The sequence below is a fragment of the Pseudomonas sp. 1D4 genome, from assembly GCF_001728925.1.
GTDB lineage: Bacteria > Pseudomonadota > Gammaproteobacteria > Pseudomonadales > Pseudomonadaceae > Metapseudomonas > Metapseudomonas otitidis.
Genome location: NZ_LXJQ01000053.1, coordinates 1 through 42,782 on the forward strand (window position 1 = coordinate 1; position 42,782 = coordinate 42,782).

The 42,782-nt window shown below is 65.2% G+C and carries 40 protein-coding genes; 21 read left to right on the top strand and 19 right to left on the bottom strand.

Annotation, left to right across the window (positions count from 1 at the left end; translation table 11 throughout):
* The 4 genes from msrQ to ilvC form a co-directional block, all read right to left on the bottom strand.
* A partial coding sequence (gene msrQ / locus A7D27_RS22090; protein WP_069566099.1) for a protein-methionine-sulfoxide reductase heme-binding subunit MsrQ occupies window positions 1-620 on the bottom strand: 620 nt, incomplete at its 3' end.
* Window positions 620-1,624 carry a protein-methionine-sulfoxide reductase catalytic subunit MsrP gene (gene msrP, locus A7D27_RS22095; protein ID WP_069566100.1) on the bottom strand — a complete coding sequence of 335 codons (1,005 nt, stop codon included), beginning with the start codon at window positions 1,622-1,624 and terminating at the stop codon, window positions 620-622. The genes msrP and msrQ, both read right to left, overlap by 1 nt.
* Window positions 1,625-1,687: 63 nt before the next feature.
* Complete coding sequence (gene pssA, locus A7D27_RS22100) at window positions 1,688-2,503, bottom strand: CDP-diacylglycerol--serine O-phosphatidyltransferase (protein ID WP_044403286.1); 816 nt, start codon at window positions 2,501-2,503, stop codon at window positions 1,688-1,690.
* Window positions 2,504-2,649: 146 nt separating this feature from the next.
* Window positions 2,650-3,666 (bottom strand): ketol-acid reductoisomerase, encoded by a 1,017-nt coding sequence (ilvC, locus tag A7D27_RS22105; RefSeq protein WP_044403288.1) that lies wholly within the window; start codon window positions 3,664-3,666, stop codon window positions 2,650-2,652.
* Window positions 3,667-3,790: 124 nt separating this feature from the next.
* Here ilvC and ilvY point away from each other — a divergent pair, with 124 nt between their 5' ends.
* A complete protein-coding gene (gene ilvY / locus A7D27_RS22110; RefSeq protein ID WP_069566101.1) occupies window positions 3,791-4,672 on the top strand; it encodes an HTH-type transcriptional activator IlvY in 882 nt (293 codons plus the stop codon).
* Window positions 4,673-4,725: 53 nt separating this feature from the next.
* Here ilvY and ilvN read toward each other — a convergent pair whose 3' ends face one another.
* Together ilvN and A7D27_RS22120 are read right to left on the bottom strand one after the other, a co-directional pair.
* Window positions 4,726-5,217, bottom strand: coding sequence for an acetolactate synthase small subunit (gene ilvN, locus A7D27_RS22115; protein WP_044403291.1), 492 nt, complete (start codon window positions 5,215-5,217; stop codon window positions 4,726-4,728).
* 2 nt (window positions 5,218-5,219) lie between these two features.
* A complete protein-coding gene (locus tag A7D27_RS22120; protein WP_069561593.1) occupies window positions 5,220-6,944 on the bottom strand; it encodes an acetolactate synthase 3 large subunit in 1,725 nt (574 codons plus the stop codon).
* A 408-nt stretch (window positions 6,945-7,352) separates the two neighbouring features.
* Between A7D27_RS22120 and A7D27_RS22125 the strand changes: the two genes are divergently transcribed.
* The gene (locus tag A7D27_RS22125) at window positions 7,353-7,832 is read left to right on the top strand and encodes a DUF4124 domain-containing protein (RefSeq protein WP_069566102.1); all 480 of its coding nucleotides are present in this window, start codon (window positions 7,353-7,355) and stop codon (window positions 7,830-7,832) included.
* A 16-nt stretch (window positions 7,833-7,848) separates the two neighbouring features.
* Here the strand turns inward: A7D27_RS22125 and A7D27_RS22130 are convergent, their stop codons facing one another.
* From A7D27_RS22130 to mrcB, 3 genes are read right to left on the bottom strand one after another with little or no spacing between them, the layout of a single operon-like run.
* On the bottom strand, window positions 7,849-8,178 hold the full coding sequence (locus A7D27_RS22130; protein WP_069566103.1) for a YqcC family protein: 330 nt from the start codon (window positions 8,176-8,178) through the stop codon (window positions 7,849-7,851).
* Complete coding sequence (locus A7D27_RS22135) at window positions 8,178-8,933, bottom strand: tetratricopeptide repeat protein (RefSeq protein ID WP_069566104.1); 756 nt, start codon at window positions 8,931-8,933, stop codon at window positions 8,178-8,180. The genes A7D27_RS22130 and A7D27_RS22135 overlap by 1 nt, the downstream gene beginning before the upstream one ends.
* 16 nt (window positions 8,934-8,949) lie before the next feature.
* Window positions 8,950-11,268 (bottom strand): penicillin-binding protein 1B, encoded by a 2,319-nt coding sequence (mrcB, locus tag A7D27_RS22140; RefSeq protein ID WP_139134160.1) that lies wholly within the window; start codon window positions 11,266-11,268, stop codon window positions 8,950-8,952.
* A 115-nt stretch (window positions 11,269-11,383) separates the two neighbouring features.
* Between mrcB and A7D27_RS22145 the strand changes: the two genes are divergently transcribed.
* From A7D27_RS22145 to A7D27_RS22160, 4 genes are all read left to right on the top strand, one after another.
* Window positions 11,384-12,943, top strand: a complete 1,560-nt coding sequence (locus tag A7D27_RS22145) for a bifunctional aminoglycoside phosphotransferase/ATP-binding protein (protein ID WP_069566106.1) — start codon at window positions 11,384-11,386, stop codon at window positions 12,941-12,943.
* Between the two features lie 78 nt (window positions 12,944-13,021).
* Entirely contained in the window at window positions 13,022-13,369 is a 348-nt protein-coding gene (locus A7D27_RS22150) for a pentapeptide repeat-containing protein (RefSeq protein WP_069561597.1), read from the top strand.
* Between the two features lie 113 nt (window positions 13,370-13,482).
* A complete protein-coding gene (locus A7D27_RS22155) occupies window positions 13,483-13,755 on the top strand; it encodes a TfoX/Sxy family protein (protein WP_044403307.1) in 273 nt (90 codons plus the stop codon).
* A 102-nt stretch (window positions 13,756-13,857) separates the two neighbouring features.
* Window positions 13,858-14,658, top strand: a complete 801-nt coding sequence (locus A7D27_RS22160) for a Crp/Fnr family transcriptional regulator (RefSeq protein ID WP_069561598.1) — start codon at window positions 13,858-13,860, stop codon at window positions 14,656-14,658.
* A 291-nt stretch (window positions 14,659-14,949) separates the two neighbouring features.
* On the opposite strand, the gene deoD is transcribed toward A7D27_RS22160, so the two are convergent.
* Genes deoD through A7D27_RS22200 form a run of 8 tightly spaced genes read right to left on the bottom strand, consistent with a single transcriptional unit; the run spans window position 14,950 to window position 22,114 of the window.
* Window positions 14,950-15,657: a purine-nucleoside phosphorylase gene (deoD, locus tag A7D27_RS22165; RefSeq protein WP_069566107.1), complete on the bottom strand. Its 708-nt coding sequence runs from the start codon at window positions 15,655-15,657 to the stop codon at window positions 14,950-14,952.
* A gap of 39 nt (window positions 15,658-15,696) precedes the next feature.
* Window positions 15,697-16,476 carry a deoxyribose-phosphate aldolase gene (gene deoC / locus A7D27_RS22170; RefSeq protein WP_069561600.1) on the bottom strand — a complete coding sequence of 260 codons (780 nt, stop codon included), beginning with the start codon at window positions 16,474-16,476 and terminating at the stop codon, window positions 15,697-15,699.
* 30 nt (window positions 16,477-16,506) lie between these two features.
* A complete protein-coding gene (locus A7D27_RS22175; protein ID WP_069566108.1) occupies window positions 16,507-17,403 on the bottom strand; it encodes a ChaN family lipoprotein in 897 nt (298 codons plus the stop codon).
* A gap of 21 nt (window positions 17,404-17,424) precedes the next feature.
* Window positions 17,425-18,192, bottom strand: coding sequence for a heme ABC transporter ATP-binding protein (locus A7D27_RS22180; protein WP_069566109.1), 768 nt, complete (start codon window positions 18,190-18,192; stop codon window positions 17,425-17,427).
* Window positions 18,192-19,175 (bottom strand): iron ABC transporter permease, encoded by a 984-nt coding sequence (locus A7D27_RS22185; protein ID WP_170832319.1) that lies wholly within the window; start codon window positions 19,173-19,175, stop codon window positions 18,192-18,194. Before A7D27_RS22185 ends, A7D27_RS22180 begins: the two co-directional genes overlap by 1 nt.
* A gap of 50 nt (window positions 19,176-19,225) precedes the next feature.
* A complete protein-coding gene (locus A7D27_RS22190) occupies window positions 19,226-20,122 on the bottom strand; it encodes a hemin ABC transporter substrate-binding protein (RefSeq protein WP_069566111.1) in 897 nt (298 codons plus the stop codon).
* A 60-nt stretch (window positions 20,123-20,182) separates the two neighbouring features.
* Complete coding sequence (locus A7D27_RS22195; protein ID WP_069566112.1) at window positions 20,183-21,247, bottom strand: hemin-degrading factor; 1,065 nt, start codon at window positions 21,245-21,247, stop codon at window positions 20,183-20,185.
* An 18-nt stretch (window positions 21,248-21,265) separates the two neighbouring features.
* Window positions 21,266-22,114: an energy transducer TonB gene (locus A7D27_RS22200; RefSeq protein WP_170832318.1), complete on the bottom strand. Its 849-nt coding sequence runs from the start codon at window positions 22,112-22,114 to the stop codon at window positions 21,266-21,268.
* Between the two features lie 96 nt (window positions 22,115-22,210).
* On the opposite strand from A7D27_RS22200, the gene A7D27_RS22205 reads away from it, so the two are divergent.
* Both A7D27_RS22205 and A7D27_RS22210 read left to right on the top strand, forming a co-directional pair.
* Window positions 22,211-24,403 (top strand): TonB-dependent hemoglobin/transferrin/lactoferrin family receptor, encoded by a 2,193-nt coding sequence (locus A7D27_RS22205; protein ID WP_069561607.1) that lies wholly within the window; start codon window positions 22,211-22,213, stop codon window positions 24,401-24,403.
* 80 nt (window positions 24,404-24,483) lie between these two features.
* Complete coding sequence (locus tag A7D27_RS22210; protein WP_069561608.1) at window positions 24,484-24,819, top strand: Rieske (2Fe-2S) protein; 336 nt, start codon at window positions 24,484-24,486, stop codon at window positions 24,817-24,819.
* Here A7D27_RS22210 and sfsA read toward each other — a convergent pair.
* Window positions 24,803-25,510: a DNA/RNA nuclease SfsA gene (sfsA, locus tag A7D27_RS22215; RefSeq protein WP_069561609.1), complete on the bottom strand. Its 708-nt coding sequence runs from the start codon at window positions 25,508-25,510 to the stop codon at window positions 24,803-24,805. The genes A7D27_RS22210 and sfsA overlap by 17 nt on opposite strands.
* Complete coding sequence (locus tag A7D27_RS22220; protein ID WP_069566113.1) at window positions 25,507-26,685, bottom strand: pyridoxal phosphate-dependent aminotransferase; 1,179 nt, start codon at window positions 26,683-26,685, stop codon at window positions 25,507-25,509. Before A7D27_RS22220 ends, sfsA begins: the two co-directional genes overlap by 4 nt.
* Window positions 26,686-26,879: 194 nt before the next feature.
* Here A7D27_RS22220 and dksA point away from each other — a divergent pair, with 194 nt between their 5' ends.
* From dksA to A7D27_RS22280, 13 genes are all read left to right on the top strand, one after another.
* Window positions 26,880-27,323 (top strand): RNA polymerase-binding protein DksA, encoded by a 444-nt coding sequence (dksA, locus tag A7D27_RS22225; RefSeq protein ID WP_069561611.1) that lies wholly within the window; start codon window positions 26,880-26,882, stop codon window positions 27,321-27,323.
* A 54-nt stretch (window positions 27,324-27,377) separates the two neighbouring features.
* Entirely contained in the window at window positions 27,378-28,265 is an 888-nt protein-coding gene (gene gluQRS / locus A7D27_RS22230) for a tRNA glutamyl-Q(34) synthetase GluQRS (protein ID WP_069561612.1), read from the top strand.
* Between the two features lie 62 nt (window positions 28,266-28,327).
* Complete coding sequence (locus A7D27_RS28110) at window positions 28,328-28,504, top strand: hypothetical protein (RefSeq protein WP_139131162.1); 177 nt, start codon at window positions 28,328-28,330, stop codon at window positions 28,502-28,504.
* The gene (locus A7D27_RS22235; protein WP_069561613.1) at window positions 28,488-31,442 is read left to right on the top strand and encodes a sensor histidine kinase; all 2,955 of its coding nucleotides are present in this window, start codon (window positions 28,488-28,490) and stop codon (window positions 31,440-31,442) included. Before A7D27_RS28110 ends, A7D27_RS22235 begins: the two co-directional genes overlap by 17 nt.
* Window positions 31,443-31,465: 23 nt before the next feature.
* Window positions 31,466-32,884 carry a sigma-54 dependent transcriptional regulator gene (locus A7D27_RS22240; RefSeq protein ID WP_069566114.1) on the top strand — a complete coding sequence of 473 codons (1,419 nt, stop codon included), beginning with the start codon at window positions 31,466-31,468 and terminating at the stop codon, window positions 32,882-32,884.
* 686 nt (window positions 32,885-33,570) lie between these two features.
* Window positions 33,571-34,971 carry a polynucleotide adenylyltransferase PcnB gene (locus tag A7D27_RS22245; RefSeq protein ID WP_069561615.1) on the top strand — a complete coding sequence of 467 codons (1,401 nt, stop codon included), beginning with the start codon at window positions 33,571-33,573 and terminating at the stop codon, window positions 34,969-34,971.
* 1 nt (window position 34,972) lies between these two features.
* The gene (folK, locus tag A7D27_RS22250; RefSeq protein WP_069566115.1) at window positions 34,973-35,482 is read left to right on the top strand and encodes a 2-amino-4-hydroxy-6-hydroxymethyldihydropteridine diphosphokinase; all 510 of its coding nucleotides are present in this window, start codon (window positions 34,973-34,975) and stop codon (window positions 35,480-35,482) included.
* 103 nt (window positions 35,483-35,585) lie between these two features.
* The gene (panB, locus tag A7D27_RS22255) at window positions 35,586-36,386 is read left to right on the top strand and encodes a 3-methyl-2-oxobutanoate hydroxymethyltransferase (protein ID WP_044403339.1); all 801 of its coding nucleotides are present in this window, start codon (window positions 35,586-35,588) and stop codon (window positions 36,384-36,386) included.
* A complete protein-coding gene (gene panC / locus A7D27_RS22260) occupies window positions 36,383-37,243 on the top strand; it encodes a pantoate--beta-alanine ligase (RefSeq protein ID WP_069566116.1) in 861 nt (286 codons plus the stop codon). Before panB ends, panC begins: the two co-directional genes overlap by 4 nt.
* Before the next feature lie 51 nt (window positions 37,244-37,294).
* The gene (panD, locus tag A7D27_RS22265) at window positions 37,295-37,675 is read left to right on the top strand and encodes an aspartate 1-decarboxylase (protein ID WP_003457244.1); all 381 of its coding nucleotides are present in this window, start codon (window positions 37,295-37,297) and stop codon (window positions 37,673-37,675) included.
* 82 nt (window positions 37,676-37,757) lie between these two features.
* Window positions 37,758-39,422, top strand: a complete 1,665-nt coding sequence (pgi, locus tag A7D27_RS22270; protein WP_069566117.1) for a glucose-6-phosphate isomerase — start codon at window positions 37,758-37,760, stop codon at window positions 39,420-39,422.
* 356 nt (window positions 39,423-39,778) lie between these two features.
* A complete protein-coding gene (acs, locus tag A7D27_RS22275) occupies window positions 39,779-41,716 on the top strand; it encodes an acetate--CoA ligase (protein WP_069566118.1) in 1,938 nt (645 codons plus the stop codon).
* 106 nt (window positions 41,717-41,822) lie between these two features.
* A complete protein-coding gene (locus A7D27_RS22280) occupies window positions 41,823-42,698 on the top strand; it encodes an oxygenase MpaB family protein (protein WP_069566119.1) in 876 nt (291 codons plus the stop codon).
* Window positions 42,699-42,782 lie beyond the last annotated feature (84 nt).

Genomic DNA, 42,782 nt, shown 5'->3' on the forward strand with positions numbered 1-42,782 from the left:
GAAATATTTCCGTCAACTCGCAGCACACCCCGGAACACTTTCGGCAGAAGCCTCGCAACGGCAGGTAACCGCAACCCCATAAGCAGAGCCCCCACCAACGCGTACGCTGCCCATTCGGTCATGTCAGCCCTAACGACCCAGAGCATATGAAGCAGGCCAAGCGCCAGGATTCCATAGACACTCCGGTGAATCAGCTTCCAGCGCCTCCCAAGCCGACGGATGCTGTAGCGGTTGGATGTGAGCGCCAGAATAAGAAGCCCTATAAAGGCTACTGCCCCCACGAATATATAGGGGCGTTTCCCGAGATCGCTCACCAACTGCTGCAGATCGAGCCCCAGTAGAAAGACGGCATAGGCTGCAATGTGAAGGCAGAGATAGCAGAAGGACCACAGACCAAGCTGGCGCCTGACCGCAATCCATCCCCCCCAACCTGTTATTTTCTGCAGAGGAGTCATGCTGAGCGTGATGAGCAGCAACCAGAGAACACCCAAGCCCAACCTGTCGACAAGAGCTTTTCCCGGGTCAGGACCGAGGGCAAAGATCCACGCCTGATACAGCCATAGAACGGGGGGCACCAGAGCCCCCAGGAAGACAACGAATCGCCACTGCCAATAACGCATCAGTAGTTCTTCCGCAGATCGAGCCCAGCATAGAGGCCAGCGACCTCCTCATAGCCGTTGAAAAGCCGTGTCGGAATCACATTGGGACTGAACAGGCCGCTCGGCAGGCGCCGCTCATGCGCCTGACTCCAACGGGGGTGATCGACTTCTGGATTCACATTCGAGTAGAAGCCGTACTCGTTCGGCGCAATCAGTTGCCATGTCGTCGAAGGTTGCTCTTCCTGCAGGCTGATGCGGACGATGGACTTGATGCTCTTGAAGCCATACTTCCACGGGACCACCAGACGCAATGGCGCCCCGTTCTGGTTAGGCAGCACTCGCCCATACATCCCGACGGCCATCAAGGCAAGCGGATGCATGGCCTCATCAAGGCGCAAACCTTCAACGTATGGCCAGTCAATAAGAGACAACCCCGAGCGAACGCCGGCCATCTGCTCAGGTTCGACACGTGTCTCGAAACGGACGAAGCGCGCCTTGGAAGTAGGCTCTACCCGCCTCAACAAATCCGCCAATGGAAATCCAAGCCAGGGGATTACCATCGACCACCCCTCCACACAGCGGAGCCGGTAGATACGCTCCTCCAGCTGATGGGGACTCACCAGGTCTTCCAGGCTGAAGCTGCCCGGCTTTCCAACTTCGCCATCCACCTTGACTGTCCATGGCTCAACAGCCAGTGCGCCCGCATAGCGGGCAGGATCCCCCTTGTTGGTACCGAACTCATAGAAGTTGTTGTAGTGAGTAGCGTCAACGAATGGAGTAATGGACTCATTCCCCGGCACACTTGCTCGCCAACGGACATCCGAGAGTTTTCCCTCGAACCAGGCAGGGGCATGCCCAAGCTCTACATCGGGATAGTCGCCTGGCCCATCTGCGCGTACAGGCAAGCCAGCAAGTGCAGCGGCAGCCCCCACACCTGCCATGAAAGTGCGGCGGGACAGATAGACGGATTCAGGGGTGACCTCGCTCTCGCGAGCGATGGAAAGAGATGAAACCTTGATAAGCATCGGGGGACTCCGCAGTACGGCTTCGGTTTGGCCAGTAGACTGCGGAGCCGCGGGAAAATTACATCACTCGACGTGCTGGCGGCGACGCATCTGGAGCAAGTATTGCACCGGACCGGAAGCGGCGTAGGCCAGGAAGATTAGCAGCAGGATACGCGGCGGATCACTGAAGACCACGGCAAAGGCCAATACCACCACGAGGATCGCCACGAAAGGTACGCGCCCTTTCAGATCCAGATCCTTGAAACTGTAGTACTTGATATTACTGACCATCAGCATGCCCGCAGCCGCCACCAGCATGGCGACGATAAACGACATGTTGGAACCCTTGATGCCGAAGTCACTGAACGCCCACACAGTACCGGCCACCACCCCCGCCGCCGCCGGACTGGCGAGACCGATGAAGTAGCGTTTGTCGGTCTTGCCGATCTGGGTATTGAAACGGGCCAAACGCAGTGCAGCCCCAGCGACATAAATGAAGGCAACGGTAAGTCCAACGCTGTTCAGGCCACTCAAGGCCCACTCGAACGCCAACAACGCAGGAGCAACACCGAACGCAACCATGTCCGACAGCGAGTCGTACTCGGCACCGAAAGCGCTTTGCGTGTTGGTCAGGCGGGCTACGCGCCCATCCAGGCTATCGAGAACCATCGCCACAAAAATAGTCGCCGCTGCAACAGAGAAGTTACCGCTCATGGCGTTGATGATGGCGTAGAAGCCAGCAAACAGGTTGGCCGTGGTGAACAGGTTGGGAAGCAGATAGATACCGCGATGGCGAACCTTGCGCCCCTGGTCGTCGTGCCCTTCCTCGACATGCTCGTCGATGGGCAGGAGGCTTTCAGGTTCTGGAGCCTTGCCGGGCTCCTCGGGACGGTCACTCATGAACAACATCCTTGCAGATATGCAGATGAATTTAGCCGGACCAAAGGGGGAGCCGCTGGGCCCGGCGATGTGGCTTTATACCAGATGCGGGCACCCCAATGAAAAAACGCGGCCTTAGCCGCGCTTCCTCATACGAAGACCTGAACTCAGTTCTTGGCCTTGTCGACGATCTTGTTGGAGGCAATCCACGGCATCATCGCGCGCAGACGCTCGCCAACCTGCTCAATGGGGTGAGCAGCGTTGTTACGACGGTAAGCAGTCATGGAGGCGTAGTTGGATGCGCCTTCCTGGATGAACATCTTCGCGTATTCGCCGTTCTGGATGCGCTTCAGAGCGTTGCGCATGGCAGCACGGGACTCGGCGTTGATGACCTCAGGACCAGTCACATACTCACCGTATTCGGCATTGTTGGAGATCGAGTAGTTCATGTTGGCGATACCGCCTTCGTACATGAGGTCAACGATCAGCTTCAGCTCGTGCAGGCACTCGAAGTAGGCCATCTCGGGGGCATAGCCTGCCTCGACGAGGGTTTCGAAGCCGGCCTTGACCAGCTCGACGCAGCCACCGCACAGAACGGCCTGCTCACCGAACAGATCGGTTTCGGTTTCGTCCTTGAAAGTGGTCTCAATGATGCCGGTGCGGCCGCCGCCCACGCCGCAGGCGTAGGACAGGGCAACGTTCTTGGCATTGCCGGAAGCGTCCTGGTAGATGGCAATCAAGTCAGGGATACCGCCGCCCTTCACGAATTCGGAGCGCACGGTATGACCGGGAGCCTTCGGCGCGATCATGATCACGTCGAGGTCGGCACGCGGCACAACTTGGTTGTAGTGGATAGCGAAGCCGTGGGAGAAGGCCAGGGTGGCACCCTTCTTGATGTTCGGCTCGATCTCGTTCTTGTACAGCTGGCCCTGGAATTCGTCCGGGGTCAGGATCATCACCAAGTCAGCCGCTGCAACAGCGCTGGCAACGTCGGTGACCTTCAGGCCATGGGCTTCAGCCTTGGCGACGGTGGCGGAACCCTTGCGCAGACCGATGGTGACGTCGACACCTGAGTCTTTCAGGTTGCAGGCCTGGGCGTGGCCCTGGGAGCCGTAACCAATGATGGCGACTTTCTTGCCCTGGATGATGGAGAGATCGCAATCTTTGTCGTAATAAACTTTCATGTTTCTGGCTCTTATAACGAAAGGGATGGGGGTGCGCACACCGTGACAAGGGCACATTAAGCGATCCGTCTCGTTGCGTAAAATGATATATTCGCAACGCAACGTGCCGATAAATGAAACACACATGGACAGCCACGCCCTCAGGCTCTTTCTCTCTCTGGCAGACAACCTGCACTTCGGCAAAACCAGCCGAGAGCAGCATGTCAGCCCCTCTGCACTCAGCCGCAGCATCAAGCAGCTCGAGGATGAACTGGGTGCCCCCCTGTTCGTGCGCGACAGCCGGTCGGTGCAACTGACTCGCGAGGGCCAGCAGTTCCGCGAATACGCCTGCGAGGTCATGAGCGGCTGGCATGCCATCCGCCAGCGCCTCATGCAGGACCAGCAGGACCTGAACGGCGAGCTGTCGCTGTACTGCTCGGTAACGGCGAGCTACAGCTTCCTCTACGACATCCTCAGCAGCTTCCGCCAGGACTACCCGCGCATCGAGATGAAGCTGCACACCGGCGACCCGGCAAAGGCAGTCGAACGGGTGCAACAGGGGCTGGAAGACCTCGCCATCGGCGCCCGGCCCGACAACCTGCCAGCCGGCATCGATTTCCAGTCGATCACCCGCTCCGAGTTGCGCTTCATCGGCCCACAGTCACCCCAGCTGCTGACCGAGGAACAACTGCATCAGCCTACGGCGCAAAGCTGGAAGGACGTGCCGATGATTCTCTCGGAAGAGGGCCTCGCCCGGACCCGTACCGACCGCTGGCTGAAAAGCCATGGCATCAAGCCCAACATCTATGCTCAGGTCAGCGGCAACGAAGCCATCGTCAGCATGGTGAGCCTTGGGTTCGGGATTGGCGTGGTCCCGCAGATCGTCCTCGACAACAGCCCTTTGGCCGGACGCATACGCCTCTACGATATCCAGCCGCCCTTGGCCGCCTACGACATCGGCCTGTTCGCCTTGGAAAAGCGCCTGAAGGATCCACTGATCTCCGCCTTCTGGAATCGCCGCCAGTAAATCCAGGTAATAAAAAACCCCGCATAAGGCGGGGTTTTTCCATTCAACAGCAATCAGATGCTCAGCACCTTGTCGCCGCGAGCAATGCCGGTCACGCCACTGCGCACGGTTTCGAGGATCGAACTGGTGCCGATCGCCTGGATGAAGCTGTCGAGCTTGTCGCTGGTACCGGCGAGCTGGATCGTGTAGACGCTGCTGGTCACGTCGACGATCTGCCCACGGAAGATATCGGTGGTGCGCTTGACCTCGGCGCGCTGGGCGCCAGTGGCCTTCACCTTCACCAACATCAGCTCGCGCTCGATGTGCGCGCTCTCCGACAGGTCGACCAGCTTCACCACCTCGATCAGCTTGTTGAGGTTCTTGGTGATCTGCTCGATCACGTCATCCTGGCCCACGGTCGTCAGGGTCAGACGAGACAGGGTCGGGTCCTCGGTCGGCGCTACGGTCAGGCTTTCGATGTTGTAGTTGCGCTGGGAGAACAGGCCGACGACGCGGGACAGGGCTCCGGGCTCGTTCTCAAGCAACAGGGAAATGATGTGTCGCATGGTCAGGTCCGCTCCGTCTTGCTCAGCCACATATCGCGCATGGCGCCATCCCGGATCTGCATCGGATAGACGTGCTCGCTCGGATCCACCTGGATATCGAGGAACACCAGGCGGTTCTTCAGGGCGAACGCCTCTTCCATCTTCGGCTTCAGGTCCTTGAGATCGGTGATGCGCATGCCCACGTGGCCGTAGGCTTCTACCAGCTTGACGAAGTCAGGCAGCGATTCCATGTAGGAATGGGAATAGCGGCTGTTGTACTGCATGTCCTGCCATTGGCGGACCATGCCCAGCGCACCGTTGTTGAGGTTGACGATCTTCACCGGCAGGTCGTACTGCAGGCAGGTCGACAGCTCCTGAATGTTCATCTGGATGCTGCCCTCACCGGTCACGCACGCCACGTCGGCATCCGGGAAGTTCAGCTTCACGCCCATCGCAGCGGGGAAGCCGAAGCCCATGGTGCCGAGGCCACCGGAGTTGATCCAGCGGTTGGGCTTGTTGAAGCGGTAGTACTGGGCCGCAAACATCTGGTGCTGACCCACGTCGGATGCGACGTAGGCATCGCCCTTGGTGACTTCGCACAGTGTCTCGATGACGGTCTGCGGCTTGATGATGCTGCCGTCGCCCTTGTCATAGGGGAACAGGCCACGATCACCACGCCACTCGTCGATCTGCTTCCACCAGCTGGCAACGGTCTCGCGGTTCGGCGTCTCGCCGATCTCCTTGAGGATCGCGACCATCTCGGTCAGCACGCTGTCGACCGGCCCCACGATCGGGATGTCGGCCTTGATGGTCTTGGAAATGGACGCCGGATCGATGTCGATGTGGATGATCTTGGCGTTCGGGCAGAACTTGCTCGCACCGTTGATCACGCGATCATCGAAGCGAGCGCCCACTGCCAGGATGACGTCAGCGTGGTGCATCGCCAGGTTCGCGGTGTAGCTACCGTGCATGCCGAGCATGCCGACGAACTGACGGTCCATGCCCGGGAACGCGCCCAACCCCATCAGGGTGTTGGTTACCGGCAGGTTGAGCATCTTGGCCAGCTCGGTCAGCGGCTCGGATGCGCCGCCCATGATGACGCCACCGCCCGAATAGAGGATCGGGCGCTTGGCAGCCAGCAGCAGCTCGGCAGCCTTGCGGATCTGCCCCGAGTGCCCACGAACAGCCGGGCTGTAGGAGCGCAGCTTCACCTTCTTCGGGTAGCTGTACTCGAACTTCTGGGTCGGGTCGCCCATATCCTTGGGAATGTCGACCACGACCGGCCCCGGACGACCCGACTGGGCGAGGTAGAACGCCTTCTTGATCACCTCGGGGATTTCGGACGGGTGCTTGATGATGAAGCTGTGCTTCACGATCGGGCGGGAGATACCGACCATGTCGGTCTCCTGGAATGCGTCGGTACCCACCATGTTGCTCGGCACCTGGCCGGACAGGATCACCATCGGAATGGAGTCCATATACGCGGTGGCAATGCCGGTAACGGCGTTGGTTGCGCCGGGGCCGGACGTGACCAACACCACACCGGCCTTGCCGGTGGCGCGGGCATAGCCGTCAGCCATGTGGGTAGCAGCCTGCTCGTGACGGACCAGGATGTGGGTCACGTCGCTTTCCTTGAACAGGGCATCGTAGATATGCAGGAGGGCACCACCCGGGTACCCGTAAATGTACTTAACGCCTTCGTCACGCAGGGAGCGGACGACCATTTCAGCGCCAGATAAGAGCTCCACGTTTATCACCTCTAGAACGCCAGAATACTGCCCGCGACCGGACAGCCTGAAAGGATTGCTCGTCCACAGGGCATGAGCGACTGGTGGTCGCCGACTACGTCAGCCACTGGCAGAACAAGCATTGGGGCGACCCCTGAGAGTTGTTGCGGGGCTTTCCCACCCAGCGCGAGGTAACGCGTTGCAGGGTGATGCGGGTCGGCGCGGGTGTGCACCTCATCGACTGCTACAGCTTCCGACTTGCGGCCGGCCCACTGGAACAGCGAACCCTGGATTCTTCGGATTAGAGCCCCGCAAGTCAAGTCATCCCTAACGGAAAATCGCGCGAAATGCTGTGACACACGCTGGATCACAGCCACGGGACTTTGGTTATAGTTACCGCCGGACTCCCCTTCTTATTAAGGAACCCCCATGCATCGCATGATTTTCGCAGGCCTGGTTCTCGCCCTCAGCACCTCGGCCATGGCCGGCCAGGTCTACAAGTGGGTCGATGCCCAGGGTGTCACGCATTTCGGCGCACAACCTCCGCAGGGCCAGGATTCGACCCAGGTATCCACCGGCAAGGCCGAACCCAAAGAGCCGAAAGCGAGCTTCGAGAATCCTTACCCGGTTCTCAACAAGACCGAAGAGCCGGCCAAGGCGCCCACTCAGGCCCAGCCCGCCAGCGAGGACGAGCAAAAAGCCATCGACGAGAAAGTGAAGAAGGACGTCGCCAAGCAGGAAGCCGAGCGCAAGGAATACTGCACCCAGCTGCGCACCAACCTGGCGCAGATGCAGAACAACCCGCGCCTGCGCGTGGAAGACAAGGGAGAAGTTCGCCGCCTGACCGAAGAAGAACGTCAGTCCCGACTCAAGGAGACCCAGAAGGCCATCGCCGAGAACTGCCAGTAACGCACGCCCGATCTGCTCAGCCGGCGCTGCCGATCAACCGATCAAAAGCGCCGAGCGCTTCGAGAAGCCCCTGCACATTCCCTGCACGTTCCTGATAGGCCATCTCGGCCATGGGCAGGATGCCGGAAACCCGAGGCAACTGGGCACCAGCCTCGAGGATCACCTTCATCCTCGGCAGGAAGATCCACTGCAACCACTCTTCGAACGCCATCGTGTCGACGCAGAACGGCGCCTGGCTCGCCAGCGCCTCGGCACTGGGCGGCTGCTCTGCCCACCAGCCGAGCATGCGGAGCTCGCGCTCGATCAGCAGCAGCTGATCAGCCACCTCGGCCAGGCGCACATCCATCAGGAGCTGACCCGAGCGCGCTGACGTGCCTGGGCAGCACCTGCCGGATCACCCTGACGCTCGCGGGACTTGGCCACCAGCTCCCAAAGGCCCGCCTGGAGGGAGGGACGCCCGTTGGAAAGACTCAGACCACGCCGGGCCAGTTGCTCGGCCTGGGCAGCGTCCCCCTGGGCGAGGCGAACCTCCGCCAGGCGGTAGAGCACCTGAGGCTCACGAGGAGCGATGCGCTGCGCACGTTCGAGACTGGACGCAGCACCGTTGAGATCACCACCACCCTGTTGCTGCTGGGCAGTGGTCAGCAAGGCCAGCACCGGGCCATCCAGTTGCTCGTCGGCAGCCAGGCCACCACTGAAGGGGATGCCGCTCGGCATGGACGGCGCGGTCGGGGCGGAATAGGTGCTGCCGTAATTGAGGCTGGCGGCAGGTGCCGAAACGCCTGCTGCCGGGCCGGTGACGAGCGGTCCCGGAGTGATCGGACCAGAGGTCACCGAACCACTGATGGGCGCACTCGGTGCCGGCATGGCCTGCGCGGACGAACCGGAAGTAGCCCCCGGAACCATCACCACGACGCCCGCATCCTGCGGCTCATAGCGAGGCTGGGCAGCCTGCACGGGTGCCCGATAGCCGCCCGCGCCCTCTTCCTGCTCGGACATCGGGCCACCGGAGTCGACGACAGGAATTGCATTGCGTTGAGGGGTGGCGCAACCACCAAGCATGAGCGCGACGGTAACCGCAGGAATCCAGCCTTTGTTCACATCAGGTCCTCTTCGTTCATTGCACCCAGCCGCGGACCCAGTCCATCACCGAGTCCACCGGCGCCCCCACGCCACAGGCCTGGCCAGGAGCGGGCTCACTGCCGCGAATATAAGGCATCTGTACAGCCCCTGGGCAGCTCGAATCGGAGCCCTGACCGGTACGCGGATCGATCCAGGCCTGGACAACGTTCTCCGGCATGGGCATGTCGAGTGGCAGCGGATCGGCCTTGCGCATGAAGCTGGCCCACACCTGCAGGGCACCCGTGGCACCGGTCAGCGGCGTCTTGCCGTTGTCGTCACGACCAAGCCAGACCACGGCCAGCAAATCCTGACTGAAACCGGCGAACCAGCTATCACGCGAATCGTTGGTGGTGCCAGTCTTGCCTGCCAGGGTCAGGGACGCTGGCAACTGGCTGTAGACGGAGCGCCCCGTACCCTCACGCATCACGCGCTGCATGGCGTTCTGCACCAGGTAAATAGCCCCCGGATCGAAGCGCTGCTGAATCTGGAAGGGGTAGCGCTTGAGCGGCTCGCCCTCCGCAGCCAGCACGCTGCGGATACCCCGCAGCGGGGTATTGAAACCACCGCTGGCCAGGGTCTGGTACATCGTCGCCACTTCCATCGGACTGAGCGCCCCGGCGCCCAACAGCATGGACGGATACGCCGGCCACTCGCGGGACACGCCCAGGCGCTCCAGGGTCTTCAGCACGTTGGGCACGCCAATTTCCAAGCCCAGCTTGGCCGTGGAGAGGTTGTAAGAGTTGGCCAGCCCTTGGTAGAGAAAGATCGTGCCATGGGCTCGGCGGTCGTAATTCTGCGGCGTCCAGACCTGGCCATCCTGCCCCTTCACCGAGAAGGGCTCATCCTGCACCCAACTGGTCAGGGTGTATTGGCTGGGCCGCTCCAACGCCGTCAGGTAGACAGCGGGCTTGATCAGGGAGCCGACCGGACGCACCGCATCAATGGCCCGATTGAAGCCTGCGAAGCGGGGCTGGCGACTGCCGATCAGGGCCTGGATCTCGCCGGTCTCCGGATTGCTCACCACCATCGCGGACTCCACCTCATCCACGCCCTTGCGGCCTGCCAGGCGCTTGAGCGTCTCTTCCAGCGCCGTCTCGGCCTTGAACTGGAGAATGGGGTCAAAGCTGGTGAAGATGCGCAGCCCTTCCTCGGTCAGGTCCTCGTCTCGGTAATCTTCCCGCAACTGGCGTTTGACCAGATCGAGGAAGGCCGGATAGGAGCTGTCGGCCATGCTGCCGCGAGGCGTCACACCCAGGGGCTTGGCCTTCGCCATTGCGGCCTCCTCGGCCGTGACCACGCCCTGCTCGGCGAGCAGGTCCAGCACCAGGTTCCGGCGCTCGAGCGCGCGCTCGGGATTGCGGCGCGGATTGAACTGGGACGGCCCCTTGACCATCCCCACCAGCAACGCCACCTGATGCAGCTTGAGTTCGGAAAGCGGCTGACTGAAGAAATACTGGCTGGCGAGGCCGAAGCCGTGCACAGCGCGCTGGCCGTCCTGGCCGAGGAACACCTCGTTCAGGTAGGCCTCAAGGATCTCGCGCTTGTCGTAATGCATTTCCAGCAGCATCGCCATCATCGCCTCGGTGGCCTTGCGGGTGATGCTGCGCTCGCTGGTCAGGTAGAAGTTCTTCACCAACTGCTGGGTCAGGGTGCTACCGCCTTGGCGTAATTGACCAGCGGTGGCGTTGACCCAGATGGCCCGCGCGATGGACTTCAGCGAGACGCCCCAGTGGTTGAAGAATTCTCGGTCCTCCACCGCAACCAGCGTATCCACCAGGTAAGGCGGCGCCTGGTCCAGCTTGATGAGAATCCGGTCTTCGTGGTGAGCAGGGTAGAGGCCACCGATCAGCAGCGGCTCCAGGCGCGCAACCGCCAGGTTGGCACCGCTGCCCTGGCTGAGCCCCGCCACGTAGTCACCGGAGAAGCGCACCTTGATCAGACGCGCCGGCTCAGCCCCTTCGTAGAACTGGAAGCCACGGGTGTTCAGCTCCACCGTCGAGCCGGCCACGGAGGCCGAACCCGGCCCGTTGGAGGCGCTCTCCCGACGGTAGCCGAGGGCGTCGAGCTCCTTGAGGAAGTCGTCCTTGGCCAGCTTCAGCCCGACGAACAACTCAAGGGGCCGTGCATAGACCTTCGCCGGCACGGTCCAGCGCTTACCGGAGAATTTTTCCTGGACGATGGCATCCAGATAGACGGCGAAGCCCGCCAGGACGACCAGGCCCACCAGGCTGAGCTTGAAAGCCCAGCCGAAGAGCCTGCGCAAGCCACTGGAACGGGGTTTCTTACGGGAGCGGGGGGATCGGGAACGAGTCATGGCGGCGCATTATACGCACTTTGCCCAGCGCCAGTAGGCGTCCCCTGATGGTTTGCAGAGTGGCGCACAGCACCCATAATGCCCGCCTCTGCACGTGCCAGAACAAGGAACGACTGTGAGCCAACAATTGATCCAAGCCCTTCAGGACCCGAGCCTCTACCCCCATCCGGTGGAAGCCTTCAGCGTCATCGAAACCCATATCTCCTGGGTGCTGCTCACCGGTCCCTACGTCTACAAGATCAAGAAGCCAGTGAATTTCGGCTTCCTCGACTTCACCCGCCTGGAAGACCGCCAGCACTTCTGCACCGAGGAAGTCCGTCTCAATCAACGCCTCACCCATGACCTTTACCTGGATGTAGTGCCCATCACCGGTAGCGAGTCGGCCCCCCGCCTGGGAGGCGAAGGCCCGGTGATCGAGTACGCCATCCGCATGGCGCAGTTCCCGCAAAGCAACCTGCTGAGCGAGATCCAGTCCCGTGGTGAACTGAGCCCGGCCCACGTCGACGCCCTGGCCGAGCAAATTGCCCGGTTCCACCTCGAAGCCCCGCGCGTGGACGAGAAGCACCCGCTGGGCACGCCCGAAGCCGTGATGCAGCCGGTGCAGCAGAACTTCGACCAGATCCGCCCGATGCTCGAAGCCAAGGCCGACCTGCAGCAACTCGACGCCCTGGAAGCCTGGGCGCAGAGCAGCTTCGAGCGCCTCAAGCCGCTGCTGGCCGAGCGCAAGCGCGACGGTTTCATCCGTGAGTGCCACGGCGATATCCACCTGGGCAATGCCACCCTTATCAACGGCGAAGTGGTGCTGTTCGACTGCATCGAGTTCAACGAGCCCTTCCGCTTCACCGACGTCTATGCCGACATCGGCTTCCTGGCGATGGACCTCGAAGACCGTGGCCTCAAGTCGCTCTCCCGCCGCCTGGTCAGCCGCTACCTCGAGGAAACCGGCGACTACCGTGGCCTGGCTCTGCTCAACTTCTACAAGGCCTACCGCGCCCTGGTGCGCGCCAAGGTCGCCCTGTTCAGCCTCGCCCACCAGACCGACGCCGTGCAGCGCGCCGCCACCCTGCGCCAGTACCGCAACTACGCCAACCTGGCAGAGAGCTACAGCACCATCCCGCTGCGCTTCCTCGCCCTCACCCACGGCGTCTCGGCGGTCGGCAAGAGCCACGTCGCTCTGCGCCTGGTGGAAGCCCTGGGCGCCATCCGCCTGCGTTCGGACGTGGAGCGCAAGCGCCTGTTCGGCGAACAGCCGGGGAAAGACGGCGAACTGAACAGCGGCATCTATAGCCCCGAATCCACCGAGGCCACCTACCAGCGCCTGCACGAGCTGGCCGAGCAGGTGCTGAGCGCCGGCTTCCCGGTGGTACTCGACGCCGCCTACCTCAAGCGCACCCAGCGTCAGGGCGCTCGCACCGTGGCCGAGAAGGCCGGCACCGCGTTCCTGATTCTCGACTGCCAGGCACCGGATGCGGTTATCGCCAGTTGGCTGGAGCAGCGCCGCCAGCAGGGCACTGACCCCTCCGACGCCACCCTGGAGGTGGTACAAGCGCAGCACGTCAGCCGCGAGCCCCTCGACAGCGAAGAGCAAGCCCACAGCACCCGCATCGACACTCACCAGGCCAAGAGCCTGGACACCCTGGTCGAGCGCATCCGCCAGTTCCTGCCGGGACTCTGAGCCCCTCCCAAGGTGCGGCAGGGAATTCCTGCCGCACCTTCTATACTCCCGGGGAACCCTCAACGGACGAGCCCCGCCATGACACTTCCCCATCAGCTCGACTCGCCTCTCTACCTCCTCCTGCGTAACGACGACATCGCGGGCTTCAACGCCCGGAAACCAGCCGACGGCACCGTCGACCTGCGCGGCGGTGACTTTCGCGGCATCGACCTGCGCGGCCTGGATGCCCGTGGCGTCGACTTCACCGACGCCTACTTCAGGGGGGCCGACCTGCGCGGCATCGACTTCCGCGAATCCCAATTGCAGGGCGCCAGCATCGCCCACGCACAGATCTCGGGCGCCTATTTCCCCACCGAACTGGCTGCGGACGAGCTGCTCATGTCGGTGAATTTCGGCACCCGCCTGCGCTACAACACCCACCGCTGACCAACCGTCGAACGAGTGATGTCATGCGGCCACATCCGCCTGACCGCCCGCTACACTCTTGGGCGCGACACCGGGAAACCTGTCCTCTCGCGCACCCATTGCAAGGAGGCTCGATGAACGATGAATTGCAGAACCTGAAGAACCTCGGCAAGACCTCGGCACAATGGTTGCACGCGGTGGGTATACACAATGCGTCCGACCTTCGCCGCCTGGGGGCTGTAGGCGCCTATAGAGCGGTAAAGGCCCGCGGCTTTCGCGCCTCCAAGGTGCTTCTGTACGCCATTGAAGGGGCCCTGCTGGACGTGCACTGGAACGAGCTGCCCCCGGGCCACAAGGCCCAACTCAACGGCGAGCTCGAGTCTTTTCCGCAGAACAACAGGAGCTAGCTCACAACACCAGCGCTCGGTGATTTACGTTCGTACCGATGCGCCCTATTGTTTCAGGGACGTTCGTGCGTCCAAGCCCAGCCAGTCCAAGGAATTACCGACATGTACCTACTCGGGGAGCAACCTGCTTACGCCGACCAGCTGATCAACCGACTGCAAAGCATTCCCAGCCAGCTGCTCGACGGGCTCGAACCTTCCGGCCCCCCGCTCTCCTTCGAGTCGGTCGAGGACCTGAACCGGGAGTTGCCTGGCAATCAGCTATTCATCATCGAGAATGGCTTGCTGCACGCCCTGGTCGACGAACGCCCCCTCTTCTACCTCCAGGAAGGCGACCTGGTAGGCCTGCGCCAAGGCATCGAGCTGCCAAGCTGCCGCTACCGCAGCGACGAGCCTGTAAGCCTCACCCCCTACTCCCGCAGCGCTGTGTTCAAGCACATTTATGCCGACGAGCAGCGCCAGGAGCAGTTCATCCAGTACCTGATCGGTCACACCGCCCTGCTCTCGGACGCGCTGGCTCGACTGAAGCAGCCGGAGATCCGCCCCTCCACCGGCTTCCAGCACTTCGCCGCCGGCGAGGAGCTGATCCACCAGGGCGACGACGCCGACCACGTTTTCATCATCATCGAAGGCCATGCCGAAGCCTTCGTCGACGGCCAGAAGGTCGGCGACGTGCAGAAGGACGAAATTTTCGGCGCCATGGCGGTATTCACCCGCGAGAAGCGCAGTGCCACCGTCGTCGCCAGCGAGCCCTGCACCGTGATGGTGATCCCAAAGGATCAGTTCCTCAGCTTGATGCAGAGCAACCCACGCATCGCCCACAGCCTCATCGAGAGCATGGCGCGGCGCATCGACCTGCTGAACAAGGAAATCACCCAACAGCGCCAGGCGAACCCGGAAGGCTGATCCACACAACCCTACAAAAAGCCCGGCAACTGCCGGGTTTTTCGTGCCTGATGACCGTTCATCCTGTTCTGACGAATTTTTTTACATCCTGCACTTGACCACGAAATGAGAATTGTTATTATTACCACAACTGGTCGCGAGATCAGCCGGTAAGCTGAGAGACCAAGCAGTCGGACTCTTCAGATTATCTCCTCATCAGGCTAATCACGGTTATTGACCCGGCAGTTTGCCGGGTCTTTTTTTGCCTGCAGAAAACCGCTGAAAGCCACGTCCCACCTGGGCCTACCGCCCTCAGTCGATCACGCTTTCAAGCACCAGCCGGGTCATGTCGTGGAGCCCCTCCTGGCGCGCCTGCGATCCGAGGCGCTCCCCCGTCAGCAACTGGTCGCTCACCGTCAATACGGCCAACGCCTCGCGCCCCAGCTCCGCCGCCACGCCGTACAGCCCCGCCGCCTCCATCTCCACGGCGAGGATGCCCATCCGGCTCATGGGCGCCATCCAATCGGCCGTCGGCTCGTAGAACAGGTCGGCGGAAAACACATTGCCCACGTGCACCGTCATCCCCATTTCATCGGCTCGGCTCACGGCACGCGCCAACAAGCGGTAAGCCGCCAGCGCGGCAAAGTCGAAGCCGCCGAAGCGCTTGCGGTTGACGCCGGAATCGGTGGACGCGCCCTGAGCGATCACCAGGTCGTGCAGGTGGACGTCCGGCTGCAAGGCCCCGCAACTGCCCACGCGGATGATGCGCTGCACGCCGAACTGGCTGAACAGCTCATGGGCGTAAAGCGAGATGGAGGGGATGCCCATGCCCGACCCCATCACCGAAACGCGTTGCCCCCGGTAGCGGCCGGTATAGCCGAGCATGTTGCGCACGGTGTTCACCTCCCGCACGTCTTCCAGAAAGGTTTCGGCGATTGCCCGGGCCCGCAGCGGGTCACCGGGCATGAGTACGGTCTCGGCAAAGTCACCCGGCTGTGCATTGATGTGGGGTGTGGTCATGACAGCCTCGCGTGGGGACGTGGGGAAGGTCGTGATGAGTCAGTAGCCAGCACTTGCTACAGGCTCGCCCGCAGCACCCAGGGTCTTCAGCAGCTCGGCCAGCAAGCCTGAAGCACCGAGCCGCAAATGCTCGGGGGTTACCCAGTGCGCGCCGAGCGTCGTCCGTGCCAGCTCGATGTAGCAGCGCGCATCCGCCAGGGTCCGCAAGCCGCCGGCCGCCTTGAAGCCCACCGTACCGCCTTGCTCGGCAATGACCCCGAGCATCAGCGCTGCCGCCTCCGGCGTTGCGTTGACCGGCACCTTGCCGGTGCTGGTCTTGATGAACTGGGCACCCGCCGCGATCGCATCGCGGCTGGCCTGGCGGATCAGCTCCGGCTGCGCCAGCGCCCCGGTCTCGAGAATCACCTTGAGCACCGCCCGTTCCCCGCAGGCTTCCCGGCATGCCGCCACCAGATCGCGCCCCGGCTGGGCATCGCCCGCCAGCAACGCAGCATAGGGATAGACCAGGTCCACCTCGTCCGCCCCATCGGCCACGGCAGCCCGGGTTTCCTCCAGCGCTCGCCGTACATCGACGCCACCCTGAGGAAAGTTGGCCACGGTGGCGACGCGCACGGCTTCGGCGCCCAGCGCATCGAGACGCCGCCGGGCAAAGCCGATGAAGCGTGGGTAGACGCAGACGGCAGCCACCGCTCCGACGGGCGTCAGCGCGCGGGTGCAAAGAGTGTCGATGACCGCCTCGTCATCCGTGTCGTTGAGGGAAGTCAGGTCGAGCAGGCGGACCGCCAGAGCGGCCAGCTCAGGATCGTTCAGTTCAGCCATACGGACTCCGAAATCGACAACAGGATGGATTCAAGGGCGCGTGTGCATCTGCTTGCGCATCTCGGCGCAATGGTCAACCGGAGTGACTGCGGCGGTGTACCAGACGTAGTCGGCACTGCCCGGCTCCACGGTCTTGCCGGCCTCGGCGAGGATCAGCACCGCACTGCCCTCCCCCGCTCCGAGATCAGCCAGGTGCAGCGGCACGCCCAGGTCGCGGCGCACATGGAAGGCACCGGCGAAGAGCAGCGCCGGTTGCGGGGCCGCCAGCAGGCGCTCGGCCATGCGCCGGTCACGCTGCTGCTGCACGGCGAGCATGGCCGGGAACTGGCTCTCCGGCAGCAGCCCGCAATGGGATTCGCGGATCTGCTCGCGCAGAGCGTCCTGGACGGTGGCCGTGGTCGAGGCGGTGCCGCTGAGCGCTGGCTGCTCACCATAGATGCGCATGATCTCGCTGCGATCCAGGTTCGCCGCCAGCAGCGGGTAGGGCTGGGCCAGCGCATGGCGCACGATCGGGCCGTACAGCGCCCAGTCCCAGCTCCTCTGCCAGGCCAGCGCGCTTTCCAGCTCACCTTCATCGGCGCCGGAACGGATGCGTGCGTGCACGGCATCCACCTTGGCCTGCTGGTCGGGGTTGAGCATTTCCAGCAGCAGGCTGCCCTGGCTGCGACGGCCTTCCAGCGCCTGTAGCAACCACAACTGCAGGGCGTGGTGGTCGGGGTTGTCGTGCTGTTCGCCCACCAGCACGCGCGGCGCCTCGGCGAGGCGGTCGAGCAATTGCCGTGGACTCAGGGTCTGGCCACTGCGCAGGTCGCGGATGACACCGAGATCGGCATGCTGGCGGGCCTCCGGGCTCTGCCACTGCGGCAAGGGCGGGGTGGCCTGGCACGCCGCCAGGGACGCGATGACGAGCAGGAGAAGCAGGCGCATGGATGGATTCCTCGGGTTCGTTCAGCGCGCGACGATCAGGGGATGGCCGCGTTCCGGGTGGCGCTGCACCAGCACCTCCAGCCCGAACACCGCCTCCAGCGTGTCGGCCCGAAGCACCTCCTCCGGGGTTCCCAACGCCTGGGGACGCCCTTCGGCCAGCAGCAACAGGCGATCACAGTAGCGCGCCGCCAGGTTGAGGTCATGCAGGATCATCAGCACTGCCACGCCGCGCCGGGCGAATGCCCAGGCCGCCTGCAGGGTGGTGTGCTGGTGCAGGGGGTCGAGCGCCGAAGTCGGCTCGTCCAGCAACAGCACCTGCCCCTCCCCGCCCGGCCAGAGCTGCGCCAGCACCCGGGCCAGGTGCACACGCTGGCGCTCACCGCCGGACAGGGCCAGGTAGCTGCGCCCCGCCAGGTGAGCGGCATCCACCGCGCGCAGGGTCTCACCGACGATTTCCGCATCCCGCGCGCGGCCGGTGGCATGGGGCAGGCGCCCCATGGCCACCACGTCCTCGACGGAGAAGGCAAAGCCCAGGCTGGAACTCTGCGGCAATACCGCCAGCTGACGAGCCCGCTCAGGGCCGTTCCAGCCCGCCAGCGGGCGGCGCGCCAGCAGCACTTGCCCGCTCGCCGGCGCCAGTTCGCCGCACAACGCGCCAAGCAGGGTGCTCTTGCCTGCCCCGTTGGGGCCGAGCACACCCAGCACCTCGCCCGGCCGGACGGCCAGCTCCACCCCCTCCAGCACCACCGTATGGCCTCGCCGGATCGACAGCCCTTCGGCACGTAGCATCACGCGCGCCCTCGCAGCAGCAGGTAAAGGAAGAGCGGCGCCCCCACCAGGGCAGTGACGATGCCGATGGGCAGCTCCGCCGGCGACAGCACCAGTCGCGCGGCCAGGTCAGAGAACAGGATCAGGCTGGCCCCCGCCAGGGCAGAAGCCGGCAGCAGCACACGATGGTCCGGCCCGGCCAGCAGGCGCACAAGGTGCGGCACGACCAGCCCGATGAAGCCGATCAGCCCCGAGGCGGCCACGGCCGCACCGACGCCCAGCGCAGTGCAGAACACCAGCTCGCCCTTGAGGCGCTCCACATCGAACCCCAGGTGCCGCGCCTCCGACTCGCCCAGCAGCAACGCATTCAACGCGCTGGCCCGGCGCGGCAGCCAGGCGATCACCGCCAGCACCACCACCAGCAGCGGCCACAAGCGTGCGTAGCTGGCGCCGTTCAGGCTGCCCAGGTTCCAGAACGTGAGCGTGCGCAGGGTGGCGTCGTCGGCCAGGTAGGTGAACAGGCCGATGGTGGCGAAGGCCAGAGCGTTGAGGGCGATGCCGGCCAGCAGCATGGTGACCACGCTGGTCTGCCCGTCGCGCCGACCGAGGCGATAGACCAGCGCGGTGATCAGGAAACCGCCGGCGAACGCACTGATGGACAGCAGGTACGGCGCCAGAGACTCCGGCAGCCCGCCCAGCGCCGCGCCGCCAACAATGGCCACGGCCGCGCCCAGCCCCGCGCCACTGGAAACGCCCACCAGGCCGGGGTCGGCCAGGGGGTTGCGGAACAGCCCCTGCATCGCCACCCCGGACACCGCCAGGACGGCCCCCACCGCCAGTCCCAGCAGGGTTCGCGGCAGGCGGATCTGCGCCAGGATCAGTTCGGCCTGCTCCAGCCCGTAACCATCCAGCGGCACACCCACCAGGCGCAGCAGCGCCCGCAGGGTCGCATCCAGCGGCAGGCTCACCGGCCCCAGGGCGAGGGACAGCCACAGCGCCAGCAGCAGCAACAGGGACAGGCCGATGAACAGCAGGCGTGGCGACAACACGGGCTTCATGGGGTGGCTCGGTGCTCAGCATCCGGGGCGGGGGCCTGAGGATAAAAGCCGGCGGACAACGCCGCCAGCGCATCCGGCAGCCGGGGGCCCAGTCCGCCCACCAGCAAGGTCGGGTCCAGCACCAGGAAGCGGCCCGAACGCCCGGCCCGGGTGAGCGCCAGGGTGGGGTTCTGGCGCAGCAGCGCCTCCCGCGCGGCTTCGCCCACCAGCGCCCGGTCGGCCACGACGACCACCTCCGGGTCGAGGGCCGCCAGGGCCTCGTTGGACAGGGCCTTGTAGCCGGAATGATCGGCCACGTTGAGGCCACCGGCGCGTTCGATCATCCAGGCGCCCGAGGTACCCTTGCCGGCCGCCAGCGGGTTGCTGCCGGCATGCCCCACCAGCAGCAGCACGCGTGGCGCAGCCTGCTTGCCCTGGGCCTCGCGGACATGGGCCGCCAGGCTGTCCAGCCGCGCCACATAGTCGAGCTGGGCCTGCTCAGCCCGTGCAGGGTCGCCGAGCAACGCGCCCAGGCGTTCGAGGGTGTGGGCCAGAGCCGCCAGGTCCGGCTGCGAGGACAGCTGCTCCACCTGCACCCCGGCTGCCTTCACCTGCGCCAGCACCGGCGGCGGTCCCATTTCCTCGGAGCCCACCAGCAGCTCGGGGCGCAGGGACAACAGCCCTTCCGCCGCCAGCTGCCGCTGGTAGCCGACACTGGGCAGGCGCTTGAGGCTCTCCGGGTGCTGGCTGGTGGTGTCGACGCCGACCAGACGCGGTTCGCCCCCCAGCGCCACCACCCATTCGCTGACAGCCCCTCCCGCGCTCACCCAGCGCTGGGGCAGGGCCTCGGCCGACGCCAGGGTACAGAAAAGCAGGCCGACACAAAGGCCGGCGAGGTGTCTTGGGGCGGGCATATCGACTCCTTGTGTAGCAGTGCAGGCCCCGGACCCGGGGCGTCATGAAAGAGGGCCGGGTCAGCGCGCCGGCACCGACTCGGCGAGGGCGCGCCAGTCCGGGCGCTCGGGCTGGCCCGGCTTGCGCGCGCCGAACAGTTGCAGCACCAGCTCGCCTTCGGCATCGAAGGCTTCCCAGCTAGTGATCACGCCGTCGCTGCTGGGCTTGCGTACCCGCCACAGCTCGGTCACGCCCGGGGTCTTCAGGTGCAGGTTGAACTCGGGGTCGAGCACGTTGAACCAGGTGTCCATCCATTTCAGGTTCTGCACCGGGCCGCTGTGGATCTGGATGCAGTGGCGGTTGCCGACGAACACCATGATCGGAATTTCCTTCTCGCCAGCCGCTTCCAGAAGGCGCGGCAGTTCGACGGTGTCCAGCTTCTCGGCCCACTCGCTGCCGGCCAGGCGCAGGGCCTGGGTGCGGGCCGCGCCATGCTTCTTCAGCAGGGCGAAGAAGTGGTGGGTGTCCTTGAGGGCTGACCAGCCTTCACGCAGGCCGGCGACGTCGATCTCGGCATCGGGCCTGACCGGCTCGGCGGCAGGCAGCGGCTGCAGATCCAGCTCGGCGCTCTGTTCCTCGGCCTGGAAGCGCTCGACCAGCGGCGCCCAGGCGGCGACTTCGCTGCGCTCGGTGAGGAACACCTTGTGCACGGCCACGCCCTGCCTGTCGAAAATCTGGATGCTGCGCTGAGTGCCGCGCGGGGTTTCTTCGGCCACGGCGAACACGCTGGACCAGCCACCAAGGAACAGGCGCAGGTCGATGTCGGCGGACACCACCAACCCCATCTGCCCGTTGGCCATCACCGACACCTCGCGGTACACGCCCTTGCGCTCATGCACGCAATGCTCGTTGCGGGTCAGCGCCATGATGTGGCCCAGCTCACCCAGCGCGGGCAGCAGGCTCGCCCACTCGGGGCGCAGGCGCACGGCATCCACGCCCAGGCGGCTGGCGGTAAGCTCGCCCTCGCTGACCGAGAGGCGCTCGGCGGCGTCACGGGCGCGCAGGCGCGGCTCCTCGCCACGCAGCGTCTGCCAGGCCTGGTACAGGGCGGGGCCCGCCGTGGCGGTTTGGTTGAGGGCAGTCATGGTGTCACTCCTTCAGGATCAACGGCTCGCCGTAAGGGCGAATTCAATGGGTATTCTCACGCGGCTCGGCACCGGCTCGCCGTCCTGGACCTCAGGACGGAAGCGCCAGCTGGCGACCGCGTTCATGGCCGCTTCGTCGAGGCTCTCGATGCCTGACGAGCGCAGCAATTTCAGGTCCCGCAGCCCACCGCGCTCGTCCAGGCGCACCTCCACCAGGACCACGCCCTGCTGGTTGCGACGGCGCGCCTGGGCCGGGTAGATCGGGGGTTTGGGCGGTACAAGGAAGGAAGGCTGGTCGATGACCACCTCGGCCTTCGGCGACTTGGCGGCCTGCCGGGCAGGTGCCGACTGCGGGGCCGCGCTGGGCGTCGAAGGTGCCACTTGCGCCACGCTCGGCTCGCTGCTGGAGCGGGACTGTGGGTGCGGCTGCGGCTCACTGCGCACGACCTTGCGCGCGGGCACTTCAGGACTGACCAGGCGCGGCTTTACGGCAACGGGCTTGGCTTCCGCGACCGGGTGGTTCTGTGGTTCCACCTTGCGGGGAGCCGGTACCGGGCGCGCCACGGGCTCAGCCACGGCAGGCGCCGGTTCGACCAGGCTGACCAGGTGCACCACGTCCGCCCGGGCCTCTCCCCGGGCGATAGCCGGCTCCGCCCGCAGATCGTGCAGGAGCCATGCAAGCCCCCCGTGCGCGATAAGCGACAGCGCGAGGCAGAGTGGAATACGCGGCATGTTCAAGCCCGAATTCACAAATACGAATCGATTTGATAATTGTTTGCATTTGACTGTCAACCTCATTATGTTCGCCACCGATGCCAACCTGCGATCACCAGAGAGGCCGGCGAAAGCGATGACCAGGACGGTCATCGGGAAAGGCACCCGCGGCATGACGCCCGTGGCTTCCTGCCACACCAGAAGTGCCCGGCCGGCCCCTGGACGCGCCTTGAACCCGGGAGTCCGCCCATGTCGCCTCGTCCCCCCTTCGCCCGCCGCTCCTGGCTGGCCCTGCTGCTCCTGTCGCCCTCCCTCGCTCTGGCTGCGGAAAAGACCGCGACCCAGTTCGACACCGTCACGGTGACCGCCACCCGCAGCGAGCAGACGCTCGACCAGGTGCCGAGCACGGTGTCGGTAATGACTGAACGAGAGATCGACCAGAAGAACGTAAAAAATATTCGGGACCTGGTGCGTTACGAGCCGGGTGTATCGGTTGGCGGGACGGGCAGCCGCTTCGGCCTGTCCGGCTTCACCATCCGGGGCATCGGCGGCAACCGCGTGCTAACGCAGGTGGACGGCGTGAGCATGCCGGACGCCTTTTCCTTCGGCGGCTTCCTCAGCGCACAGCGCGACTACGTGGACCCGGACACCCTCAAGCAGGTGGAGATCATCCGGGGGCCGGCCAGCTCGCTGTACGGCAGCGACGCCATCGGCGGCGCGGTGAGCTTCATTACCAAGGACGCGGCCGACTACCTGGACGAAGGCGATGACACCTACGCCCGCCTGAAGACCGGCTACGACGGCTCCGACGACAGCTGGCTGCGCAGCACCACCCTCGCCGCCCGCCAAGGTAACGTCGATGCCCTGCTGCACATTGGCCGTCGCACCGGCCAGGCACTGGACACCCAGGGTGATATCGGCGGCATCGGCGCGACGCGCGAGGAAGCCAACCCGGTCGACTACACCACCGACAACCTGCTGACCAAGCTCGGCTGGGACTACGCCGAAGGCCAGCGCCTGCAGCTGACCTACGAGCGCTACCAGGACGACACCGACACCAAGGTTTTGAGCAACTACAGCAACACCGCCACCATCCGTACCCAGGACGCGCGCGACAGCGTCGACCGTGAGCGCTATTCGCTGCTGCACACCCTGCAGCTGGACAGCCCGCTGGCGGACAACCTGCAGAACCAGCTCAGCTACCAGGACAGCCAGACCCGCCAGCGCACCTACGAGAACCGTGTCGTCAGCGGCTCGCCCCGCTTCCGCACCCGCGACTCCCACTACGAGGAGAAGCTCTGGGTGCTCAACAGCAAGCTGGACAAGTCCTTCAGCATCGCCGGCAGCCAACACACCCTGGTCTACGGCACCGACCTCAAGCGCCTGAAGAACACCGACCTGCGAACAGGCGGCGAGACCGTCATCGCCACCGGGGTCAACACGCCGGTGCTGCCAACCAGCGACTTCCCGGACCCGACCACCAACGAGTACGCGGCCTTCATCCAGGACAGCATCGAGATCGGCCGCTGGACCCTGCTGCCGGGCCTGCGTTACGACTACTACGCCATGAAGCCCCACGCCACCACGCGCTACCTCAACAGCCAGGCGACCGACGCCAACCCGAGCGACTTCACCGACTCGGCCGTATCGCCCAAGTTCGGCGTGACCTACCAGGTCGACGATCAGCACAGCGTGTACGGTCAGTACGCCGCCGGCTTCCGTGCTCCGCAGGCGATCGAGATATTCGGCGAGTTCGTCAATCCGGGCATGTACCGCACCCTGGCCAACACCAACCTCAAGGCCGAGACCAGCGACAGCTTCGAGCTGGGCCTGCGCGGCAAGTACGAGATCGGCAGCTTCGGCGCCGCGCTGTTCTACAACCGCTACGACGACTTCATCGAGCAGGTATCCCGCCCCTCCAGCGTGCCGGGCTTTCCCCTCGGCGAATTCCAGTACGTCAACCGCGACCGGGTGACCATCCGTGGCTTCGAGGCCAAGGGCGAGCTCTTCCTCGACAAATTCGGCATGCCGGCCGGCTGGCGCGCCATGAGCTCCGTGGCCTACGCACGCGGCAAGGACGAGGGCACCGGCCAGCCGCTCAACAGCGTCGACCCGCTCAAGGGCGTCTTCGGCATGGGGTATGCGCAGCCCAATGGCAAGTTCGGCGGCGACCTGAGCTGGACCCTGGTAGCAGCCAAGGAGCGCATCGACCGCACCCAGACCGCCGGCCAGTACCAGCCCTCGGGCTACGGCCTGCTGGACCTGAATGGCTGGTGGCAGGTCACCGAGGCGTTCTCGGTCAACGCCGGGCTGTTCAACATCACCGACAAGGACTACTGGCAGTGGAGCGATGTACGCGGACTGAGCGAGAACAGTCCCAGCCTGCAGCGCTACACCCAGCCTGGGCGCCACGCCGCGGTCAACCTGATCTGGGAGATCTGACCCCTTTCAGCGCAAGGACGCGCCCCCTCTTGGCAATCCACGGCAGCGCGGGATAATGCCCGCCTGCCGTGGAGACGCCGATGATTCTGCTATGCCGCCCCGACGAGTTGGCCGAAGGCCAGAGCCGGGGCTTTCTGATCGATGACCTGAAGCTGCTGCTGGTGCGCCGGAAGGGGCGGGTCCATGCCTATGAGAATCGCTGCCCGCACCGTGGCATTCCCCTGGAATGGCAACCGGACCGTTTCCTCGACGACAGCGGCAGCCTGATCCAGTGCGCCACCCACGGTGCGCTGTTCCTGATCGAGACCGGCGAATGCGTCACCGGCCCCTGCGTGGGCCAGGCGTTGCGCGCCCTGCCCTGCCGGGAAGACGGTCAGGGCATCTGGCTGGATGGTGCACCTACAGCTGCAGGTTGAGGCGACGGGTCAACACCATGCCCTCGAGGCTCAGCTCTGCACCGTAGGCCAGCACCTCGACCCCGGCCTCTTGTGCATCGGCCAGAGCCTGGGCGTAGTACGGGTCGATTTCCCGTGCCGGCCGCACCGCGTCGATTCCGGAGAGGTTCACGCAGTACAACTGCACGGCACGGGTCCCCTCTCGCGCCAGGTGCGCCAGCTCCCGCAGGTGCTTGGCCCCACGGGTAGTGACCGCATCAGGGAAGGCCGCAACGGGCGTCCCCTCGAACCCGAGGGTGACACTCTTCACCTCGACGTAGAGCGCGGCCGAGGGGTAATCGAGGCGGAAGTCGGCTCGGCTGTTCTCCATGCCATAAGCGACTTCCCGCTTAAGTGCGGTGAACCCCGCCAGTTCGGGAATCCGCCCCGCCAGCAGGGCTTCCTCCACCAGCGGATTGGCCCGTGCAGTGTTGATGCAGGCCAGGCGGCCCTGGGGCGTCTCCACCAACTCCCAGGTGCCCGGCAACTTGCGCCGGGGATCGCTGGAGCGGCTGAACCACACCCGACAGCCTTCGCTCATGCAGTTGAGCATCGAACCGGTGTTCGGGCAGTGGATCGTCAGTTGCTCCCCCTGAGCAGTCTCGATGTCGGCCAGGAAGCGCTTGTAGCGCCGCAGCAGCCGGCCCTCTTCAAGCGGCGGATCGAACCTCACGCTCGCGCCGCCCAGCTCTGCAGACCACGGGCGATGCGTGCGACAGCCTCCTCCAGGCGCGACAGGCTCTGGGTATAGGCGAAGCGCACGTGCTGGCCAGCCAGATGCCGGCCGAAATCCAGGCCCGGGGTGAAGGCGACGTGCTCGGTCTCGATGAAGTGCTGGCAGAACGCATAGGCGTCCTGGGTGAAGGCTGAAACGTCTGCATATAAATAGAAGGCACCCTCCGGCTCGACGGCGATGCCGAAACCCAGCTCGCGCAGGGCGGGCAGCAGATAGTCGCGACGGCGGGCGAACTCGGCGCGACGCGCCTCCAGGATCGTCAGGGTGTCCTCGCGGAAGCAGGCCAGCGCGGCGTGCTGGGCCATCGAGGGCGCACTGATGTAGAGGTTCTGCGCCAGCTTTTCCAGTTCCGGCACCGCTTCCCGCGGAGCGACCAGCCAGCCCAGGCGCCAGCCGGTCATGCCGAAGTACTTGGAGAAGCTGTTGAGCACAAAGGCATTGTCATCCACCTCCAGTACGCTGGCGGCGTCCACGCCATAGGTAAGGCCATGGTAGATCTCATCCACCACGAGGTGTCCGCCCAATCCCCGGAGACTGTCGGATAATGCCGCAAGCTCGTCCCGATGCAGCAAGGTGCCCGTGGGGTTGGCCGGTGAGGCCACCAGCGCACCGACGCTCTGGGCATCCCAATGGCGCTCCACCAGATGCGGGGTCAGTTGGTAACGGGTCTCGGGGCCCACCGGCACCAGTTGGGCCGCGCCTTCCACCAGGCGCAGGAAGTGCCGGTTGCAGGGGTAGCCGGGATCGGCCAGCAGCCAGTGCCGGCCCGGGTCGACCAGCAGGCTCGACGCCAGCAACAGCGCGCCCGAGCCGCCGGGGGTGATGAGGATGCGCTCGGGGTCGATATCCAGCCCGTAGCGCTGGCCGTAGAAGCCGGCAATGGCACGGCGCAGCTCCGGCAGGCCACGGGCGGCGGTGTAACGGGTATGACCGGCAGCCAGCGCGGCCTGCCCGGCCTCGACGATGGGGGCGGCGGTGGTGAAGTCCGGCTCGCCGATCTCCAGGTGGATCACGTCGTGCCCTTCGGCCTGCAACTCATTGGCGCGGGCCAGCAACGCCATGACGTGGAAGGGTTCTATGGCACGGCTGCGTGCACTGTATGACTGGGCCATCGGCCTTCCCTCATCGACACAAAGCGCGGATTCTAACCAATGCTTCGGGACGCCCGCAGCAACCGCGATAACTGGGAGTGGCGTGGCCTGAATCGTTCTGGTAAGTTCGCCCGCTTGCAGCCGCAGGGCCGGCAGTGTCGGCGACGGACCAGCTTCCTGCGAAATGGATTAGAGAAAGTGAGAGGCGGCCATTCATGCCCACCAAAGCAAAGCAACCGAGCAGCCAACTGATCCGTGGTTTCGAGCCCTATCAGGAAACCAAGGGTGAGGAGTACATGAGCGACCGCATGCGCGCTCACTTCACCAACATCCTCAACAGGTGGAAAGTCGAGTTGATGGAAGAGGTCGACCGCACCGTCCACCACATGCAGGACGAGGCGGCCAACTTCCCTGATCCGGCCGACCGCGCCAGCCAGGAAGAAGAATTCAGCCTGGAACTGCGTGCCCGTGACCGCGAGCGCAAGCTGATCAAGAAGATCGACGAAACCCTCCAGCTGATCGAAGACAACGAGTACGGCTGGTGCGATTCCTGCGGCGTCGAGATCGGCATCCGCCGCCTCGAAGCACGCCCCACCGCCACTCTCTGCATCGACTGCAAGACCCTGGCGGAAATCAAGGAAAAGCAACTCGGTTCCTGATCCCAGAACGGGGCGCTACGGCGCCCCGTTTCGTTTCAACAGGCTCACGCCCGCATGCCTCCGTCTTCCTACGTCGGCCGCTTCGCGCCCACCCCTAGCGGCTACCTGCACTTCGGCTCCCTGGTTGCCGCCCTCGCCTCCTACCTCGATGCCCGTGCCGTTGGCGGTCGCTGGCTGCTGCGCATGGAAGACCTGGACCCGCCTCGCGAGACACCAGGTGCCCAGGCGGCGATCCTCTCCACGCTGGAGGCCTACGGCTTCGAATGGGACGGCGAGCTGGTGCGCCAGAGTGACCGTCATGACGCCTACGCCCAGGTGATCGACCGGCTCTTCGCCCAGGGGCTGGCCTACGCCTGCACCTGCTCGCGCAAGCAGCTCGAAGGCCATCACGGCATCTACCCCGGTTTCTGCCGCAATGCCTGCCACCCCCAGGCCGACGCTGCCATCCGTCTGCGCGTGCCTGAGCTTGTCTACCGCTTCACCGACCGGGTGCAGGGCCTGTATCAACAGCACCTGGGGCGCGAGGTGGGGGACTTCGTCATCCGCCGTCGCGACGGGCTCTATGCCTACCAGTTAGCCGTGGTGCTGGACGATGCCTGGCAAGGCATCACGGACGTGGTGCGCGGCGCCGACCTGCTGGACTCCACGCCGCGCCAGCTGTACCTGCAGGAACTGCTGGGCCTGTCGCAGCCCCGCTACCTGCACGTGCCGCTGATCATCCAGCCGGACGGCCACAAGCTCGGCAAGTCCTACCGCTCGCCTCCCCTGCCGGCCGACCGTGCCACACCGCTGCTGGCCCGCGCCCTGCGCGCCCTCGGCCAGCAGCCACCGGAAGGCCTCGCCGACGGCACGCCCCGCGAAGCCCTGGACTGGGGCATCGCCCACTGGGACGCCACGCGCATCCCACGTACCCGCACCCTGGCCGAAGCCCAGCTGCGCTGAGCGCACTCGCACCGACACGGGGCATTCGCTACCATCGCCGCACCCTCGATGTGAGATGCGGCATGTATATCTACCGACTGGTACTGCTCCTGGTGGTGGGGATCTACCTGTTTTCCCCGGCCATCATGGACTGGTGGATCGACCCCAACGGGGCCTGGTATCGCCCCTATCTGCTCTGGCTGATCCTGATCGTGGTGACCTTCATCCTGCAGAGTCAACGCGATGCTGACGAGTTTTAGCCTGAGCCAGCTGATCCTCATCAGCGCGGCCTACCTCTTCGCCCTGTTCGGGGTCGCCTGGTTGAGTGATCGCGGTTTCGTTCCGCGCCGCATCGTCCGCCACCCGCTCACCTACACCCTCTCTCTCGGCGTGTACGCCAGCGCCTGGGCCTTCTACGGCACAGTGGGGCTGGCCTACCAGTACGGCTACGGCTTCCTGGCCAGCTACCTGGGCATCTCCGGGGCCTTCCTGCTGGCGCCGGTGCTGCTCTACCCGATCCTGCGGATCACTCGTACCTACCAGCTCTCGTCCCTGGCCGACCTGTTCGCCTTCCGCTTCCGCAGCACCTGGGCCGGAGCGCTGACCACCCTGTTCATGCTGATCGGCGTCCTGCCCCTGCTGGCCCTGCAGATCCAGGCAGTGGCCGACTCCATCGGCATCCTTACCCGCGAGCCGGTGCACGACAGGGTCGCCCTGGGCTTCTGCGCGCTGATCACGCTGTTCACCATCCTCTTCGGCGCACGTCACATCGCCACGCGGGAGAAGCACGAGGGCCTGGTGTTCGCCATTGCCTTCGAGTCGCTGGTGAAGCTGACCGCCCTCGGCGGCATCGGACTCTATGCGCTCTATGGCGTGTTCGGCGGCCCCCATGAGCTGGAGCTGTGGCTGCTGCAGAACCAGGCGGCACTCTCGACGCTGCACACGCCGCTGCAGGAAGGCCCGTGGCGCACGCTGCTGCTGGTGTTCTTCGCCTCAGCCATCGTCATGCCGCACATGTACCACATGACTTTCACCGAGAACCTCAACCCCCGCGCCATGGTCAGTGCCAGCTGGGGCCTGCCCTTGTTCCTGCTGCTGATGAGCCTGGCGGTACCACTGATCCTCTGGGCCGGCCTCAAGCTCGGCGCCACCACCAACCCGGAATATTTCACCCTGGGCCTCGGCATCGCCGTGAACAGCGATGCCCTGGCACTGCTCGCCTATGTCGGCGGCCTGTCGGCGGCCAGCGGCCTGATCATTGTGCTGACCCTGGCACTCTCCGGCATGGCGCTGAACCACCTGGTGCTGCCGCTCTACCAACCACCGTCGGAAGGCAACATCTACCGCTGGCTGAAGTGGACACGCCGGGCGCTGATCTTCGCCATCATCATGGCCGGCTACGGTTTCTATCTATTGCTGGGCGCCGAGCAGGACCTGTCGAACCTGGGCATCGTCGCCTTCGTCGCCACCCTGCAATTCCTCCCCGGCGCGCTCTCGGTGCTGTACTGGCCGACTGCCAACCGGCGGGGCTTCATCGCCGGCTTGATGGCCGGCATCGGTGTGTGGTTGTTCTCCATGCTGCTGCCCCTGCTGGGCAACCTGCAGGGCATCTACGTTCCGCTGTTCAACGCCATCTACGTACTCGACGACAACAGTTGGCACATCGCGGCCATCGCCTCACTGGCCGCCAACGTGTTGGTGTTCACCCTGGTCTCGCTGTTCACCGAGGCCAGCCCCGAGGAACGCGGGGCAGCCGAGGCCTGCGCTGTGGACAACGTGCGCCGGCCGCAACGCCGCGAACTGGTGGCGACCTCGCCCCAGGAGTTCTCCGAACAACTGGCCAAGCCCCTGGGCGCAAAGACGGCGCAGAAGGAGGTGGAACAGGCCCTGCGTGACCTGCACCTGCCGTTCGACGAACGCCGCCCCTACGCTCTTCGCCGCCTGCGCGACCGTATCGAGGCCAACCTTTCCGGGCTGATGGGACCGAGCGTGGCCCAGGACATCGTGGAGACCTTCCTGCCGTACAAGTCCGGCAGCGAGGGCTACGTCACCGAGGACATCCACTTCATCGAGAGTCGCCTGGAGGACTACCACTCCCGACTCACCGGCCTGGCCGCCGAGCTGGACGCCTTGCGCCGCTACCACCGCCGCACTCTGCAGGAGTTGCCGATGGGAGTGTGCTCGTTGGCCAAGGACCAGGAAATCCTCATGTGGAACCGGGCCATGGAGGAACTGACCGAGATTCCCGCCCAGCGTGTGGTCGGCTCGCGGCTTTCAGCCATCAGTGATCCCTGGCGGGGCCTGCTGGAAAGCTTCATCGGCCAACCCGACGAACACCTGCACAAGCAGCGCCTGCCGCTGGAGGGTCAGGTGCGCTCGTTGAACCTGCACAAGGCCGCCATCGACGAGCCGCTGGCACCTGGTAACAGCGGCCTGGTGGTACTGGTGGAAGACGTGACCGACACCCTGCTGCTGGAAGACAAGCTGGTGCACTCCGAACGCTTGGCATCCATCGGTCGCCTGGCTGCCGGCGTCGCCCACGAAATCGGCAACCCCATCACCGGCATCGCCTGCCTGGCGCAGAACCTGCGGGAAGAGCGCGAGGGCGACCCCGAACTGACCGAGATCAGCGGACAGATTCTCGAGCAGACCAAACGGGTGTCCCGCATCGTGCAGTCACTCATGAGCTTCGCCCACGCCGGCGCCCGCCAGCAGGCCACGGAGCCGGTGTGCCTGGCGGACGTCGCCCAGGAAGCCATCGGCCTGCTGTCATTGAACAGGCGCAGCATCGATGTGCAGTTCTTCAACCTCTGCGATCCGCACCACATCGCCGAGGGCGACCCCCAGCGCCTGGCCCAGGTGCTGATCAACCTGTTGTCCAACGCCCGCGACGCCTCGCCCGAAGGCGGTGCGATCCGCGTGCGCAGCGCCATCTCCGACCACGCCGTGGAGCTGATCGTGGAGGACGAAGGCAGCGGGATTCCCAAGGCGATCATGGACCGCCTGTTCGAGCCCTTCTTCACCACCAAAGACCCTGGCAAGGGCACTGGGCTGGGGCTTGCGCTGGTCTATTCGATCGTGGAAGAGCATTATGGCCACATCACCATAGAAAGCCCGGCCGACCCCGAGCAGCAGCGCGGCACCCGTTTCAGGGTGACACTGCCACGCTTCGCCGAAGCGCCCAGCGCTGCCATCTGAGACTGTCGAGAGAGCTGAACCGAATGTCACATATCCTGATCGTCGAAGACGAAACCATCATCCGTTCCGCCTTGCGCCGCCTGCTCGAGCGCAACCAGTACCAGGTCAGTGAAGCCGGGTCTGTCCAGGAGGCCCAGGAGCGCTACAGCATCCCCGGTTTCGACCTCATCGTCAGCGACCTGCGCCTGCCCGGCGCGCCCGGTACCGAGCTGATCAAGCTGGCCCAGGGCACCCCGGTGCTGATCATGACCAGCTACGCCAGCCTGCGCTCGGCGGTGGACTCGATGAAGATGGGCGCGGTGGACTACATCGCCAAGCCCTTCGACCACGACGAGATGCTCCAGGCCGTCGCACGCATCATCAAGGACCGCCAGGAGAACAAGGCAGCCCCCACCGAACGCGCGCCCACCCGCGCCCAGGAGAAGAGCAGCCCTCCCCAGGCCGACGGTGAGATCGGCATCATCGGCTCCTGCTCCGCCATGCAGGAGCTCTACAGCAAGATCCGCAAGGTCTCCCCCACCGACTCCACGGTGCTCATCCAGGGCGAATCCGGGACCGGCAAGGAACTGGTGGCCCGTGCCCTGCACAACCTCTCCCGGCGCGCCAAGGCACCGATGATCTCGGTGAACTGTGCGGCCATTCCCGAAACCCTGATCGAGTCCGAACTCTTCGGTCACGAGAAGGGCGCCTTCACCGGCGCCACCGCCGGCCGAGCCGGCCTCGTGGAAGCAGCCGACGGCGGCACACTGTTCCTCGACGAAATCGGCGAGCTGCCCCTGGAAGCCCAGGCGCGCCTGCTACGGGTGTTGCAGGAAGGCGAGATCCGCCGTGTCGGCTCGGTCCAGTCGCAGAAGGTGGATGTGCGCCTGATTGCCGCCACCCACCGCGACCTCAAGACGCTGGCCAAGACCGGCCAGTTCCGCGAAGACCTCTATTACCGCCTTCACGTCATCTCCCTGAGACTGCCCGCGCTGCGCGAACGCGGTAACGACGTGATCGAGATCGCCCGCGCCTTCCTGGCGCGCCAGTGCACTCGAATGGGGCGCGACGAATTGCGCTTCGCCCATGACGCGGAACAAGCCATCCGCCACTACTCCTGGCCCGGTAACGTGCGGGAACTGGAGAACGCCATCGAGCGTGCGGTGATCCTCTGCGAGAGCCCGGATATCTCGGCGGACCTGCTGGGCATCGACATCGAGCTGGCCGACCTGGAGGACGACGACTTCCTCGACGGCCCCACCCAAGCCACAGCCGCCAGCCCCCATGAACCCACGGAAGACCTGTCCCTGGAGGACTACTTCCAGCATTTCGTCCTCGAGCACCAGGACCACATGACCGAGACCGAGCTGGCCCGCAAGCTGGGCATCAGCCGCAAATGCCTGTGGGAGCGCCGTCAGCGTCTGGGCATCCCGCGGCGCAAATCGGGGGCTGCCACCTCCTGACAGCCCGAGGTTGCGCGTGACCGTGGGAACGGTTAGGAGTTCCCCAGGCTGTTACCGCAAAAACCTCTCGTAACAAAAGCCGGGTGAGTCGGTAACGGAAACCCGGCTTTTTTGTACCTCATCGCCATGCCCTGTTTTACATAAGTCATTGATTTAAAAGAATTCCATAAAGTTGGCACGGCAACTGCTTTATCTCTGGCACAACAACAATAAAAACCGTAGTAACCCCACAACAAGAACAATACGCACCGACTCCAGCACAACAAGAACAAAACCGCGGAGGCGCAGCTAACTGATTCTTTTGGAGAGGAGTTGCCATTGGGGCTCGCCCCACGACCAGGCCGAAAACAATAAAACTGCTTACTCAGGCAGCACCCGAACTGGTTGGATCGAATGATCACGGCACCATCAGCATCCAAAGCAATCCGTTTGCTCTTGACCCTCGACTCGAGGGCATATCCAGAGATCACGAATCTGCTGGTACGGGTCAAACAACAAGAACAGCAAGCCCGGCTCAATAATAAAAACAAAGCACGCACCAGTTTGGGGGGGAGCTTCGGCTCCCCCAGTAGCTTTGACACACTCCCGCCGCTTCCTTCACCATCCCCCCGCCCAGTGCTAGAATCCGCGCCCATCGTGCGGTCTCTCATTCATTCCGGCCGCCCATCCCACACACAGTGCCTCCCATGCTGAAGAAGCTGATCCAGTCCTTTCGCTCTCCCCTGCGCCGCACCCAGCATCCCCGCAGCACACCTGAAGTCCTGAGCAACCGCCAGCACGCGCTGGACCGCGCGGACATCAGCCGTAACGCGGTGAACGTCGTGGAACGCCTGCAGAAGGCGGGCTACCAGGCCTACCTGGTCGGCGGCTGCGTCCGTGACCTCATGCTGGGCCTGGACCCCAAAGACTTCGACGTCGCCACCAACGCAACCCCCGAGCAGGTGCGTGCCGAGTTCCGCAATGCCCGGGTGATCGGCCGCCGCTTCAAGCTGGTCCATGTGCATTTCGGGCGGGAAATCATCGAGACCGCGACCTTCCGCGCCAACCACCCCCAGGGTGATGACGAAGACAGCAACCAGTCCTCGCGCAACGAAAGCGGCCGCATCCTGCGTGACAACGTCTACGGCAACCAGGAAGAAGACGCGCAACGCCGCGACTTCACCATCAATGCCCTGTATTACGACCCGGTCACCGAGCGCGTGCTCGACTACGCCCACGGCGTACACGACATCCGCAACCGCCTGATCCGTCTGATCGGCGACCCCGAGCAGCGCTACCTGGAAGACCCGGTGCGTATGCTGCGAGCCGTGCGCTTCGCCGCCAAGCTGGGCTTCGAGATCGAGAAGCACAGCGCCGCGCCGATCCGCCGCCTGGCCCCCATGCTGCGGGACATCCCCTCCGCACGCCTGTTCGACGAAATCCTCAAGCTGTTCCTCGGCGGCAAGGCCGAGCGCACCTTCGAACTGCTGCTGGAGTACGACCTCTTCGCCCCCCTGTTCCCGGCGGCTGCCGCCTCCCTGGAGCGCGACCCCGAGTACGCTGGCGCCCTGATCCGCCAGGCCCTGGCCAACACCGACGAGCGCATCCGCCTCGGCAAGCCGGTCACCCCGGCCTTCCTCTTCGCCGCCCTGCTCTGGCCGGCCTTGCCCGTCCGTGCCGCCCTGCTGCAGGAAAAGGGCATGCCGCCGATCCCGGCGATTCAGGAAGCCGCCCACGGCCTGATCCTCGAACAGTGCCAGCGCACCGCCATTCCCAAGCGTTTCACCATCCCGATCCGCGAAATCTGGGACATGCAGGAACGCCTGCCCCGCCGCAGCGGCAAGCGTGCCGACCTGCTGCTGGAGAACCCCCGCTTCCGCGCCGGCTACGACTTCCTCCTGCTGCGTGAAAGCGCAGGCGAGGAAACCGGCGGCCTGGGCGACTGGTGGACCGACTACCAGGACGCCAGCGACAGCGAACGCCGCGCCATGATCCGCGACCTCAGCAGCCGCGACGAAGGCGGTGCCGCACCGCGCAAGCGTCGCCGTGGCGGCGGTCGTCGCAAGCGCGGCCCCCGCAGCGAAGGCAGCGCCCCGGCTGGCGAATAAGATGGAGCGCGTCTACATCGGGCTGGGCAGCAACCTGTCGGACCCAGCCAGCCAGCTGCGCAATGCCCTGGCGGCCCTGGCCGTACTGCCTGACACCCAGTTGAGTGCCGTATCGTCCCTGTACTCCAGTGATCCCCTGGGCCCGCCTGACCAGCCCCGCTACAGCAACGCAGTCGCCGCGCTGGACACCGACCTCGCGCCTCTCGACCTGCTCGACGCCCTGCAGGCCATCGAGTTGTCCCAGGGACGTGTGCGCAAGGACGAGCGTTGGGGCCCGCGCACCCTCGACCTGGACATCCTGCTGTTCGGCCAGCGGCAGATCGACGAGCCGCGCCTGCAGGTCCCCCACTACCACATGCACGCCCGCGCCTTCGTGCTCTATCCCCTGGCCGAAATCGCACCCGACCTCAAGCTGCCCGACGGTCGGCCGCTCCAGGCCCTGCTGGATGCCTGCCCCAACGCCGGACTGGAGCGTATCGAGGCCCTTTCCGCGCTGACGGTAACGCCGTAACAGCTCGGTAACACCTGCAATTGACACCATGCCCCCCCATCGGGACTATAAGCGTCCCGTTGCCCCGTACCGGTACAGAATCGGTACCGATGAGGACGTTTTCATGCCTGATGTGACCCTGACCACCCTTCAAGAGCTGAAGCAGAAAGGCGAGAAAATCGCCATGCTCACGGCCTACGACGCGACCTTCGCCCAGGCCGCCAGCCAGGCGGGCGCCGACGTCCTGCTGGTGGGCGATTCCCTCGGCATGGTCCTGCAGGGCCATGACAGCACCCTGCCCGTCAGCGTCGCCGACATGGCCTACCACACCGCCGCCGTGAAGCGGGGCAACCAGGGCTCGCTGATCATCACCGACCTGCCGTTCATGGCCTACGCCACCCTGGAGCAGACCTTCGCCAACTGCGCCGCGCTGATGCAGGCCGGTGCGCACATGGTCAAGCTCGAAGGCGCCGCCTGGCTCGCCGAGCCCATCCGCCTGCTGGCCGAACGCGGCATCCCGGTCTGTGCCCACCTCGGCCTCACCCCCCAGGCGGTGAACATCCTCGGTGGCTACAAGGTCCAGGGCCGCCAGGAAGCCCAGGCGCGCCAGCTACGTGCCGACGCCATGGCCCTGGAACAGGCCGGCGCCGCCATGCTGCTGCTGGAATGCGTGCCCAGCGAACTGGCCGCTGAAATCACCCAGTCGGTGAAGATCCCGGTCATCGGCATCGGCGCCGGCAGCGCCACCGACGGCCAGGTGCTGGTCCTGCACGACATGCTCGGCCTGTCCCTCACCGGCCGCACGCCCAAGTTCGTGAAGAACTTCATGGAAGGCCAGACCAGCATCCAGGGCGCCCTCGCCGCCTACGTCCGCGCCGTCAAGGACGTCACCTTCCCCGCCGCCGAGCACGGATTCGCCGCATGATCACCGTCAAGAGCGTCCGTGAACTGCGCGCGGCCGTCACCCGTGCCCGCAGCGAAGGCAAGCGCATCGGCTTCGTCCCCACCATGGGCAACCTGCACTCGGGCCACGTCGCCCTGGTGGAGAAGGCCAGCCAGCGCACCGACTTCGTGATCGCCAGCATCTTCGTCAACCCGCTGCAGTTCGGCCCCAGCGAAGACCTCGCCAAATACCCACGCACCCTCGCCGCCGACCAGGAGAAGCTGGTGGCCGCCGGTTGCCACCTGCTGTTCCACCCCGACGTGGAAGAGATGTACCCCGACGGCATGGACGGCCAGACCCGCGTCAACGTTCCTCTCGTTTCCGAAGGCCTGTGTGGCGCCAGCCGCCCGGGCCACTTCGAAGGCGTCGCCACCGTGGTCAGCAAGCTGTTCAACATGGTCCAGCCGGACCTCGCCGTGTTCGGCGAGAAGGACTTCCAGCAACTGGCGGTGATCCGCAAGCTGGTACGCGACCTGAACATGCCCATCCAGATCATCGGCGAGCCCACCGTCCGTGCCGAAGACGGCCTCGCGCTGTCCTCCCGCAACGGCTACCTGAATGCCGCCCAGCGCGCCATCGCCCCGACCCTCTACGCCACCCTGCGCCAGTTGGCAGAGGACGTCCGAGCCGGTCGCAGCGACCACAGCGCACTACTGGAAGGCGGCCGTAACGCACTCGCCAACGCCGGCCTGCGCACCGACTACCTGGAACTGCGCGAATCCCATACCCTGCGCACCGCCCAGCCCGGCGACCGTCACCTGGTGCTCCTCGCCGCGGCCTACCTCGGTAACACCCGACTGATCGACAACCTCGCCTTCAACCTCGACGACAACGCCTGACCCGTGCAGGGTCCCGCTAGAGGACCCACCGGACACAAGAAGGAAATCGCCATGCACGCCATCATGCTCAAGGCCAAGCTGCACCGCGCCGAAGTCACCCACGCCGTCCTCGACTACGAAGGCTCCTGCGCCATCGACGGCGAGTGGCTCGACCTCGCCGGCATACGCGAGTACGAACAGATCCAGATCTACAACGTCGACAACGGCGAGCGCTTCACCACCTACGCCATACGTGGCGAGAACGGCTCGCGGATGATCTCGGTCAACGGCGCCGCCGCGCACAAGGCTAAGGTGGGCGACCGCGTCATCATCTGCGCCTACGCCCACTACAGCGAAGCCGAGCTGGCCAACTTCAAGCCGCGCATGCTGTACATGGCCCCGGGCAACGAACTCAGCCACACCAGCAACGCGATCCCCGTCCAGGTGGCCTGACGCCCGCACGCTAGACTCCAAGCCCGGAACACTCCGGGCTTTTTAGTGTTCATACCCTCGATCACTGTTTGAAAGGCACCTCATGAACCACCACCTGACACCGCTCGACGTCACCCGCCTGGACAGTTGGAGTGCCCTGCGCGCGCACCGCGAGCAACTCGCCGGGTTCAGCATGCGCCAGGCATTCCAGGATGACGCCGAGCGCTTCAAGCGCTTCAGCCTCAGCGCCTGCGGCCTGCTGCTGGACTACTCGAAGAACCTGGTGCGTCCCGACACCCTTGCCCTGCTGGTGAAGCTGGCCGAAGAGGCGCAGCTGGGTGAAGCCATCCAGGCCATGTTCCGCGGCGAGATGATCAACGCCTCCGAGCGTCGCCCGGTGTTGCACACTGCCCTGCGCCGCCCCATTGGCGACAAGGTCCAGGTGGACGGCAAGGACGTGATGCCCGAGGTGCACCGCGTGCTGCACCAGATGACCGAACTGGTCGGCTACGTGCACAACGGCCTGTGGCGCGGCTACACCGAGAAGCCCATCACCGACGTGGTGAACATCGGCATCGGTGGCTCCTTCCTCGGCCCGCAGTTGGTGTCCGAAGCGCTGCTGCCGTTCGCCCAGAAGGGCGTGCGCTGCCACTACCTGGCCAACGTCGACGGCAGCGAATTCCGCGAGCTGGCCTGCAAGCTCAACGCCGAAACCACCCTGTTCATCGTCTCCAGCAAATCCTTCGGCACCCTCGAGACCCTGAAGAACGCCCAGGCCGCCCGCGCCTGGTACCTGGCCCAGGGCGGCAGCGAGCAGGAGCTGTACCGCCACTTCATCGCCGTCTCCAGCAACAAGGAGGCCGCGCTGGCCTTCGGCATTCGCGAAGAGAACATCTTCCCGATGTGGGACTGGGTCGGCGGGCGCTACTCGCTGTGGTCGGCCATCGGCCTGCCGATCGCCATGTCCATCGGCATCTCCAACTTCAAGGAACTGCTGTCCGGCGCCTACAGCATGGACCAGCACTTCCAGACCGCCCCCTTCGAACGCAACATCCCGGTCATCCTCGGCCTGCTCGGCGTCTGGTACAGCGACTTCTGGGGCGCCCGCAGCCATGCGGTCCTGCCCTACGACTACTACCTGCGCAACTTCACCGACCACCTGCAGCAGTTGGACATGGAGTCCAACGGCAAGAGCGTGCGCCAGGACGGCACCCCGGTGACCGCCGGCACCGGCCCGGTGATCTGGGGCGGCGTCGGCTGTAACGGCCAGCACGCCTACCACCAGTTGCTGCACCAGGGCACCCACCTGATCCCGGCGGACTTCATCGTCCCGGTGTCCAGCTACAACCCGGTGGCCGACCACCACCAGTGGCTGTTCGCCAACTGCCTGTCCCAGAGCCAGGCGATGATGCTCGGCAAATCCCGCGAGGAGGCCGAGAACGAGCTGCGCGCCAAGGGCCTGGACGAAGCCGAAGTGCAGCGCCTGGCACCACACAAGGTCATCCCCGGCAACCGCCCCAGCAACACCCTGGTGATGGAGCGCATCAGCCCCCGTCGCCTGGGCGCGCTGATCGCCATGTACGAGCACAAGGTGTACGTGCAGAGCGTGCTGTGGGGCATCAACGCCTTCGACCAGTGGGGCGTGGAGCTGGGCAAGGAGCTGGGCAAGGCGGTCTACTCGCGCCTGGTGGGCAGCGAAGAAGCCCCCGCCGAGGACGGCTCCACCCAGGGCCTGATCGACTTCTTCCGCGGCCGTCACCGCGGTTGATCGAAGCACCCCGCCGCCCGGCGCGGCGGGGTGTCAGCGACAGAAGCGCCCGCGGTACTCGCTGGGCGTACCCCCCCAGAGCCTGGACGAAGGCGCGGCGCAGGTTGTACTCACTGCCGAACCCGGTTTCCAGCGCCGCCCGCCTCAACGCCCCTCCCCCGTTTCCAGCCGCAACTGCAGCACCAGCCTTTCCGAACCGGCCCGGGATCCTGCTGGGCGACATCCGCGCACGCTATCGCAGCGCCACTGCAGCCCAACTGGAATATCCCTACAAGCCCCTTCGCGCCCCTTGAAGGCGGCCCGGCGTTGCAGGCAACCTTGTCGCCATCTCGGCAAACAACAACAAGGAATTCGCCATGTACGAGATCAGCCTTCACCCCGTGCCTGAAGACGTGCGCCAACGCGCCCATATCGACAACGACACCTACCAGCGCCTCTATCGCCAATCCGTGGATGAGCCCCAGACCTTCTGGAGCGAGCAGGCCACCCGCTTCCTCCACTGGTTCAAACCCTGGGACGAGCTGCACCACAGCGACCTCGCCAAGGGCGAAGCGCGCTGGTTCAAGGGCGGCAAGCTGAACGTCGCCTACAACTGCATCGACCGCCACCTGGACACCCGCGCCGAGCAGATCGCGATCATCTGGGAAGGCGACAACCCCACCGAATCCGCCCACATCACCTACCGCAAGCTGCACAGCAACGTCTGCCGCCTGGCCAACGTGCTCAAGGCCCGCGGCGTGAAGAAGGGTGACCGGGTGTGCATCTACATGCCGATGGTGCCCGAGGCCGCCTACGCCATGCTGGCCTGCGCGCGCATCGGTGCCGTGCACTCGGTGGTGTTCGGCGGCTTCTCCCCGGACTCCCTGCGCGACCGCATCCTCGATGCCGACTGCCGTGCCGTGATCACCGCCGACGAAGGCGTGCGCGGCGGCAAGTACGTGCCGCTGAAGCAGAACGTCGACAAGGCGCTGAAGGAGTGCCCGGACGTGTCCACCGTGGTCGTGGTGCGACGCACCCAGGGCGAGGTGGGCTGGGTGGAAGGCCGCGACCTCTGGTACCACGAGGCCCTGCAAGGCGCCGCCGAGGCCTGCGAACCGGAATGGATGGACGCCGAAGACCCGCTGTTCATCCTCTACACCTCCGGCTCCACCGGTAAGCCCAAGGGCGTGCTGCACACCACCGGCGGCTACCTGCTGGGCGCGGCGATGACCCACAAGTACGTGTTCGACTACCACGAGGGTGACATCTACTGGTGCACCGCCGACGTCGGCTGGGTCACCGGCCACAGCTACATCGTCTACGGCCCGCTGGCCAACGGCGCCACCACCCTGGTGTTCGAGGGCGTGCCCAGCTACCCGGATGCCTCGCGCTTCTGGCAGGTGATCGACAAGCACAAGGTCAACATCTTCTACACCGCCCCCACCGCCCTGCGCGCCCTCATGCGGGAAGGCGAGGAGCCGGTGCGCCGCACCGACCGCAGCAGCCTGCGCCTGCTCGGCAGCGTCGGCGAGCCGATCAACCCGGAAGCCTGGGAGTGGTACTACAACGTGGTCGGCGAACGCCGTTGCCCCATCGTCGACACCTGGTGGCAGACCGAGACCGGCAGCATCCTCATCACACCGCTGCCAGGCGCCACCGCCCTCAAGCCCGGCTCCGCCACCCGGCCGTTCTTCGGCGTGCAGCCGGCGCTGCTGGATGAGAAGGGCCACGAGATCGAAGGCCCCGGCTCCGGCGTCCTGGCCATCAAGGCCAGTTGGCCGAGCCAGATCCGCACCGTCTACGGCGACCACAAACGGATGATCGAGACCTACTTCTCCGCCTACCCCGGTTACTACTTCACCGGCGACAGCGCTCGCCGTGACGAGGACGGCTACTACTGGATCACCGGCCGCATCGACGACGTGATCAACGTCTCCGGCCACCGCATCGGCACCGCCGAAGTGGAAAGCGCCCTGGTGCTGCACGACGCCGTGGCCGAGGCCGCCGTAGTGGGCTACCCCCACGACCTCAAGGGCCAGGGCATCTACGCCTTCGTCACCCCGATGAAGGGGCTGGAGCCCAGCGACGAGCTGAAGAAGGAACTGCTCGCCCTGGTCAGCAAGGAGATCGGCAGCTTCGCCAAGCCCGAGCTGATCCAGTGGGCTCCCGGCCTGCCGAAGACCCGCTCCGGCAAGATCATGCGGCGCATCCTGCGCAAGATCGCCTGCAACGAGCTGGAGAACCTGGGCGATACCTCGACCCTGGCCGATCCTTCAGTGGTGCAGAACCTGATCGACGCCCGCCTCAACCGCTGACCCCACGCCACCCGCGCCCGGCCGTCGCAAGGCGGCCGGGCGCTTTCATTCCGGCAACATGCCGCTGCTTGTAGCGGAGCGCGAGTACGCTGTAGCGTTGCCCGCCATGAACCTCATACGCACCCGCATCGAACGCCAGATCCACAGCCTCACCGGCGCCTCCCTCGGCCTGCTCGACCTGGAGAACCCCAGGGGCGACCCCGGCCTGTTCGGCCCCGACTCCGTGGTCTGGCGGGTACACGGCGACTTCACCTCGATGATGACCGGCGGCATCAGCGCCCTGCTGCTGCAGATGCTGCACCCCCTGGCGCTGGCCGGCGTATGGGACCACTCCAACTTCCGCGAGGACATGCTCGGCCGCCTGCGCCGCACCAGCCTGTTCATCTCCGGTACCTCCTACGCTGGCCGCGAAGACGCCGAGCGGCTGATCGAGAAGGTGAAGGCCATCCACCTGCAGGTGACAGGCACCGCCCCGGACGGCCGTTCCTACGCCGCCAGCGACCCCGACCTGCTGACCTGGGTGCACGTAGCGGAAGTCAGTTGCTTCCTCCAGGGCTACCTGGCCTACCTCGACCCGACCCTCTCCCCGGCCGACCAGGACCGCTACTACGACGAGATCGCCCTGGTGGCCGAACGCCTGGGCGCTCGCGACGTGCCGCGCTCGCGCCAGGCCATCGCCGCCTACCTGGAGCGGATGCGCCCGCAACTGATGTGCGACGAGCGCACCCGCGAGGTGGTCCGCCTGCTGCGCAACGCCCCGGCCCCCAGCGCCCTGGCCAAACCGATCGGCCACCTGATGATGCAGGGCGGGATCGCCCTGCTGCCCGACTGGGCGCAGAGGCTGCTGGGCCTGGAACTGCCCGCCTGGCAGCGGCCGCTGGTGCACAGCGGCGTGCAACGCACCGCCTCCATGGTGCGCTGGGCCATGCGCGACAGCGCCGCGCACAAGGCCCGTCGGCGCATGGGGCTGCCCACGTACTGAGTAGCTGGTTGGCGCACGTTCGCTGTGCGACCATTGCGACCCTTCCGGTCACAGACTGATCTGCTCCGCTGATTCGAGGACTTG

Bases quoted from the DNA above. Each gene is read 5' to 3' on its own strand.
- msrP (WP_069566100.1), bottom strand. From the start codon at position 1,624: ATGCTTATCAAGGTTTCATCTCTTTCCATCGCTCGCGAGAGCGAGGTC.
- pssA (WP_044403286.1), bottom strand. From the start codon at position 2,503: ATGAGTGACCGTCCCGAGGAGCCCGGCAAGGCTCCAGAACCTGAAAGC.
- ilvC (WP_044403288.1), bottom strand. From the start codon at position 3,666: ATGAAAGTTTATTACGACAAAGATTGCGATCTCTCCATCATCCAGGGC.
- ilvY (WP_069566101.1), top strand. From the start codon at position 3,791: ATGGACAGCCACGCCCTCAGGCTCTTTCTCTCTCTGGCAGACAACCTG.
- ilvN (WP_044403291.1), bottom strand. From the start codon at position 5,217: ATGCGACACATCATTTCCCTGTTGCTTGAGAACGAGCCCGGAGCCCTG.
- A7D27_RS22125 (WP_069566102.1), top strand. From the start codon at position 7,353: ATGCATCGCATGATTTTCGCAGGCCTGGTTCTCGCCCTCAGCACCTCG.
- A7D27_RS22130 (WP_069566103.1), bottom strand. From the start codon at position 8,178: ATGGATGTGCGCCTGGCCGAGGTGGCTGATCAGCTGCTGCTGATCGAG.
- mrcB (WP_139134160.1), bottom strand. From the start codon at position 11,268: ATGACTCGTTCCCGATCCCCCCGCTCCCGTAAGAAACCCCGTTCCAGT.
- A7D27_RS22150 (WP_069561597.1), top strand. From the start codon at position 13,022: ATGACACTTCCCCATCAGCTCGACTCGCCTCTCTACCTCCTCCTGCGT.
- A7D27_RS22155 (WP_044403307.1), top strand. From the start codon at position 13,483: ATGAACGATGAATTGCAGAACCTGAAGAACCTCGGCAAGACCTCGGCA.
- A7D27_RS22160 (WP_069561598.1), top strand. From the start codon at position 13,858: ATGTACCTACTCGGGGAGCAACCTGCTTACGCCGACCAGCTGATCAAC.
- deoD (WP_069566107.1), bottom strand. From the start codon at position 15,657: ATGACCACACCCCACATCAATGCACAGCCGGGTGACTTTGCCGAGACC.
- deoC (WP_069561600.1), bottom strand. From the start codon at position 16,476: ATGGCTGAACTGAACGATCCTGAGCTGGCCGCTCTGGCGGTCCGCCTG.
- A7D27_RS22175 (WP_069566108.1), bottom strand. From the start codon at position 17,403: ATGCGCCTGCTTCTCCTGCTCGTCATCGCGTCCCTGGCGGCGTGCCAG.
- A7D27_RS22180 (WP_069566109.1), bottom strand. From the start codon at position 18,192: ATGCTACGTGCCGAAGGGCTGTCGATCCGGCGAGGCCATACGGTGGTG.
- A7D27_RS22190 (WP_069566111.1), bottom strand. From the start codon at position 20,122: ATGCCCGCCCCAAGACACCTCGCCGGCCTTTGTGTCGGCCTGCTTTTC.
- A7D27_RS22195 (WP_069566112.1), bottom strand. From the start codon at position 21,247: ATGACTGCCCTCAACCAAACCGCCACGGCGGGCCCCGCCCTGTACCAG.
- A7D27_RS22200 (WP_170832318.1), bottom strand. From the start codon at position 22,114: ATGACCGTCCTGGTCATCGCTTTCGCCGGCCTCTCTGGTGATCGCAGG.
- A7D27_RS22205 (WP_069561607.1), top strand. From the start codon at position 22,211: ATGTCGCCTCGTCCCCCCTTCGCCCGCCGCTCCTGGCTGGCCCTGCTG.
- A7D27_RS22210 (WP_069561608.1), top strand. From the start codon at position 24,484: ATGATTCTGCTATGCCGCCCCGACGAGTTGGCCGAAGGCCAGAGCCGG.
- A7D27_RS22220 (WP_069566113.1), bottom strand. From the start codon at position 26,685: ATGGCCCAGTCATACAGTGCACGCAGCCGTGCCATAGAACCCTTCCAC.
- dksA (WP_069561611.1), top strand. From the start codon at position 26,880: ATGCCCACCAAAGCAAAGCAACCGAGCAGCCAACTGATCCGTGGTTTC.
- gluQRS (WP_069561612.1), top strand. From the start codon at position 27,378: ATGCCTCCGTCTTCCTACGTCGGCCGCTTCGCGCCCACCCCTAGCGGC.
- A7D27_RS28110 (WP_139131162.1), top strand. From the start codon at position 28,328: ATGTATATCTACCGACTGGTACTGCTCCTGGTGGTGGGGATCTACCTG.
- A7D27_RS22235 (WP_069561613.1), top strand. From the start codon at position 28,488: ATGCTGACGAGTTTTAGCCTGAGCCAGCTGATCCTCATCAGCGCGGCC.
- A7D27_RS22240 (WP_069566114.1), top strand. From the start codon at position 31,466: ATGTCACATATCCTGATCGTCGAAGACGAAACCATCATCCGTTCCGCC.
- A7D27_RS22245 (WP_069561615.1), top strand. From the start codon at position 33,571: ATGCTGAAGAAGCTGATCCAGTCCTTTCGCTCTCCCCTGCGCCGCACC.
- folK (WP_069566115.1), top strand. From the start codon at position 34,973: ATGGAGCGCGTCTACATCGGGCTGGGCAGCAACCTGTCGGACCCAGCC.
- panB (WP_044403339.1), top strand. From the start codon at position 35,586: ATGCCTGATGTGACCCTGACCACCCTTCAAGAGCTGAAGCAGAAAGGC.
- panC (WP_069566116.1), top strand. From the start codon at position 36,383: ATGATCACCGTCAAGAGCGTCCGTGAACTGCGCGCGGCCGTCACCCGT.
- panD (WP_003457244.1), top strand. From the start codon at position 37,295: ATGCACGCCATCATGCTCAAGGCCAAGCTGCACCGCGCCGAAGTCACC.
- pgi (WP_069566117.1), top strand. From the start codon at position 37,758: ATGAACCACCACCTGACACCGCTCGACGTCACCCGCCTGGACAGTTGG.
- acs (WP_069566118.1), top strand. From the start codon at position 39,779: ATGTACGAGATCAGCCTTCACCCCGTGCCTGAAGACGTGCGCCAACGC.
- A7D27_RS22280 (WP_069566119.1), top strand. From the start codon at position 41,823: ATGAACCTCATACGCACCCGCATCGAACGCCAGATCCACAGCCTCACC.